General features: G+C 59.9%; 42 protein-coding genes, 1 pseudogene and 1 riboswitch. Of the genes and pseudogenes, 21 read left to right on the top strand and 22 right to left on the bottom strand.

Going from position 1 to position 49451, the window contains the following annotated elements:
* Positions 1–170 precede the first annotated feature (170 nt).
* On the top strand, positions 171–986 hold the full coding sequence (locus AB5Z20_RS07565) for a putative RNA methyltransferase (protein WP_271730283.1): 816 nt from the start codon (positions 171–173) through the stop codon (positions 984–986).
* A 128-nt stretch (positions 987–1114) separates the two neighbouring features.
* On the opposite strand, the gene AB5Z20_RS07560 is transcribed toward AB5Z20_RS07565, so the two are convergent.
* The gene (locus AB5Z20_RS07560; RefSeq protein ID WP_271730282.1) at positions 1115–1516 is read right to left on the bottom strand and encodes a hypothetical protein; all 402 of its coding nucleotides are present in this window, start codon (positions 1514–1516) and stop codon (positions 1115–1117) included.
* Between the two features lie 229 nt (positions 1517–1745).
* On the opposite strand from AB5Z20_RS07560, the gene AB5Z20_RS07555 reads away from it, so the two are divergent.
* Together AB5Z20_RS07555 and AB5Z20_RS07550 are read left to right on the top strand one after the other, a co-directional pair.
* On the top strand, positions 1746–1889 hold the full coding sequence (locus AB5Z20_RS07555; RefSeq protein ID WP_271740773.1) for a hypothetical protein: 144 nt from the start codon (positions 1746–1748) through the stop codon (positions 1887–1889).
* Positions 1890–1952: 63 nt separating this feature from the next.
* Positions 1953–2657: a class I SAM-dependent methyltransferase gene (locus AB5Z20_RS07550; protein ID WP_368156831.1), complete on the top strand. Its 705-nt coding sequence runs from the start codon at positions 1953–1955 to the stop codon at positions 2655–2657.
* 47 nt (positions 2658–2704) lie between these two features.
* Here the strand turns inward: AB5Z20_RS07550 and AB5Z20_RS07545 are convergent, their stop codons facing one another.
* Positions 2705–3001, bottom strand: a complete 297-nt coding sequence (locus AB5Z20_RS07545) for a hypothetical protein (RefSeq protein WP_055310006.1) — start codon at positions 2999–3001, stop codon at positions 2705–2707.
* Positions 3002–3078: 77 nt separating this feature from the next.
* On the opposite strand from AB5Z20_RS07545, the gene AB5Z20_RS07540 reads away from it, so the two are divergent.
* From AB5Z20_RS07540 to AB5Z20_RS07525, 4 genes are all read left to right on the top strand, one after another.
* On the top strand, positions 3079–3567 hold the full coding sequence (locus AB5Z20_RS07540; protein WP_368156830.1) for a GNAT family N-acetyltransferase: 489 nt from the start codon (positions 3079–3081) through the stop codon (positions 3565–3567).
* Between the two features lie 254 nt (positions 3568–3821).
* A complete protein-coding gene (locus AB5Z20_RS07535) occupies positions 3822–5825 on the top strand; it encodes a GTP-binding protein (protein WP_368156829.1) in 2004 nt (667 codons plus the stop codon).
* A gap of 93 nt (positions 5826–5918) precedes the next feature.
* On the top strand, positions 5919–7037 hold the full coding sequence (locus tag AB5Z20_RS07530; protein ID WP_368156828.1) for an AAA family ATPase: 1119 nt from the start codon (positions 5919–5921) through the stop codon (positions 7035–7037).
* Positions 7030–9543: an excinuclease ABC subunit UvrA gene (locus AB5Z20_RS07525; RefSeq protein WP_438861069.1), complete on the top strand. Its 2514-nt coding sequence runs from the start codon at positions 7030–7032 to the stop codon at positions 9541–9543. Before AB5Z20_RS07530 ends, AB5Z20_RS07525 begins: the two co-directional genes overlap by 8 nt.
* Before the next feature lie 29 nt (positions 9544–9572).
* Here the strand turns inward: AB5Z20_RS07525 and AB5Z20_RS07520 are convergent, their stop codons facing one another.
* From AB5Z20_RS07520 to AB5Z20_RS07490, 7 genes and pseudogenes are all read right to left on the bottom strand, one after another.
* Positions 9573–10172, bottom strand: coding sequence for a tRNA (cytidine(34)-2'-O)-methyltransferase (locus AB5Z20_RS07520; protein ID WP_368156826.1), 600 nt, complete (start codon positions 10170–10172; stop codon positions 9573–9575).
* A gap of 101 nt (positions 10173–10273) precedes the next feature.
* On the bottom strand, positions 10274–11404 hold the full coding sequence (locus tag AB5Z20_RS07515) for a GTP-binding protein (protein WP_349116615.1): 1131 nt from the start codon (positions 11402–11404) through the stop codon (positions 10274–10276).
* A gap of 86 nt (positions 11405–11490) precedes the next feature.
* Complete coding sequence (locus AB5Z20_RS07510; protein ID WP_022093957.1) at positions 11491–11832, bottom strand: arsenate reductase family protein; 342 nt, start codon at positions 11830–11832, stop codon at positions 11491–11493.
* A 12-nt stretch (positions 11833–11844) separates the two neighbouring features.
* A complete protein-coding gene (locus AB5Z20_RS07505) occupies positions 11845–12468 on the bottom strand; it encodes a flavodoxin family protein (protein WP_368156825.1) in 624 nt (207 codons plus the stop codon).
* 74 nt (positions 12469–12542) lie between these two features.
* Entirely contained in the window at positions 12543–14072 is a 1530-nt protein-coding gene (locus AB5Z20_RS07500; RefSeq protein ID WP_368156824.1) for a diguanylate cyclase domain-containing protein, read from the bottom strand.
* Positions 14073–14148: 76 nt separating this feature from the next.
* Positions 14149–14943, bottom strand: a pseudogene (locus AB5Z20_RS07495) (EAL domain-containing protein); the annotation flags it as partial.
* 14 nt (positions 14944–14957) lie between these two features.
* Positions 14958–16916, bottom strand: coding sequence for a diguanylate cyclase domain-containing protein (locus AB5Z20_RS07490; RefSeq protein WP_368156823.1), 1959 nt, complete (start codon positions 16914–16916; stop codon positions 14958–14960).
* Positions 16917–17239: 323 nt separating this feature from the next.
* Here AB5Z20_RS07490 and AB5Z20_RS07485 point away from each other — a divergent pair, with 323 nt between their 5' ends.
* Positions 17240–18109: a patatin family protein gene (locus tag AB5Z20_RS07485; RefSeq protein WP_368156822.1), complete on the top strand. Its 870-nt coding sequence runs from the start codon at positions 17240–17242 to the stop codon at positions 18107–18109.
* A gap of 101 nt (positions 18110–18210) precedes the next feature.
* On the opposite strand, the gene AB5Z20_RS07480 is transcribed toward AB5Z20_RS07485, so the two are convergent.
* Genes AB5Z20_RS07480 through thiM form a run of 3 tightly spaced genes read right to left on the bottom strand, consistent with a single transcriptional unit; the run spans position 18211 to position 20087 of the window.
* The gene (locus tag AB5Z20_RS07480; protein WP_006234517.1) at positions 18211–18906 is read right to left on the bottom strand and encodes a thiamine phosphate synthase; all 696 of its coding nucleotides are present in this window, start codon (positions 18904–18906) and stop codon (positions 18211–18213) included.
* Positions 18903–19244, bottom strand: coding sequence for an MTH1187 family thiamine-binding protein (locus AB5Z20_RS07475; protein ID WP_368156821.1), 342 nt, complete (start codon positions 19242–19244; stop codon positions 18903–18905). Before AB5Z20_RS07475 ends, AB5Z20_RS07480 begins: the two co-directional genes overlap by 4 nt.
* 3 nt (positions 19245–19247) lie before the next feature.
* Positions 19248–20087 (bottom strand): hydroxyethylthiazole kinase, encoded by an 840-nt coding sequence (gene thiM / locus AB5Z20_RS07470; protein ID WP_368156820.1) that lies wholly within the window; start codon positions 20085–20087, stop codon positions 19248–19250.
* Between the two features lie 51 nt (positions 20088–20138).
* Positions 20139–20249, bottom strand: a riboswitch (TPP riboswitch).
* Positions 20250–20342: 93 nt separating this feature from the next.
* Here thiM and AB5Z20_RS07465 point away from each other — a divergent pair.
* The 4 genes from AB5Z20_RS07465 (at position 20343) to AB5Z20_RS07450 (ending at position 24904) form a co-directional block, all read left to right on the top strand.
* Complete coding sequence (locus AB5Z20_RS07465) at positions 20343–21251, top strand: HAD-IIB family hydrolase (RefSeq protein ID WP_368156819.1); 909 nt, start codon at positions 20343–20345, stop codon at positions 21249–21251.
* 10 nt (positions 21252–21261) lie between these two features.
* Positions 21262–22158 (top strand): LysR family transcriptional regulator, encoded by an 897-nt coding sequence (locus AB5Z20_RS07460; RefSeq protein ID WP_195625263.1) that lies wholly within the window; start codon positions 21262–21264, stop codon positions 22156–22158.
* 155 nt (positions 22159–22313) lie between these two features.
* Positions 22314–23447 (top strand): 5-methyltetrahydropteroyltriglutamate--homocysteine S-methyltransferase, encoded by a 1134-nt coding sequence (locus tag AB5Z20_RS07455; RefSeq protein ID WP_368156818.1) that lies wholly within the window; start codon positions 22314–22316, stop codon positions 23445–23447.
* A gap of 122 nt (positions 23448–23569) precedes the next feature.
* Positions 23570–24904 carry a uracil-xanthine permease family protein gene (locus tag AB5Z20_RS07450; RefSeq protein ID WP_368156817.1) on the top strand — a complete coding sequence of 445 codons (1335 nt, stop codon included), beginning with the start codon at positions 23570–23572 and terminating at the stop codon, positions 24902–24904.
* Positions 24905–24965: 61 nt separating this feature from the next.
* On the opposite strand, the gene AB5Z20_RS07445 is transcribed toward AB5Z20_RS07450, so the two are convergent.
* The 4 genes from AB5Z20_RS07445 to AB5Z20_RS07430 all read right to left on the bottom strand — a co-directional run bounded on the left by AB5Z20_RS07445 (position 24966) and on the right by AB5Z20_RS07430 (position 31140).
* Positions 24966–25631, bottom strand: a complete 666-nt coding sequence (locus AB5Z20_RS07445) for an alpha/beta hydrolase (protein ID WP_368156816.1) — start codon at positions 25629–25631, stop codon at positions 24966–24968.
* A gap of 207 nt (positions 25632–25838) precedes the next feature.
* Entirely contained in the window at positions 25839–27551 is a 1713-nt protein-coding gene (locus AB5Z20_RS07440; protein WP_368156815.1) for a hypothetical protein, read from the bottom strand.
* A 271-nt stretch (positions 27552–27822) separates the two neighbouring features.
* Positions 27823–29622 (bottom strand): LPXTG cell wall anchor domain-containing protein, encoded by a 1800-nt coding sequence (locus AB5Z20_RS07435; RefSeq protein ID WP_368156814.1) that lies wholly within the window; start codon positions 29620–29622, stop codon positions 27823–27825.
* 207 nt (positions 29623–29829) lie between these two features.
* Positions 29830–31140, bottom strand: a complete 1311-nt coding sequence (locus tag AB5Z20_RS07430; protein ID WP_368156813.1) for an NCS2 family permease — start codon at positions 31138–31140, stop codon at positions 29830–29832.
* A gap of 193 nt (positions 31141–31333) precedes the next feature.
* On the opposite strand from AB5Z20_RS07430, the gene AB5Z20_RS07425 reads away from it, so the two are divergent.
* Together AB5Z20_RS07425 and bsh are read left to right on the top strand one after the other, a co-directional pair.
* Complete coding sequence (locus tag AB5Z20_RS07425) at positions 31334–31753, top strand: peptide deformylase (protein ID WP_138375320.1); 420 nt, start codon at positions 31334–31336, stop codon at positions 31751–31753.
* A gap of 132 nt (positions 31754–31885) precedes the next feature.
* Positions 31886–32851, top strand: coding sequence for a choloylglycine hydrolase (gene bsh, locus AB5Z20_RS07420; protein WP_368156812.1), 966 nt, complete (start codon positions 31886–31888; stop codon positions 32849–32851).
* Between the two features lie 79 nt (positions 32852–32930).
* Here the strand turns inward: bsh and AB5Z20_RS07415 are convergent, their stop codons facing one another.
* Entirely contained in the window at positions 32931–35180 is a 2250-nt protein-coding gene (locus tag AB5Z20_RS07415) for a KUP/HAK/KT family potassium transporter (protein WP_368156811.1), read from the bottom strand.
* Positions 35181–35319: 139 nt separating this feature from the next.
* Positions 35320–36231 (bottom strand): DMT family transporter, encoded by a 912-nt coding sequence (locus tag AB5Z20_RS07410; RefSeq protein WP_368156810.1) that lies wholly within the window; start codon positions 36229–36231, stop codon positions 35320–35322.
* Between the two features lie 118 nt (positions 36232–36349).
* On the opposite strand from AB5Z20_RS07410, the gene AB5Z20_RS07405 reads away from it, so the two are divergent.
* Positions 36350–37207 carry a LysR family transcriptional regulator gene (locus tag AB5Z20_RS07405; RefSeq protein WP_070100750.1) on the top strand — a complete coding sequence of 286 codons (858 nt, stop codon included), beginning with the start codon at positions 36350–36352 and terminating at the stop codon, positions 37205–37207.
* A gap of 201 nt (positions 37208–37408) precedes the next feature.
* Positions 37409–38890, top strand: coding sequence for an aminotransferase class I/II-fold pyridoxal phosphate-dependent enzyme (locus AB5Z20_RS07400; RefSeq protein ID WP_368156832.1), 1482 nt, complete (start codon positions 37409–37411; stop codon positions 38888–38890).
* Between the two features lie 226 nt (positions 38891–39116).
* On the opposite strand, the gene AB5Z20_RS07395 is transcribed toward AB5Z20_RS07400, so the two are convergent.
* A complete protein-coding gene (locus AB5Z20_RS07395) occupies positions 39117–39527 on the bottom strand; it encodes a peptide deformylase (RefSeq protein ID WP_368156809.1) in 411 nt (136 codons plus the stop codon).
* Between the two features lie 214 nt (positions 39528–39741).
* Here AB5Z20_RS07395 and AB5Z20_RS07390 point away from each other — a divergent pair, with 214 nt between their 5' ends.
* Positions 39742–40641 (top strand): hypothetical protein, encoded by a 900-nt coding sequence (locus tag AB5Z20_RS07390; RefSeq protein WP_368156808.1) that lies wholly within the window; start codon positions 39742–39744, stop codon positions 40639–40641.
* 376 nt (positions 40642–41017) lie between these two features.
* Here the strand turns inward: AB5Z20_RS07390 and pdxT are convergent, their stop codons facing one another.
* Both pdxT and pdxS read right to left on the bottom strand, forming a co-directional pair.
* Positions 41018–41605: a pyridoxal 5'-phosphate synthase glutaminase subunit PdxT gene (pdxT, locus tag AB5Z20_RS07385; protein ID WP_368156807.1), complete on the bottom strand. Its 588-nt coding sequence runs from the start codon at positions 41603–41605 to the stop codon at positions 41018–41020.
* Positions 41606–41625: 20 nt separating this feature from the next.
* Complete coding sequence (pdxS, locus tag AB5Z20_RS07380; protein WP_368156806.1) at positions 41626–42516, bottom strand: pyridoxal 5'-phosphate synthase lyase subunit PdxS; 891 nt, start codon at positions 42514–42516, stop codon at positions 41626–41628.
* A 145-nt stretch (positions 42517–42661) separates the two neighbouring features.
* Here pdxS and AB5Z20_RS07375 point away from each other — a divergent pair, with 145 nt between their 5' ends.
* Both AB5Z20_RS07375 and AB5Z20_RS07370 read left to right on the top strand, forming a co-directional pair.
* Entirely contained in the window at positions 42662–44101 is a 1440-nt protein-coding gene (locus tag AB5Z20_RS07375) for a PLP-dependent aminotransferase family protein (protein WP_368156805.1), read from the top strand.
* A gap of 538 nt (positions 44102–44639) precedes the next feature.
* A complete protein-coding gene (locus AB5Z20_RS07370) occupies positions 44640–45521 on the top strand; it encodes a hypothetical protein (RefSeq protein WP_349089322.1) in 882 nt (293 codons plus the stop codon).
* Between the two features lie 240 nt (positions 45522–45761).
* Here the strand turns inward: AB5Z20_RS07370 and AB5Z20_RS07365 are convergent, their stop codons facing one another.
* Positions 45762–46322: a ferritin family protein gene (locus AB5Z20_RS07365; protein ID WP_022094328.1), complete on the bottom strand. Its 561-nt coding sequence runs from the start codon at positions 46320–46322 to the stop codon at positions 45762–45764.
* Positions 46323–46578: 256 nt separating this feature from the next.
* Between AB5Z20_RS07365 and AB5Z20_RS07360 the strand changes: the two genes are divergently transcribed.
* On the top strand, positions 46579–47799 hold the full coding sequence (locus tag AB5Z20_RS07360; protein WP_368156804.1) for an iron-containing alcohol dehydrogenase: 1221 nt from the start codon (positions 46579–46581) through the stop codon (positions 47797–47799).
* Positions 47800–47807: 8 nt separating this feature from the next.
* Entirely contained in the window at positions 47808–49187 is a 1380-nt protein-coding gene (locus tag AB5Z20_RS07355) for an aldehyde dehydrogenase (protein WP_368156803.1), read from the top strand.
* Positions 49188–49451: the final 264 nt, after the last annotated feature.

The raw sequence follows: 49451 nt of genomic DNA, 5'->3' as shown, positions 1-49451 counted from the left end.
CGGCCCGTTCTGGGCGCGCCTCAATCGTAGCCCGAGACGGTCCCGGGCTGACAATTTCGACTGTAATGGACGTTCTTAAATGACTAGTCATTTAAGAACGTCCCCAATGACTAGGTGGGGAAGGCGTGCGACAATGGTGGGCGTTGTGTTGTTCGCGCTAAGGAGTTGCCATGTTGTTGTGTCCCGTTTGCCATGAGCCGTTGGCGGACAATGAGCGCGGTGCTGCATGCGCGGGCGGACACCGGTTTGACCGTGCGCGCGAGGGCTATCTATACCTCCTACGCTCGTCCAAGAGCGGCGATTCCATGGGCGATCCCAAGTCGCAGGCGCGCAGCCGACGTGACTTTCTGAACCGCGGCTACTATGCGCCGTTGCGCGATACGATGGTTGAGCTGGTGCGCGAGCGGGTGTCTGGACGTGCCGCGTCTACGAACTGTCCCATGACGTTGCTCGATATTTGCTGTGGCGAGGGCTACTACACCAGCGCCATGGGCGCGGTGCCGGGCGTGGACGCTTACGGGTTTGATTTGGGCAAAGAAATGGTGCGCCTGGCCGCCAAGCGCGGCGATGCGACCTACTTCGTGGCCAACATGAAGGACATCCCCGTGGCCGATGGCGCCTTCGATATGGTGACCGAGCTCTTTGCTCCCTTTAACGAGCGCGAGTTTGCCCGCGTACTGGCGCCAGAGGGCTCACTCTATACCGTGGTGCCGGGTGCCCGTCACCTGTTTGGGCTTAAGGAAGTGCTCTACGACACGCCATATCTTAATGACGAGAAGCTGCCGAAGACTACCGAGCTCGAGTTGGTCGGAACGCAGCGGGTATCTGCGAATATTACGCTCCAGACCCAGGCCGACATCGAGGCGGTGTTCCAGATGACGCCGTACTACTATCGCACACGCCCTGCCGACAAAGAGCGACTGGCAAACTTGGACACCCTTCAAACCGACATCGACTTCATCATCGCCGAGTACCGCCACAGCTAACAACCTGCCAAAAAGGGACAGGTTTGTTTTGGTAGGTTTTGTCTGGGCAAACGTAAAGGGCCGACCGCGGAGATGCGCGATCGGCCCTTTTTAGTTGCTTGGCTGCAGAGCTTATGAGAAGCGAGCGCTTACAGGCGGTCCTTGTTCTCGGCCTTAACGGCGTGCGCCTGCTGAACAAAGAACAGGTCGTACACCACGATGACAAAGGCGACGATATTGACGGAGCTGCCGCCGAGCGCGGGAAGCGTGAGCGCGGCCTGGAGGAGCGTGGCTGCCGCGGCGACGATGCCGAGCTTAAACGCGCCATCCACCTGCGAAGGCTTGTTGGCGCCCTTGATACCCGCAACACCTGCGGCAAGGTCGATGAGGCCCTTGGCGACCAGCACGACCGCGGCGAGCATGGCGTTCGACCCGTACGTGGAATCGAGGTTGCCGGTCGCGATGCCGGCGATTCCAATGACGAGACTGGCGATGCCCAGAACAAAATAAATCAGGGCAAGGATTTTGAGTGTCTTGCGAGCGGCGCTCATAGCTGGTCCTTTCGATGCGGGCGCGGAGAATCTGTCGCACCCAGGTTGCGGCACATATCGTGAAGCACATTGTAGTTCAACGGGGCGATGCATGCGTTTGAAAGCGTCTCTTGCCTGTACGGTCCAACCTTTCAAAAAGGAAAGCTGGACGTAAGCCAAATCGATGGCAGCTCATGTGTGGCGCTGAGATGATGAGGACGTAACAAGGAGCTGGTCTCAAGGAGGAGCCATGATGTACGGAGCAGAGCAAGTGCGTGAGCCGCAGTCGTTGGGAAGGCGCATGAGTGATTCCGTGATCGCTGCCGTGTGCACGGGATTGATGGCGGTGCTTTGCATTGGGATGCTGTGGGCCATGTCGCATGTGGGACAATAGCGGACGGTTGGGTACCGACGTAAGCGGTGCTCACGTATTCGTTTTGCTTGTTAAGGAGTACCCATGGGCGTCGTCGATCCCTTTTCTGTTGCTCGGGCCGCGGGGCTTGAGCTGACCGGGAAGTCCGAGGGCCTCACGCTCACCGACGGCTCAATGGAGCTGCGTGCCGATTTCACCCGCATGCTTCCGCGGCTCAAGCAGGGCCGTCTGCAGCAAGAGCTGCTGCTAAAGGCTGCGCGCGCAAAAGGCATCGAGAGCCCATGGGCGATTGACGCCACGGCGGGCTTTGGCGAGGATTCGCTGCTGCTGGCTGCCGCGGGCTTTACCGTCGATTTGTATGAACAGGATTGCGTGATTGCGGCGCTCCTCGGGGATGCCTTGGATCGCGCGGCAGATGATCCGGCGCTTGCGGTTGCCGTGTCGCGTATGCGCTTACATGCGGGCGAGGACAGCATTGCTGGCCTTCGCCATACAGCTGAGCTGATCGGGCAGGGCGAGCTTGCCGCTCCCGACGTGGTGTATCTGGACCCCATGTTTCCCGAGCGCACCAAGAGCGCGGCGGTGAAAAAGAAGTTCCAACTCTTGCACCATTTGGAACAGCCGTGTGCCGATGAGGAGACGCTGGTCGAAGCTGCGCTTGCGGCGCGCCCGCGCAAGGTCGTTATCAAGCGGCCGGTGAAGGGTCCGCTGCTTGCCGGCGTTAAGCCGAGCTATCAACTTGCGGGCAAGGCCGTTCGTTACGATGTTTTGGTGCCGCCGCGCCCGTAGCTTGCGTGCGATGGCTGGCGCTCCGTCAGTGCCGTGCCGATACGGGTCTATTTCCAAGGATGCGACGTCAGATGCCAGCCGCCGCAGTATTCGCATTTGTAGCAGGCCAGCCCGCGCCGCCCGCGGTTTTCGCAGTCGGCCATAACGGCCTCGGCCTCGGCGCGCGTGTCGTAACGGTTTTTTCGCTCGCACGACTTGTAGCGCCAGGCTTCATCGCGTTCGGCGTCCAGGGCGTCGCGGCGCTCGTCCTCGCGCGCAAACAGGTCGCTCATATCGCCGCCGGTGGCAGCGCCCAAAAACTCGCTTTTGGCCTTTGACCAGGCGGCTCGCTTTTTGCTTCCCATCTGCATCGCGCCCCTCTCCAAACGTTGGTATGATTGCTCAATCAAAGTGATACCAATAAACGTGAGGTCGCCGCGTGATGATCAGAAAAACCCTCGATACCGACATTCCCGCCGTCATGGCTATCTATGACGCGGCCCGCGCCTTTATGCGCGCGCATGGCAACGCCACGCAGTGGCCCGAGGGCACGCCTTCTGCCGAGCAACTGGCTGCCGATATTGCCGCTGGTGGCAGCTATGTGTGCGAAGTCGACGGTCGTGTGGTGGCGACGTTTGCCTTTTTACCGGGCCCGGACGAGTGCTATGACGTAATTGAGGACGGTCAATGGCGTAGCGACACTCCGTACGCCGTGCTGCACCGTGTGGCATCCGATGGCACCGTGCGCGGTATCGCGGCTGCGATGTTTGCTTTTGCCAAGGAGCGCGCCGACCACCTGCGTATCGACACGCATCAGGACAACCTGCCCATGCAGGGCGCGAGCATCAAGGCCGGATTTGAGCGTGCCGGCGTCGTGTATGTGTCGGACGGCACGCCGCGTGTTGCGTTCGACTGGTTGCGCGAGGCGTAAGAGCAGGAACGCGTATCAACAATTCGCACGAACGAAAACGGCCCCACCCGGGGCCATTTTCGTTCGCTGCGCTGATTTGCAAGCCGGCTTTCGCAAGGCGCGAACCTACGAAAATCGCCGCGCGGCAACGCGGGGCGATGAGCTCGGTCGGGGGATAGGGCCCGCTTCGCCCGCCGGCCCGTAAATTGTATCATCCAGTGTGAAGCGTGAACGCCCGTTGCCGCGTGCGATGGGCTCGTAATAAGAGGAGAGCCATGTCGAAGCAAGCGGTCGTTGGAATCTTGGCGCATGTCGATGCTGGCAAGACCACGCTGGCCGAGGCCATGCTGTTCAACGCGGGTCGCATTCGCAAGCGCGGCCGCGTGGACGATGGCGATTCGCATCTGGACACTAACGAGATCGAGCGCGAGCGTGGCATCACGATTTTCTCGTCGCAGGCCGTGCTCGACCATGGCGATACCCACGTCATGCTCGTGGATGCGCCGGGGCATGTCGATTTTTCTGCCGAGGCGGAGCGCACATTGCGCGCACTCGACTATGCGATTTTGGTTGTGGGCGCCAACGACGGCGTACAGGGTCATACCGAAACCCTGTGGCGTCTGCTTGCACGTTATGACATCCCGACGTTCATCTATATCAACAAGATCGATTTGGAGAATCCCGGCCGCGATGTTTTGCTGGCACAGCTCGGGCAGCGTCTTTCCGAAGGCTGCCTGGATGCCAGCGAACTGCTGGCGGGCGGGGCCGTTCAGGAGGATGCTGCTGCGTTGGACGAGGTGGCGCTCGAGGAGTTTCTTGAGGCGGGCGAACTTTCTGTTGCAACGCTGTCGCGCATGGTTGCCGAGCGCAAGCTCTTTCCCTGCTTTGCCGGCTCGGCGCTCAAGGACCAAGGCGTGGACGAGCTGCTGGATGGCATATGCGCGCTGATGCGTGAACAGGCATGGCTTCCGGAGTTTGCCGCGCGCGTCTATCGTGTCAGCCGCGGGAATCGCGGCGAGCGCTTGGCTTGGGTTAAAGTGACCGGCGGCACGCTGCATGCCAAGCAGATGATTGACGGACGTTCCGGCGCCGAGGCATGGGAGCAGAAGGTCGATCAGGTACGCATCTATAACGGCGAAAAGTATGAGCTTGCCCAAGAAGTTGCTGCTGGCGGTATTTGTGCCGTGACGGGTCTTGCGCACGTTCGCCCAGGGGACGCCCTGGGCGCGGAGCCTGCGGGCGATGCGCCCGTCATTGCGCCGGTCCTCACCTATACGGTGCTTCCGGGCGAACATGATGTCCATGCGGTGTTCAAAGCGTTGACTGAGCTGGCGGATGAAGATCCCATGCTCGGCGTAAGCTGGAATACGCATCTTGAGCAGATTCATTTGCAGTTGATGGGCGCCGTGCAACTCGAGGTCGTGCAGCGGGTGTTGGCTGATCGCTTTGGCCTTTCGGTTGCGTTTGAGTCCGGCGGCATTCTCTATAAGGAGACTATTTCGCAGCCGGTCGAGGGCGTGGGCCACTTTGAGCCGCTGCGCCACTATGCCGAGGTGCATCTGCGCCTGGAGCCGTTGCCGGCGGGCTCGGGCGTGCAGTTTGGCACCGTAACCTCGACTGACGAGCTCGATCTTAACTGGCAGCGTTTGGCACTCACCAACGCCATGGAGCGCGATCACCTGGGCGTGCTGACCGGCTCGCCCATCACCGATGTGCGCATTACGCTCACGGGCGGCCGCGCGCATGCCAAACACACCGAGGGCGGCGATTTTCGCCAGGCCACGTACCGCGCGATTCGCCAGGGGCTCATGCAGGCGCGTGAGGCCGGCGCGGCGGTGCTGTTGGAGCCGTGGTATCGCTTTGAGCTCGAGGTGCCGGGGGAATGCGTGGGCCGGGCACTCTCGGATGCCACGCGCATGGGTGCCGAGTACGAGCCGCCGACGATGGCGGGGGACCGGGCGAAGCTTGTGGGTCGCGTGCCGGCATCCGAGGTGCAGGATTACGCGCTGGAGGTGGCTGCCTACACGAGCGGTCGCGGACATCTGTACCTGGAGTTCGCCGGCTATGCGGCTTGCCATGATGCCGAGCGCGTAATCGAGATGGCCGCCTATGAGCCCGTGGCCGATCTGCCCAACACGCCCGATTCGGTCTTTTGCTCTCACGGCGCCGGCTACACGGTCAAATGGTACGACGTACCCGCCGCGGCGCACGTAAAGGTCGATCCCGCCACCTTCCGCCCCTGGCGGGCAGCAGACGCCGAGTTTTTCGGCCACATGTGACAAAGGGACAGTTCCTTTGTCACATTCAGTTGGTATAACTCGGTATAAGTTGGTATAACTATTAGCAAGGTTTGCCAATCCGAGGAGGCCGACATGAATCCAAATCCCTTTAAGCCCACTGCCGGCAAGCGGCCCCCGGTACTCATCGGTCGCGAGTCGGTTATCGAAGATTTTGAGGAAGGGCTCGATAACGGCGCCGGTGCCCCCGGGAGGCTCATGCTCATTACGGGAAACCGCGGCTGTGGCAAAACGGTTCTCCTACGGGAGCTGCAGCGTCTAGCCAGCGCGCGCGGATGGGCGGTTGTCTCCGATTCCGCCTCGCTTGGCTTATGCGACCGCTTGGCCGACGCGCTTCGCTCGAATAAACCCGTTGTGACGTCAATGGAGCTCGGTCCGTCGTTTGGCCGGATGTCGGTCGAGGCGGCGCGGGCAAAGGGTGAGACGTTGCGGGGGCTGGTCAACGAGCGCCTTAAGAAACTCGGTCCAGGCAAGGGCATATTGTTTGCGATTGACGAGGCGCAATCTGCGTCTATCGAGGAACTGGCGGCTCTTGCCGTTCTCTATCAGCAAGTGCTCGGAGATCAGGATGCCACGGGCTTGCCCGATAGCGACCAGCGCGGTCTTGGGCTGGTTTTTGCCGGCTTGCCCAGTATGGTTGACGATCTGCTCGAAGAGCCGAGTGTGACGTTCTTGCGGCGTGCCCAGCAGCGTACGCTGGGGGCGATTTCTTTGCCCAAAGTGCGCGATTCGTACATCCAGACGGTCAAAGACGCTGGTCTTTGCGTTGATGCGGAGACGGCGGACCTTGCGGCGCGCAAGAGCATGGGGCATCCCTATATGGTTCAGCTGGTGGGCTATTACATGTGGCGGTCTGTTGTCCGGCGTGGCTCGCAGGTCATTGAAGAACGCGATGTTGAGGCTGGGCACGCGGATGCCATCTCCGAGTTCTATGAAGCAGTGGACGCTCCCTTGTATTACGGGCTGCGCAGTCCACAGCGCCTATTTATCGAGGCCATGGCGGCTGACGGGGGCAAGCCGACGCGCATGGCGGATATCATTGAGCGCTGTGATCGCACTCAGAGCTGGGCGAGTAAATATCGCGCAAGCCTGATTCGCGAGCGCGTCATCGAGGCTGCCGGATACGGCCTCGTCCGGTTTACCGTGCCCATGCTGGGCGAGTACATCCGCGATCGAGTTATATGGCATGAGTAGGGTGATAAAGGTGACGGAACAGAAGATGAACCCGCAGGCTATCGAGGTGCGTGGCGCGCGCGTCCATAACCTCAAAGACATCGATATCGATATTCCGCTGGGAAAGCTCGTGGGCATTGCCGGCGTGTCGGGTTCGGGCAAGAGTTCGCTGGCACTCGGGGTTCTTTATGCCGAGGGCTCGCGCCGCTATCTGGAGGCGCTCAGCACCTATACCCGCCGTCGTCTGACGCAGGCCGAGCACGCCCAGGTGGACGAGGTGCTGCACGTGCCAGCGGCGCTCGCATTACATCAGCGCCCCAGCGTACCGGGCGTGCGCTCGACCTTTGGTACCATGACCGAGCTCAACAATAGCCTGCGTCTACTCTTTAGCCGTTGCGCCCATCATGTGTGCCCGCATTGCGGGGCGCGTGTGGAGCCGAGCCTTAACGTGGCTGCGGGCCTGTTGCTCACGTGTCCGACATGCGGCCGCGAGTTCTACGCGCCGAGTGCCGAGGATTTGGCTTTCAATAGCGGCGGTGCGTGCCCTACCTGCGGCGGCACCGGTGTCATGCGCGAGGTAGACGAGGCGAGCCTGGTGCCCGACGAGTCAAAGACCATCAACGAGGGTGCGGTGCTTCCCTGGGGCACGCTCATGTGGGACCTGATGAAGCAGGTGGCCGGCGAGATGGGCGTGCGCACCGACGTGCCGTTTAACCAGCTCACGCCTCAAGAGCGCGACATCGTGTTTCACGGCCCGGCGGTTAAGAAGCACATTCTCTACGTTCCCAAAAACGGCGAGGGCGCCACGCCGCTCGACTTTACCTATTACAACGCTGTCTATACCGTTGAGAATGCGCTCGCCAAGGTTAAGGACGATAAGGGGCTTAAGCGTGTGGCTCGCTTTTTGCGCGAGGGACCATGCCGTGACTGCGCCGGCACGCGTCTCTCCGAGGCTGCGCGCCAGCCCCAGGTGCGCGGTATCAATCTGGCTCAGGCCGCGGCCATGACGCTTGGTGATGCGATTGAGTGGGTGCGCGGGGTGCCCGCATCCTTGCCGGCCGAGATGCGGCCCATGGCGACGGATATCTGCGATTCGTTTTTGAGCACGGCTCGTCGTCTGGTCGACCTGGGTCTCGATTACCTTTCGCTCGATCGCGCCGGTGCCACGCTCTCCACGGGTGAGCGCCAGCGCGTGCAACTCGCCCGCGTGGTGCGCAACCGATCGACGGGCGTGCTCTATGTGCTGGACGAGCCTTCGATCGGCTTGCATCCTGCCAATGTCGATGGCCTGGTTGGCGTTATGCGCGACCTGGTAGGCGACGGCAACACCGTGGTCGTTGTCGACCACGATACGCGCGTACTGGCGGAAGCCGACTATCTGGTCGAGATGGGCCCCGTTGCCGGAGCAGGCGGCGGCAATGTGATCGCTGCAGGTACGGTGGGTGAGGTCGAACAATCGCAGGGCAGCCGCATCGCCCCGTTTTTGTGCGCAGAGTCCAAGCGCTTGCGTCCGCAGGTGAATGACGACGAAATGTTCGACCAGGGGCATATCCGCATGGCAACTGATGCCATCCATACCGTCAAGCCGCTCGAAGTCGATATTCCGCGCGGCCGTCTTGTCGCGGTGACGGGCGTTTCGGGTTCGGGCAAGACGACGTTGGTGCTCGAGACGCTCATCCCGGCACTCAAGGCGCAGGCAGCCAGTGAGCGCCTGCCAAAACATGTGCGTTGGGTCGACGCCGAGGGTATCGCCCGTGCCAACCTGATTGACGCCACGCCCATCGGCGCCAACGTGCGCTCGACGGTAGCGACCTATGCCGACATCCATGATGAGTTGCGTCGCGCCTTCGCCCGTACGCCCGAGGCCAAGGCAGCCGGCTACAAGGCGGGTGCCTTTAGCTACAACACCGGCGCCTTGCGCTGCCCTACGTGCGATGGCACGGGCTCGATATCACTCGACGTGCAGTTTTTGCCCGACGTCGAGATCGTCTGCCCGGCATGTCGCGGCTCACGTTATGCAGACGCGGCTTCGCATATCCATCGCGAGGGCAAGGACGGGAGTCTGCTTACGTTGCCGCAGCTCATGGACATGAGTGTGGACGAGGCCCTCGACGCCACGGTGGGACTCAAGAAGGTTCAGGCGCGCTTGCAGACCTTGCACGACTTGGGCTTGGGCTATCTCACGCTCGGTGAGCCCACGCCGGCGCTCTCGGGCGGCGAGGCACAGCGTCTTAAGCTTGCGAGCGAGATGGGCCGTGTGCAGGACGATGCCGTATTCGTGTTCGACGAACCCACGATTGGCCTGCATCCGCTCGATGTTCAGGTGTTGCTGAGTGTGTTTGACGGCCTCGTTGCCAAGGGCGCCACGGTTATCGTGATCGAACACGATCTCGACCTTATCCGTAACGCCGATTACGTGATCGACATGGGCCCGGGCGGTGGCGACGCGGGCGGGCAAATCGTCTGCGCCGGTACGCCGGGCGACATCGCAGCCTGCTCCGCAAGCATCACTGGCCGCTACCTATAACCGAATGTGACAAAGGGACAGTTCCTTTGTCACATTCCCGGAAAGCCTGTTTGGCGTAGGGCCTCGTAGAGGACGATGGCGGCGCTGTTGGAGAGGTTGAGTGCGCTGATGCGGTAGTCGTCCGGGTTGACGAAGTTGCCGCAGATATCCTGTTGAAGGATGGCCTCGTGGCTGTCCTCGGTATGCCCCAGCGATTCCTCGTGAGCTTCCCAAGCCTCGGCGTTATCGAGTGAGTCGCAATCGCGCAGCATCGGGATGCGCTCGCAACGCTCGGGCGCCGCGGCAAGCAGTGGCTCGGGAATGCCCGAGCTCTCGCTGCCAAAGACCAAGTAGTCGCCATCGCGGTAGGTACTCTGCGCATAGGTGCGGCGTGCCTTTTTGGTCAGCAGATGCAGGCGTTCGTCGGCAGGGGAGAGACCATTGCGTGCAAGGAAATCCTCCCAGCCGGCATAGGTGGTCACGTCCAAGTTTTGCCAGTAGCCCAGGCCGGCGCGACGTACTGTCTTGTCGTCGAGCGAAAAGCCCAGTGGCTCCACCAGATGTAGACGGGCGCCGGTAACCACGCAGGTGCGGCCGATATTGCCCGTATTGGCCGGGATTTCGGGCGCATACAGCACAATGTTGAACATGAATCTCCTTGGCTCAGTACGAAAAACCACCACGAAGGGGACAGGCACCTTCGTGGTGGTTTGGCGGTTACGTAGGCAGACAAATGCCCGCTTGGATAAACCTAGGCGCGGTGCCAGTCGGTCAGGCAGGCATCGAGGGAGGCGATGAGCGCATCCTTGTCCATGTGACGGCCGATGATGCACAGGCTCGTCATGCGGTCGCCCGTCTCGTCGTCCCAAATCTGCATGATCTCGGGGTTCTCGTCGATGATCTTCTGCTTCTCGCCCTCGGGCGCCGAGTCAACGAACAGACCGTTCTCCATCAGGCGCATCTGGTGGCCGGCCTGCTCAAACATGTAGCACATGTCCGGATCGCCGGTCTGCCACAGCGGGCCCTTGACGCGAATGACCTCGTCGGGCCACTCCTGCTCAACAAAATCGGTGAACTTCTGCAGGTCAAACGGCTTGCGGCGCGAGTACACAAAGGTCTCGATGTCGTACTCGAGCACCTCGGGGTCGTCGTGCTCCTCGGGATGCTCCATGGCCTCGATCCAGGCGGCGGAGTTGTAGGCGCGCATAAAGTCGAAGCGGTCGGTGTCGAGCAGTTCCTCCATAGGAACCTCTCCGTTTTGAGCCTCGACAATCACGGCGTCCTTCTGCAGGCTGCGCACGATAGCCTTGAGCTCGGCGATCTGCTCGGGGCTCACGGTATCGGTCTTGTTGAGGACCAGCGTGGAGCAGAACTCGATCTGCTGGATGAGCAGGCTCTCGATGTCGTCCTCGTCGATATCCTCGGCCAGCAGGTCGCGACCGCCGTTGAACTCGTCGTACATGCGAGCGCAGTCAACCACGGCCACGATGTTGTCGAGCGCGAGCTTGGGCTCGCCGCCCACCTTGGCCTCGTCGCAGAAGCTCGAGATGGTGTAGGCGATGGGGATAGGTTCGCAAATGCCCGAGGCCTCGATGATGATGTAATCGAAGTTGCCCGAATCGGCGATGCCCTGCAGCTGGTTGGCCAGGTCATCCGAAAGCGTGCAGCAGATGCAGCCGTTGGTGAGCGGGATGAGGTCGTCGGTCTCGGAAAGGCCGCCGTCGGCGATAAGGCTGGCGTCGACGTTGATCTCGCCGATGTCGTTGACGATCACGGCGGCGCGGATGCCGCCGTCGTTGGCGAGGATGTGGTTGAGCAGCGTGGTCTTGCCGGCACCGAGGTATCCGGTAAGCATGATGATCTTCACGGGTTTGTTGGGCATGTGCCCTCCTTTGTTAGACATGGCTTACAGTTGAATCTTATGCCAAACGCCTGCTCTTATACCCACGCGCCGGCAAATAACACAAGCTACTCCCAGGCTCCCCATACATCGGGGCAATAACCGACGGTGGCCTTTTTGCCGTTGCGCACGATGGGCTCGGCTAGAACCTGCTGATTCTCGAGCAGCTTGTCGAAGCGCTGACTAGGGGTGAGGTGCTGGATGAGTGCGAGCGTCTCCTCGTCCTTGGCTTTGGGGTTGAGCAGCTTGTCGATACCGCCGACCGCCTGCATCACGCTCGTGAGCTCGCCCTTGCTCATCTCCTTTTCCTTAAGGTCGATAAACTGCACCTTAATGCGGCGCTCCTTAAAATAGCGCTGGGCCTTCTTGGTGTCGAAGGACTTCTTAGTCCCGAAGATTTGAATATTCATGGCCCCGCCGCTCTATCGAATGAAGTTGGTCGTTGCGCGATCTGCCTCGGGTGCGTTGATACCGGCAGCCTGTCCTGCCTCGATACAGCGCAGGAGCCAGGCCATGTTTTTGCCGATGTTTCGCATAGTGGCAAGGCCCTCGGCGTCCCCATCGGCGTCGCCGGGCACGCGGCCAAACACGTTGTTCCAGTAGGTGGAAGCAACCACGGGCATTTGCTTAATGGTGAAGTACTTGTTGAGCACATCGAAGGTGGTCGACGTGCCGCCGCGACGGGCGACGGCGACTGCGGCGCCGGGTTTGTGCTCAAAGGCATGTCCGCCTGCATAGAAGGCGCGATCGAGGGCCGAAAGGATGCGTCCGCTGGGATGCGCATAGTAGACGGGCGAGCCAAAGACAAAGCCATCTGCCTGCTCGGCGGCAGCGATGAGCTCGTTCACCACGTCGTCGTCAAAGGTGCAGCGACCACCAAGCTTGCCGCACTGGCCGCAACCGATGCAATCGCGAATGGGCTTGGCGCCGAGTTGAAACACCTCGGTATCAATGCCCTCGGTATTGAGCTGCTCGGCGACTTCGTCGAGTGCGCGGGCGGTGTTGCCATTTGCCTTGGGACTGCCATTGACCAAAAGTACCTTCATCACAAACTCCCTCTGCTTTTGGTGACTTCTGCAGAGGATTATCGCACGATGGGGGAGGCGGCGCGGGCGCGGTGCTAATCCAGTTTGGTACCTGGCACCTGCACGGCTTTCCCGAGCAACGCTTTGAGCTCGTTCAAAATGGAAACGGGCTGTCGATCGACAGCGTCCAGATGAAGCGTGGCCACACGAATGGGTGGCTGATATTCAAGCGAGCCGATGAGCACAGGAGAACCCAGGAACCGCTCGATTTCGTCTGCGAGCTCGTCGATTGCCTCGGGGCCGAGCTCATCGAAAAGCGCCACGAACGTTGGCCCCGTCGAGCGGAACAGGCGGCCCTTGCCGCGCGAACAATCCATGAGGCAGGCGGCGCTTTCGGCGAGCACACGGTCGCCTGCATCGAATCCAAAGCGGGCATTGACCTCGGCGATATCGTCGACCTTAATGGCAATAAAGCCTGCCTCGCGCGCCACGCGACGCATTTCGCCAATGGCGTTGACCAGGGCGTGAATATCGCCCAGGCCGGTTACGGAATCGGTCGTATCTGCCAAGCTTCGGTTGATGATAATGCCCACGTACATGTTAGGCTCGGTATCGGTGCCGTCCAAGCGGTAGCCCGTGCAGTCGCAAAGCGCGTATGCTCCGGTGGCATCCATTACGCGATACTGCATGTAGTGGAAGTGCCATGTGCCGTGTATCACCATATCGAGCTCGGCTCGTACGTTGTCGCGGTCCTCGGGATGAACGCGGGCAAGCCACATATCGACCGAGTTAAAAGGGTGCTGGGAAGGCAGGTCAAAATCGCGCACGGCGTTGACCGACCATTGCGATTCTCCAGTATCGAGGTTAAGGATGAACGGATAGCGCGTCTCGGAGCTCATGGAGATCGCTTGGAATACGCGGTCGTTGCAGGGAAGCTGATCGACGATTGGGCGTTGCGGGGCGTCATCGTCTTTCGGTTGCTGCACACGATGCATAAGCTTATAGCGATACATCTTGCGATCGGCATCCATCGTCATCTGGCGACGCGTGTCGCCAGCAAGTGGATCGACGCGCGAGCAGCCAAAGCTAAAGCTGGCGATCATGGGTGCCTTGCCACCTGAGCTCGCCTCGACCAGCCCGGCGCGTATCTGCTCCAAGCGCTGCTCGAGTTCAGTCTCGTTTGCGGAGAGGGAGATAAGCACAAACTCGTCTCCACCGATACGGAACAGCATCTCATCGTGCTCCATGGTTTCGGAGAGCGTGCGGCAGATGCTCAGAATATAGCGATTGCCTTCGGCGTGGCCAAACCTATCATTGCAATGCTTGAGATGGTCGATGTCAATATAGGCGCAGGTGAAGGGGCCGCCTTTGCGCCAGAGTTGCTCGACGTGACGGTCGAGTCCGCTGCGGTTGCCCAAGTTGGTGAGCGGGTCGATATAGGCGTTGCTCTCAAGCAGCCGGCGCTCTTGTTGCAGGATGGCATGCGTCTTTTTCAACTGCTCGCCAATGCCGCGCAACTCTACGGGCAGGGCGGCAACGTCAAGCTCGGCGGTCGAGACGCCATTCGCAAGTCGCTGGAGATAGGCAATAATCGATTGCTCGCCCAGGCGATATGGCTCGTTCATGATGAATAACCTCCTTGGGCGGAACAATGGTTTGTATCATATCCCCAATTCGGTTTGAATTGGGGATATAAGTTAGCTAATGGAGACAAATGCCCCCTTCGGCGGTGGCGTTTTGCTCGCGAGCGTACCAGTTGTTATTGCCACCATCGAGCAATGCCTCAAAATCCTTCGCCGGCATGGGGCGGTAGTAGAGGAAGCCCTGAGCGTAGCGGGCGCCCATGTGGCGTAGCATGCTCGCCTGCTCATTTGTCTCGACGCCTTCGACCACGACGGGCAGATGGAGCGACTGCGCCATTTCGAGCATCGATGAAATGATCCGCGTGCTGCGGCCTTGATCGCGGTCGGTGGGCACAAAGGTGCGGTCGAGCTTGATGACGTCGACGTTGACGTTCTTGAGCATCGCGAGCGTGGACTGGCCGGTGCCAAAATCGTCCATATAGGTCGAGAAGCCGCGGGTGTGCAGGTCAGCCGTCAGCTTGTCCACGGCCTCGGACTCTCCCGTATAAGCCGTCTCGGTGATCTCGATACGCATGAGCTCGGGCGGTAGGTTGTATTGGGCGGCAAGCGCCCCCATATGTTCGGCAACGTCGCAGGCAAGGATATCCACGCGTGACACATTAAGCGAAACCGGAACCACGCGAAGTCCTCGATTGATGCGTTCGCGCAGCCACGAGGCGACACCCTGCCAAATGTACTTGTCGAGCGTCACCACAAAGCCGCTTTCCTCGAGTGCGGGGATAAACGTTGCGGGCGAAATGAGAGAACCGTCCTTGTCAATCCAGCGCGTGAGTGCCTCGGCGCCAATGATCTCGCCGGTTTCCATGTCGACCTGGGGCTGCAGGTAGTACGTGATGCGGCCGTTTGAGAGCGCATACTGGAACTCGGTTAGCGTGTGGTGGAACGCAACCTCATGCTCATATTCCTCGGGGCGGAAACGGCAATGCGCTCCTTAAAGTCGTTTTTGGCGCGTCGATTGGTAAACATGGCCTTGGCCTGCGCGTCGATAGTGATTTCCTCATTGGAGTCGATGGGGTAAACGCCCATGGACGGCCAGAAGCCTACGCCATCATCATGTCTGGCTACGGCCTCGCGAACGCGGTTGTGGATTTGATGGACGGTGATGTGCTTAAAAGGGATGAGTACGCAAAAGTCATCTTGGCCCCAGTACCCTGCGACGCCCATATCGGCATTCTCGATGTCCTTGAGGACCGTGCCCACATCGGCGAGTACGCGGTCGCCCTCGGCCTGGCCGTGCCATTCATTAAACAGGCGCATGTGGCCCATGTCGACCGCGGCGATGCACCAGGTGCCGTCGCGCCTTGCCTCGAGAAATGCGTTGGCGCGCCGCATAAACTCGCTGGGTCGATAGAGGCCCGTGAGCATATCGATGCGTTCGGCGATTGCGCTTTTGCGTTCGACCTCGGGTATAGGGAGGCTGTCGTTGGGGACAAGCCCGCCAGCTGTGCGAAGGCGACGATCGAGTTCGCCCAAAACAGTCGATGCTTGGGAGTCCAGGCGTTCGTAAAAGGTTGGGACGACAAGACAGACGGGAGCAATGGTGTCGCCTGCGATTTGCACAGGAGCGAAAACGGCCTCTTTAAGGTGGCGGGTCAGTTGCTCGAATGCCTCGTGGTCCAAATCGTTGCTGAGCACGACAAACTGGACGCTTCGTGAACGGTAGACCCGGCTCCTGCCGCGGGTGATCGACAGCATGCGGCCCGCGTATTCGGCAAGCATGTTGTCGACAGCCTCGGCCCCGTAGAGCTCGTTGAGCTTTGTCGTGCCACGAACGCGCACCGCTATAAGCCCTGTCTTGCAACGGTCGAGGCGGCAGGTATCGATGGCATTGACCAGCATGCGCTGCGTTCCGAGGCCTGTGGCGGCGTCGACGGTTTCGGCAAGTGAGTGGTTGACGAGCTCGCCGACATAGAGCGAGGGGACATTTCCGTCGCCGTCGATACGAAACCCGCGAGCACGGCAAAGGACGTAGTCGCCGACGGCGTTGCGCACACGATACTGCATGACGCGACGGTGCTTGGTACCGTTGTAGACTTGGTCGATGTCGTTGACGAAGGCCTCAAGGTCGTCGGGATGGACGCGCGTTTTCCAGTAATCGCGACAGTTGTCTATGTGCTCTGAGGGAAGGCCAAGATCGCGCAAGGCACCTTGTGACCAAAGGGTGCGATGTTTGTCCAAGTTCTCGATAAAGAAATAGCGGCCCTCGTTGAGCATCGAAAAGGCGTCGAAAATACGATCGCTTATTTCGAAGTCATCGGCGTGGACTTGCGTGATATTGCGTCGATCGAGGTGCACGGCATGACGTAGCTTGTAGTCGTACATACGATGGTCGGCATCGAGCGTCATGCGATTGGGGGCTTCGCCCAGGGCGGGGTCGGCATGTGACACTCCGTAGCTAAACGAGTGGGGCATCTCGGAATCGTTGTTTTTGAGCAGGATCGTTCGGCAGTGTTCCAGACGTTCGGCGAGGTCGTCCTCGGTCGCAATCGTAGATAGGATGGCAAACTCGTCGCCTCCCAGACGAAATGCCGCCTCGTCTACCTTCATATACAGCTTGAGATAAAGGCTTACCTGCAAGATATAGCGGTTGCCCTCGTCATGGCCAAAGACGTCGTTGCAGTGCTTGAGATTGTCGATATCGATGAACGCCATGGTAACGGGGGTGTCCTGCTCCCAGAGCTCCTCGAGGGAGCGGGCAAAGCCGCCGCGGTTGCCAAGTCCGGTAAGCTGGTCGGTAAAGGCGGTCCTAATCAGATCATCCTGACGCTCGAGAAGGTCGCGAACGGTCTTTTCCAGCGTTTCGGTGTAATTGCTGACAGTATCCATGTCGTAAGCGGCTTTCTGAGGTCGGGCGAATTGCGTCGGGCGAGCTCGTTGTGCACACGCGTTGTTGTTCGGCGCTTTGCGTGTATCCAAGCCCCTGCCTCGCTGCGTTGTTGGGTTAATTTACCGGCTAATGTTCGCTGTTGATAACTGCTGAGTAGTATAAACAACAGTGCAGAATTATATATGGGTGCACATGCTGTGGGCGGCTATTATTCGACAAACGGTAGCGCGACGATGCGATGTCCGATAAAAATGCGACTGAGACGATATATGTTGACGGGTATACTTGTCCCGTTTTAAGACGTAGGAACGGAGATGGTCGCATGGCACAGCCGGATACGACGCGCACGGTGGGGCTCGCGCTCGAGGGAGGCGGCTACCGCGGTATGTATACGGCGGGCGTGCTCGACGTATGGATGGAGCACGGCTTAACTTGCGACCATATGGTGGGTGTCTCGGCGGGCGCGGCGTTTGGCTACAACTTTAAATCGCGCCAGATCGGCCGCGCCATTCGCTACAACAAGGCCTATTGTGCCGACAAGCGCTATGCAAGCGTGACCAGCTGGCTGCGAACCGGCGATATGTTCAATGCCGATTTTGCCTATCACGAGGTGCCCATCGAGCGCGATCCCATCGACCTGGAGACATATCGCGCCTGCCCCATGCGGTTTACGTGCGTGTGTACCGATATCGAGACGGGCAAGGCCGTCTACCACGACCTGCCCTATGGCGACGAGAGGGATATCGAGTGGATCCGGGCATCGTCGGCGATTCCCGTGGCGACGCGTCCCGTTGCCATTGAGGGCCGTAAGTACCTGGATGGTGGCGTGGCCGATTCTATTCCCAGCGCATGGCTGTTTGCACAGGGGTATGACCGCAATATCGTGGTACTCACGCAGCCGGCGGGCTTTGTGAAGCAGCCCAACAGCGTGATGCCCATGCTGCGGCGCGTGTTCCGTCACTACCCGGAGTTTGTCGCAGCGCTTGAGCATCGGCATGAGGTCTACAATGCCACGCTCGATGACCTGGCACGTCGCGAGGCTGCCGGCGAAATCTTTGTGGTGCGGCCGAGCGAATCGGTGAAGGTGCCGTCGCTGTGCCGCGAACCGGATGAGCTCGAGCGCATCTACCAGGTCGGTCGCCGCGATGCGGAGGCGACTTTGCCGGCGTTGGAGGCCTACCTAGCGGGGTAGGGGTTGCATACGGAAAGCGCATCCCGGAATGGAGGTCCAAACTGGGATGCGCTTTCCGCTATTGAAGATATGAGGCTGCGGAGCAACTGCTCGGCCTAGGCTTATGCCTGCTGCCAGGTGTCGACAAGCTCCTTGGCGGCGGCGTAGGGGTCGTCGGCACTGCAGACGGCGCTAACCACAAAAAAGCCATCGACGCCGGTGGCCTTGAGCTGCGGCAGGTCGGCCGTCTTAACGCCGCCGCCCACCACGATGGGCACGGGGCTTGCCGCGTGGAGTGCGGCCAGGTCCTCAAAGCTTTTGGTGATGATGGAGCCGTCGGCCGCGCGTCCGCAATCGCGCTTGGTCTCGGTCTCGTGGAGCGGGCCGATGCCCAGGTAGTCGACCAGACTCATGTCGGCGGTCTTGACGTACTCGAGCATCTCCTCGCAACGGGCCGAAAGGCCCACGATGGCGTCGGGGCCCAAAAGTTTGCGGCAGACCTCGACGGGAATATCGCTCTGGCCTACATGCACGCCATCGACAGCAATACCCTGCTCACGCGCGGCAAGCACACAGTCCAGACGGTCGTCGATCAACAGGGCGACCTGACCGGTCTTGCCGGCCTGTGCGATTGCCTGCGCGGCGTCGCCGGTCAGCGCGATGATCTCGCGGGCGCTTGCCACCTTGGAGCGCACCTGGATGCAGGTAAAGCCGGCGTCGAGCGCCTGGGCCACCACATCGCCCACGGGGCGCCCGAGCGTGTTTTCGGGGCCGAGTACCAGATAGGCCGAGATATCAAGGTTGTCGCGGATGCTCATCGTGCTTCCTCCTGCTTCTTGATCTGTGCTTCCATGCGCTCGAGCTTGCCGGTCATGGTGTCGGTAAATCCGGGTCGAATATCGGCCTTGAGCACGACTTCGGTGCGGATGCCCTTGCTCGCCAACACAAAGGTTGCGTCGCGCACGACCTGCATGACCTCGTCCCAGTCGCCCTCGATCTCGGTGAACATCGAGGTGGTGCGGTTGGGAAGGCCGCTCTTGCGGATAACACGCACGACCTCGGCGACCTCGGCGGACAGTTCATCGCCGGTGCCACACGGGGCGATGGCCACGGCGACGAGTGTGTTCATGCCGGTATTGGTTGCAGGCTCGGACATGGCCTATGCCTCCTCGAGCTCGAGCTGGTTGTTGGCGATGTCTTGGGCGGTCGCGCGGTAGAGCTCGTCGATAAAGGCGACCTTAAAGCTTGCCGGGGCATCGGCGACAACGGCGGCACGCGTGCCGGCAACGTTGTAGACCGCGGTACCGCAGACGGCTGCCGTAAACGGGTCGGTGGCACAGGCGTACACGGCCAGCACGCCGCCTTGCGAGCAGCCGCAGCCGGTGATCTTGGACATGAGCGGGCTGCCGCCGTGGGACTTGGCCACGGTCGTGCCGTCGGTGATCAGGTCGACTTCGCCCGAGACGACCACGGCGCCGCCGGTGTAGCGGGCGAGCGCCACGGCAGCATCGCGGGCGGCGTCGACCGTATCGGTGGTGTCGACGCCGCGTACACGGCTCAGGTCGGCGGCCTCGCCCTCAAGACCCCACAGGCCGGCGAGTGCGATGATCTCGGAGGCGTTGCCGCGTACGATGGCGGGCTTGTACTGCTTGAGCTCGTTTACCAGCTGGGTGCGCAGGCTACCGATGCCCAGACCCACCGGATCGAGTACCCAGGGCTTGCCGGCGTCATGTGCCGCCTTGGCCGCGCGGGGAATCGTCTGCTCGTAGATGGGGAAGAGCGTGCCCATGTTGAGATAGATGGCGCCGCCGCCGGCAACGAGCGCCTCGCCCTCGTCGGGCAGATAGACCATGGCGGCCGAACCGCCCACGGCGAGCTGCGCATTGGCGACAAAGTCGATCGTCACCGTGTTGGTGATGGAGCCGGCCATCGGATTGGTAGCGCGAATCTCCTCCACGGCCTTGACCATATGTTGCTTAAGCTGTTCCGAATCAATCACTGCACATGCCTCCTTGGCATAGAAAAGGGGCGCTGTGCATAGACAGCGCCCCTGTAAAGGCGGCATGCTCCCTACGCCAGCATTAACTGACAGGTTCAAAGGATTGGGCCCCATGCCCTCTCAGCCTTGTGGTTTGCACCGCCGGCACTCCCGCATCGAATCTGTTGTTCCCTATACTAACGCACCTGCCAAAAAGGGACAGGTTTATTTTGGCAGGTCGTTACAATAGGTAGGACCGATACGAATGGGGGCCTTATGATTAAACTTGTGCTGACCGATATGGACGATACGCTGATTCCAGCCGGGCATGACGGCGCCAGCGACTACGCCATCGAGGGCATTCATGCCATGCAGGCGGCGGGTCTGCACTTTGGCCCGGTTTCGGGTCGCCAGCCGTCCGCGATGGGCTGGATGTTCAAAAATCGTTCCGAGTGCTTCTCGACCGGTGCGTTCTGTAACGGCCAGGTGATGTTTGTCGACGGCGAGGTTGTTGCCTCCCGTGCGAGCGACAACGGTGCCCTCATGCGCCTTGCCGACTATCTTGAGCAAGAGACCGACGATACCTATCTGAAGGTCTATAGCCTGGGCGATGACTTTTGGGGCAACGATGCCTATTGCGTGACGAGTGATCCCGAGCGCGTTCGTCGCGCCATGGAGTCGGGCGGCAACGCATGGCTCAAAGGCGAAGAGGCCCCGTGCCGTCCTGTTGTCGATGACGCGCCGGTGTTCAAGGCGAATATCTGGAGCGCCCGCTCGCGCGAAGAGCTTGCCGAGCTGCGTGAGCGCGTTGCCGCCGAGGTGCCGGAACTCTCGCTTGTGTTTCCCAACAACCGAGTGCGCCTGTTCGACATCCTTCCGGCTGGTTGGGACAAGGGCTGCGCTGCGCTGGAGCTGGCGCGCGCTTTGGACCTGACGCCCGACGAGGTGGCCGTATTCGGTGATTCCGATAACGACCTGCCCATGATCGATGCCGTTCCCAACTCCGTTGCAGTCGCCAATGCCAACGAGGCCGTCACGGCTGCCGCGCGCTGGCATATCGGCGCTGCGGCAGACGATGCGGTCGCCGGGGCTCTGCATCAGATTGCCGCCTGCGCCGCGACGGGGGAGATGCCGCCGTTTATGCGCCAGATGGATGCGACGGGTTTCGACGTCACGAACGTCTAGGGAGAAAGCCATGAAGCTTCAGCAGCTCAGGTATGTCGTCAAAGTTGCCGAATGCGGCAGCATCACCGAGGCCTCGCGCCGGCTCTTTGTGTCGCAGCCTTCGATTACCGCATCGATCCGCGATCTCGAAAACGAGATGGGTGTGCGCATCTTTGAGCGCACTAACAAGGGTGTCGTTGTATCCGAGGAAGGCGAGACCTTCTTGGGCTACGCGCGACAGGTGCTTGACCAGGCCGATCTGCTCGAAGGTAAGTACAAGGGCGCATCCGAGCAGGTGCCGCACTTTAGTGTGAGCTGTCAGCATTATTCCTTTGCCGTCAACGCGTTTGTCGATGTGATCCGTGAGTTCGATGCCGCGCGCTACGACTTTACCCTGCGCGAGGAGCAGACTCACGAGATTATCGAGGACGTCGCGCATATGAAAAGCGAACTCGGCATCCTGTACCTGTCCGAGCACAATCGCGAGGTCATCGAGCGCATGCTGGCGGCCAACGAGCTCGTGTTCGAAGGACTCTTCTGCGCCACACCGCACGTTTTTGTGTGTGCAGACCATCCGCTGGCGGGCCGCTCCAGCGTGACGCTCGAGGACCTGGAGGACTATCCCTTCCTGTCCTACGAGCAGGGCAGCTACAACTCGTTTTACTATTCCGAGGAACTGACCTCGACGTTTGAGCGCCGCAAGAATATCCGCGTGCGCGACCGTGCGACGTTGTTCAACCTGGCCATGGGCCTCAACGGCTACACGGTGTGCTCGGGCGTGATTAGCCACGAACTCAACGGCCCCGGCATTATCTCGATTCCGCTCGATGTGGATGAGTACATGGAGATCGGCATCATCACGCGCAAGAACACGACGCTCACGCGCTACGGTCGGGCCTATATCGACGCGATTCGTCAGCATATCTAGGGTGCTGTGCTCCGCACGGTTCAAGTCTCTTTATGGCAGTCCAGACTGATATAGGAAACATCTATATCAAACTGTTATAAACATATATTTTACGATGGCCACATGAGCGCTCATACTCTGTCTCGGTAAAGCAACCAATGCAAAGGGAGATATCTATGAGCACTTTGATTCAACCGAACGCGCCGTTTCGCGCCGATATCGTCGGCAGTTTTCTTCGTCCACGGGCTGTTAAGGATGCACGTGCCGCCTATGCCGCGGGCACACTCGACGCCGCCGGCCTTAAGGCCGTCGAGGACGATGCCATTCGCGATTTGGTGGACAAGCAGAAGGCCGCCGGCCTGCAGGTTATCACCGATGGCGAGTTTCGCCGCAGCTACTGGCACCTCGATTTTATGTGGGGACTCAGCGGTATTGAGCGTCGTACCTCGCGCACGGGCTATATGTTCCACGATGAGGAGACTACCGCCGACACCGCCGTGGTGACCGGTCCCATTAGCGGCGAGAACCATCCGTTCGTCGAGCACTTTAAGTTTGTCAAGGCGCTCGAGGGGGAGGGCCACGTTGCACGCCAGACCATCCCGGCGCCTATCCAGACGTTCTCTGAGGTCACGCTCGATCGCTGCGATGGCCAGCAGGAGAGTCTGCGCGCCGTCTACAAGACCGATGAGGAACTTGCCGACGCCATTGCAGCCGCTTATCGCACGGTGATTGCCGACCTGTACGCAGCAGGCTGCCGCAACATCCAGTTTGATGACTGCACCTGGGGCATCTACTGCGATACCGATTTCGTGGCAAAGACCGGCATGAGCCCGGTCGACCTGCAGAAGGTAAGCGAGCTGGGCGTGGCGCTCAACAACGCCGCCATCGAGGGCAAGCCCGACGACCTGGTCATTAACACGCACGTGTGCCGTGGTAACTACCACTCTACCTATGCCTTCGAGGGCGGCTATGACCCCATCGCGCCGTACCTGTTCGCAAACGAGGATGTCGACGCATTTTACCTGGAGTTCGATACGCCGCGCGCCGGCGGTTTTGAGCCGCTCAAGTACGTTGCCCCGGGCAAGAAGGTCGTGCTGGGCTTGGTAACCACCAAGGCGGCAGAGCTCGAGAACGAGGATGTTATCGTCGAGCGCATCCGTGAAGCCGCAAAGTACGTGCCGCTCGAGAACCTGTATCTGTCGCCTCAGTGCGGCTTTGCCAGCTGCGAGATTGGCAACAAGCTGACCGAGGATGAGCAATGGGCAAAGATCGCGCTGGTCAAGCGCATTGCCGAGCGCGTTTGGAAATAGCGCTAGTGTTTGCAGGTGGCGGCGCGTGCGAGGCATAGTGTATCGCGTACAATGGTTCGGATCGTATCGTTCGGGCAGGTTATCCGATATGCCTGATCGCCCTTCCATTCGAAAGGACATCCATGTCCCAGTCCTCGACGCCCGCCGTCAGCGATGCCATCTACGACGCATCGTCGCTCGGCCGCCCGCGCATGTTCCTGCTCGGCCTACAGCACCTGTTTGCCATGTTTGGCGCCACCGTGCTGGTGCCCGTGCTCACCGGCCTCTCGGTATCGGCAACGCTTTTGTTTGCCGGCTTGGGCACGCTGCTGTTCCACTTCCTGTCGCGCGGTAAGGTGCCGGCATTTTTGGGCTCATCGTTTGCCTTTATTGCCGGTTATGCCGCAATCGCGCCCAACGGCGAGACCGAGCTTTTGCCCTACGCCTGCCTGGGCGTAGCTTGTGCCGGTCTGCTCTATCCGGTGCTGGCGGCGCTCTTCCGCGCGTTTGGCGCCAAGCGTGTCATGCGTTTCTTTCCGCCGGTGGTGACTGGCCCCATCGTCATTTCCATCGGCTTGATTCTGGCAAGTTCCGCTATTGCTAACTGCCAGACCAACTGGCTTGTGGCTGTCATTGGCGTTGCCGTTATCGTCATCTGCAACATTTGGGGCCGCGGCATGGTCAAGATCGTGCCGATTTTGCTGGGCGTTGTGGTGAGCTATGCCGTTGCGGCTGCGCTGGGCGAGGTTGATTTCTCGGGCGTTGCCGCCGCTCCGTGGGTCGGTCTGCCCATCGTGTGGGACAACACCGTGTTTGCACTCTTTGGGCCGCAGTTCGATAGCGGTCTTGCCACGACGGCCATCATCACCATCATGCCGCTGGCCTTCGCGACCATGATCGAGCATATCGGCGATATCTCTGCTATCGGTTCGACTTGCGAGCGCAACTACATTGCCGATCCCGGTCTGCATCGCACGCTGCTCGGCGACGGCCTTGCCACGATTCTGGCTTCGCTCTTTGGCGCTCCGGCCAACACTACGTATGGTGAGAACACCGGCGTGCTCGCCCTGACGCGCGTGTTCGACCCGCACGTAATTCGAATTGCCGCGTGTTGCGCCATCGTGCTTTCGTTCTGCCCCAAGTTCGCGGCTGTCATTGCGGCCATGCCGGCGTGTGTGATCGGCGGTGTGTCGCTCGTGCTCTACGGCATGATCAGCGCTGTGGGCGTCCGCAACCTCATCGAGAACCAGGTCGATTTCCAGAACAACCGCAACGTGCTGGTTGCCGCGCTGGTGCTCGTGCTTTCGCTCGGCATCGCGTACAGCACCGCCGGCGCCATCGTGTTGGAGCTGGGCGGCGTGACCATTTCGCTGTCCGGCATTGCCGTGGGCTCACTGGTGGGCATTGTGCTCAACGCCATCCTGCCGGGTAACGACTTTGAGTTTGATGTCTCCGAGCTTGAGGAGGCTGCTGAGTAGCAGCTGCGTTCAGCTAAAACAAGATATGGTGCCCATGCGTATATGCGTGTGGGCACCATTTTTAATGTGTCAGTATCCAGTGGATGCCGCGGGCCATGCGTAAGTCGGTTTGGGCAAAGTGATTGCCGGGGTTGAGCTCCAGCGTTGTTGGAATGCCGCGCTCGACGAGCAACGCTTCCATCGCGCGTGTGTCGTCGAGTACATGCCGCATCATGCGGTTGGGCGTCTTGGTTTCCTTTTTGCCGAGTGACAGGTAGACGGCTTGCGGGCTGCCGGCAAAAGGGGCCGTGCTGGCACGGTCGACAAAGTCGGGAAACCATAGCGACCCCGATGCGCTCGCGGCGCGGTCAAAGGCGTCGGTTTGCCAGAGGGACCAGAGTGCGAAGAGGCCCGCGAGCGAGTAACCGGCAATGCCGCGCCAGGTGGGCGGCTGAGGAAGCGACGACTCGACCTGGGGGATTATCTGATTCAGCAGCTCATCAAGAAAACCGGCAGCTTGGCCGCCAAAAGGTTCGGCATCGCGTACGGTTCCGTCGCATGCCCAGGGGCTCAGCTCGCGATTCCAATCGAGCCCGCCAATGGCGACGAGGGTGAATGGCGGACAGTCGAGCTCTCGGCAGCGGTCATAGACCTCGCCGCCGTCGCCCATTACCACGGGGAGGTAAATGACAGGTGCGCTTTCCGTATGATTCGAATAAACGGTTATCTGCTTTTGATGCGCTTCCATGACGGGCTTCTCTCAGTGTTGTGATATCGGCAGCCCCAATTGTCGCACGCCAGCGTATGCCGGTTGGGCTAGACCAAAGACAATCTCGTGCATCCCCTGCGGACGCATATGGAAAACGCCACCGCCGGAGGGGAGCTCGGCGGTGGCGTTGTTAAACGGTGCTGGGGCTCGGGGCCTTCGCGGGAGCTGCCATGTGCGCAGAGGCGTCTAAGAACGCTTACGGCTCGCCATGGTGCCTGCGGCGATAGCGGCTGTTCCCGCAAGGACGGTTGCCACGATGGCCGCACCCGAGGTGTCGCCGGTTGCCGCGAGCACGCCGGTAGTCTTGGCTTTCGTGGTTGAAGCCGCAACGGCCTTGGTCGGCTTTGAGCCCTCAGGCTTGGGGTTCTGCTTGGACTCCGCGGGCTTGCTTTCTGCGGGCTTGGTCTCGTCGGGCTTGGGGTCTTCCGGCTTGGCTACCTCGGGAGGTGCGATGGTCGTACTTTTGGCGACTGCTTTGATATAGAGGGAGTCGACCGTGGCGTCGCCCGTGCCGATGGCTTGGCCTGCCTCGTAGATGCCGTCACGGAGCTTGCGATAGTCAATGACCTTGCCGCCTTCGGGCGTCTGGATGGCGGCGTTCTCAATCTTGATGGTGCCGATTGTCTTGCCGTCAGCGCTCATGGCACGGGCAAAGATTGCCGCTGTATCTCCTTCGGCCGTTACCTTGCTGCGGATGATCGAGATGACTGCGGGTGTGACGCCCTCGCTGGTCTGGGCGATGATGCCGATGTTCTCGCCTTGGGGTTCGCGCCTCGTCTCGCCATCTTGGTTTTCGCTGTAGGGGATGGGGCCGTCGCCGTTCTCGACATAGCGGGCTATGGCCTTGACAACGGAGTCGCTGATGTAGATGTGGCCGCCCTTCTCGTTGGGCCGATCGTTTCTGGTGGAGAATGCAGCCGAAACCTCGCCTTCCGCAAACGCGTCCACGGTGGAGCCGTTCTTGACGACGATGTCGTCCTGGTAGGTGAAGAGGGCGTTGGCGCCACCGTATCTGCCTTTACTTGCACGGACCGTCACGTTTGCATGATCGAGGGTGATGCCCTTGTGGGCATAGACGCCATATTCAACACCGTTTACGTTGAGGGAGGCGTTTGTGGCTGCGAGGCTGCCCTTGGCCTCGACGGCAGCGTCTTTCTCGGAGCTTGCCTCGACCGTCCCGCCACCCTTGATGGTGAGGTTCTTGTCGGCTCCAATACCCTTGTCCTTGGTAGCCCTGGCGGTGACGGTTCCGCTGTCGTCAATCGTGATATTGCCGTTTGCCCTGATGCCATCCGATGCACCCGTGGCGTTGACGTTGCCCGAACCTTTGATAGCGAGATCACCTCCGGCATTGATGGCATCAAGCCCAGTGCTCGTGGCGTTGACGGATCCGGCTCCGTCGATGTTGATATTACCCGTGGAGAGGATAGCGTCCTCAGTAGATGTCATGCTGAGCGTGCCGCCCTCGTCGCCTTGGATATTGAGCTCGGCATTCTCGTTAGTGCCATGAGAAACGTTGATGCTTTCAATCCATTCGGCAGTGACGATGTTGGTTCCCGAGTAATTCACGTTGAGCTTGCCTGCGGCCTGGATCTCGCCGCCGTTATAGTTGTTGAGCTTCAAGTCGTCGGCGCCGTCCCACGACCAGGTACCGGCCTCGTCGCTCGCCGCGGTGTTGTACTTGTTGCCGCCGACCTTGACCCATTCCGCTGCGAGCGAGACGCTCGGCATGAGCAGCGAGCTCACCGTGAGCGCGCACACGGCGCCCGCGACGATGCGGCGCGTCACGCGGCGCCAGCTGCCGTGCGCGAGTCCTATGCGACGGCGAACGTCGGGTTCGGCAACATGGGTTCCGGCGGTAGTGTCATTGCGTTTGGGGGTCGTGAACAAGGCTGCCATGGTTGCTCCCGTTCTCATAGGGCCTATACGACTAGATTCAGCGTATCTGCTGGATGTTGCCGGCGGTAGTGCCGTTTGGAGGGCAAAATGGCCAAAATGGGGGAGAAATAGGCCGCACGCCGGCGCAGGGACCGGCGCTAAAAGAAAAGCGCGGGGCCGCATGGCGACTCCGCGCTTTATTGTTCAGCTTTTGCAGCCTTGCCCTTACGCTACGAAGAAGTAGACGAGGAAGGCAAGGGCCGCGATCCACCCGTCCCGTGCGAAAAAGTGTTTACGAGCGCTTGCGGCTCACCACGGCGCCCGCGGCGATGGCGGCTGTTCCTGCAAGGGCGGCTGCCACGATGGCTGCGTTCGAGGCGTCGCCGGTTGCCGCGAGCTTGCCGGTGGTCTTGGCTCCCGTGGCTGCAACTGCAACGGTCTTGGTCGTCTTCGTGCCCTCGGACTTGGAACCCTCGGACTTGGAACCCTCGGGCTTGGTCTCGCCGGGCTTCTCCTCGGGTTTGATCTCCTCGGGAGGCATGATGACCGTGCTCTTGGCGACAGCTTCGTTATAGGGGGAGTCGATCGTGGTGTCGCCCGTGCCGATGGTTTGACCTGCCTCGTAGGAGATGCTGGGGCCGTACTCTTCCTCGTTGTAATAGTTAATGATCTTGCCGCCTGCGGGCGTCTGGATGGGAGCGCCTTCGATCTCGATGGTGCCGATCGCCTTGCCGTCCTCGCTTATGGCAAGAGCGAAGATTGCCGCCGTGTCTCCCTCGGCCGTGAGCTTGCTGCGGACGATCGAGATACTCGCGGGCGTGATGCCCTCGTAGGTCTGGGCGAAGATACCGATGTTCAGACCCCTAGGCTCAGGGATGACTGCGCCGCTTTGGTCGTTGCTGTAGTGATCGGGGCCATCGCCACCGGTCTCGACATAGCGGGCTATAGCCTTAACAACGGAGTCGCTGATGTAGATGTGGCCGCCAGCGACGTTTGGCTGGTGGTTTCTGGTAGAGATTGCAACCGAGAATTTGCCTTCCGCGAACGCGTCCACGATGGAACCATTCTTGATGACGATGTCGTCCCCGTCAGTGATGAGGGCGATGGCCTGGCCGCCGCTCGCGCTTGTACGGACCGTCACGGTCGCGTGATCGAGCGTAACGCCCTTGTGGGCATAGACACCATATTCAACACCGCTTGCGTCAAGGGAGGCGTTCGTGACCGCGAGACTGCCCTCAGTGTCGACGGCAAGATCTCCCTCGGAGTTCGCCTTGACCTGGCTGCCGCCCGAGATGTTGATGCCGTCTTTAGCCCAAATCGCTGCTTCTTCTATAGAGCTTGCTTCTACCTTGCCACCGCCTTTGATGATGAGGTCACTGCCCGCGGAGATGCCGTAACTTTCGTTTCCTTTAGCGATCACTGTGCCAGAGGAATCGATGGTGGTCTTGCCCTTGGATTGGATACCTTCGGTACCGCCCGTTGCATTCACGGTGCCCGAGCCCGTGATAGAGAGGTCGCCCTTTGCCTCAATTCCGTCGGCAGTAGTACTTGTGGTGTTCACGGTGCCTGGGCCAGAAATGGAGAGGTCGCCTGTGGATTTAATTGCATCGGTCTCGGCTGTCACATTGAGCTCATCCGTGCTATTCGAGCTCGTTATGTTCAACTCTGCTTTCTGGCTAGTGCCATCCTGCGCTTTGATGGCGGCTCCGGTGTAATCGGGCTCGGTTTTCACGGTGTTCTTGCCCTCATAGGCAATGTTGAGCTTGCCCGCAGCCTGGATTGCACCGCCGTTATAGCCGTTGAGCTTCATGTCATCGGCGCCATCCCAGCTCCAGGTGCCGGCCTCGTCACCCGCCGCGGTGCCAGCGCCATACCGGCTGCCGCCGACGTCCACCCACTCGGCCGCGAGCGAGACGCTCGGCATGAGCAGCGAGCTCACCGTAAGCGCGCATACGGCGCCTACAACGATGCGGCGTGTCACGCGGCGCCAGCTGCCGTGTGCGAGCAGCGTGCGACGGCGCACGTCGGGCTCGACAAAATGGGCTCCAGAGGTTTTGTCATTGCGCTTGGGGGTCGTGAACAAGGCGGCCATGGTTACTCCCATCCTCATAGGGCCTATGCGATTACGCCCAGCATATCTGCAGGATGTAGCCGGCGGTAGTGCCGTTTGGAGGGCAAAATGTCCAAAACTCGGGAAGCAATACATCGCGCGTCCGTGCGTCGCCTGGCTTTAAAAGAAAAGCGCGGAGCCGCTCGATGCGACTCCGCGCTTTGGTGTTCTGCTTTGGCAGCTTTGCCGCTACGCTACAAAGAAGTAGACGAGGAAGGCGAGGGCTGCGATCCACATGAGCGGCTTGATCTTGGAGGCCTCGCCCTTAAAGAGCGCGACGATCACGTAGGCGATAAAGCCCAGACCGATGCCGGCAGAGATGGAGTAGGTGAAGGGCACGCCGGCGACAATCATGAACGCCGGGAAACCCTGCGACACGTCGGACCAGTCGATCTCGGAGGCCTCGCTCATCATGAGGTAGCCGACGTAGACCAGGGCACCGCAGGTGGCGGCGCTGGAAACGATGGTGACGATGGGGGAGAAGAACGCGGCGAGAATGAACAGCACACCGGTGGTGACGGAGGTGAGGCCCGTGCGGCCGCCGTCGGCAGCGCCAGAGGTGGACTCGACGAAGGTGGTGATGGAGGAGACGCCCATGAAACCGCCCACAGCGGCGGCGGCGGAGTCGACGATCAGGATCTCCTTGATATCCTCGACGTTGCCGTCGTCGGTGAGGAACTCGCCCTGCTTGGCCACGGCCATCGCGGTGCCCATGGTGTCGAAGAAGTCACTCATGAGCAGCGAGAACGAGATGACGAGGAGCGTGGGGTCGGTAAGGACCTTGACGATGGCGGGCACGCCGCCGGCGTCGGCGATGGGGCCACCGATGCTCGAGAAGTCGAGCGGGGCGATGAGGCCCTCGGGGGCGTGGGTGACGCCCAGCGGGATACCGGCGATAACGGCGACGATGATGCCGATGAGCAGCGAGCCCGGCACGTTGCGGGAAGCGAGGGCAACCGTCACGACGATGGAGATGATGCCGACGATAAAGGTGGGGGAGGCGATGTCGCCCAGACCGACGAGCGTACCGGCGCCAGCGGTGATGATGCCGGCGTCGCACAGGCCGATCATGGCGATAAACAGGCCCAGGCCCACCGAGATGGCGTGACGCAGGACCACGGGGATGGCGTCCATGATGGCCTCGCGCAGGCCACAAAGTACGAGCAGCAAGATGACGATACCCTCGAGGAAGATGACGCTCATGGCCACGTGCCAGTCACCGCCGCAGACGGTGGTGGTGATTCCGGCGATCATCGCGTTGACGCCTAAGCCCGACGCGCAGGCGAGCGGGCGGTTGGCGAAGATGCCCATGCAGATGGTCATGATGCCGGCGCCCAGGCAGGTGGCGCAGGCGAGCGCTCCCGCATCGATGCCAGCGCCCGAGAGCACCGCGGGGTTGACGGCGATGATGTAGGCCATCGCCAGGAATGTTGTCAGTCCAGCGCGGAGTTCGGTCCCGATTGTGGACTTGCGCTCACTGACGTGAAAAAGTTCGTCCATGCATACCCTTTCCTTGTTCGGCCCCGAGTTTAGGCCGATTGACACGAACTCAACTACTATAGCCCCTTTACGACGTTGTTGTTCCTCGCATGTTGATGTTCGGCGCTTTGCGGCAGACGGACGGTATTTTTCGCATGAAAAAGTGTGGGTACCGTATACTTAAGCGGTTACAACGACCCCTATGGAGGAACGTATGATTAAAGAGCTTTGCCACGACGAGGCTATCCTGTCCCAGCGTTGCGAGGTTGCGACCGTCGAGGACGAGTCGGTCGCACAGGACCTGATCGATACCATCAAGTCGCTCGACGATGCCGGCTGCCTTGCCGCTAACCAGATTGGCGTTACCAAGAAGGTTTGCGTCTACCTGGACGATGCCGGCGAGCCCCACGTGCTCTACAACCCCCGTCTGGTGTTTGGCCTGGGCGCCAGCAAGATGGAGGAGAGCTGCCTGACGCACGAGGAGGTCACCAAGTCCACGCGCTATATCAAGTGCAAGGTCGCTTATGACGTGATCGTCGACGGCAAGATGCGCGAGCGCAAGCAGGACTTCGTCGGCTTTGAGGCGCAGATGGTTCAACACATGATTGATCACTGTCTCGGTAAACTCGTCTAGGACGATTTGATCGGGGATTGAACCGGTGCTTTGGTCCGGACATGACATTGTTGTCATGTCCGGGCTTTTGTGTTTAGCGCCTTTTTGTTTGGAGACAATGAACTTAGCAGGAACGTAAAGCTAGGAGGCGCTATGTGTACGAGTATTCGATTTACCGATAATTCTGGCCACATGTATCTGGGCCGCAACCTCGACTGGAGCTTTGACTACGGCCAACAGGTTCGCGTGATGCCGCGCGGGTTTCAGATTCCGTATTCGTTTATCGACGACGCGACAGCGGCACACGCGGTGATCGGTATGTGCATCGATTACAAGAACTACCCTATGTTCTTCGATTGCGGCAACGATGCGGGCCTCGCCGTGGCGGGCCTCAATTTCCCGGGTTATGCCGAGTATGCCGAGGGGCCGGTTGATGGAAAGACCAATATCGCGGCCTATGAGTTTCCCCTGTGGGTGGCAGCGACGTTCTCGACGGTCGATGAGGTCGAGGCCGCGCTGCGCGACACGGTGATTGTTGCCAAATCTGCCGGAGAGGGGCTGGGCGTGTCGCTGCTCCATTGGATTATCGGCGACAGCCAGCGCAGCATCGTGGTCGAGATGATGGCTGATGGCCTGCATGTATACGACGATCCGGTCGACACCCTTGCCAACCAGCCGACCTTCCCGTGGCACATGGAAAACCTCCGCACCTATATCACCGCCACAAGCGATTTTCCGCAGACGGCGACATGGCGTGGCGCCGAGCTCAAGCCCTATGGCGCGGGTGCCGGCATGCGCGGCATTCCGGGCGATTGCTATTCGCCGAGCCGTTTTGTAAAGGCGGCGTACCTCAATGCCAATTACCCGCAAAAGGAGAGCGAGACCGAAAACGTCGTTCGCATGTTCCGCTCTCTCGAGGGCGTGGTGATGATTGAGGGAGCGTCCAGGATGGGCGATGGCAAGTTCGAGAAGACTATCTACACCGGATGCTTTAGCGCGCGCACGGGCAATTATTACTACGCGATGTATGGGGATCCGTCGATTCGCTACGTGAGCCTGATGGATGCCGAGGGCGCAAGCCCCGATAGGCTCGTGGTTCCCGAGCCGCGTCGTTCGTAGCCGTTAGCTTTACTGCAATGCAAAGCGGCCCTGCGTCTCTCGTGAGGTGCAGGGCCGCTGTCGTTGATTTATGACGTCGCTAGAAGTTGGCGTCGTTGAGCTGGGTGCTCTCGAGTCCGTCGAGTTGCTGTTGCTCGGGCGTATCGGCGACGCTCTCGAGCAGCTCGGTGGGATCGACGTTCATGCTCTTGCCGGCCTCGTTGCCGTTGACCAGGTCGTCCGAGAAGATGTCGACTTCCATTTCCTCGGCCTCTTCGATCTGAACCTCGAGCGGCACCTGGGTGCGCACGAGCTTAACGGCCGGGCGCATGCGGGCAAACAGCGGCACGTACTCGATGATGATGGCCGAGTTCTCGAGACCGTACCAACGTGCCGGGCTTCCGCAGGCGCGGCGGACGGCGTACTTGATGGCCATGACGCGATGGTCGTTGCGGTTGATGTCCGTTTCGGGGGCAAGCATCTTGCGCAGCATGCAAAAACGGAAGTCGCCCACGTTGCCGCGTGTCTCGTAGATGGAGTAGGTGTGATGCTGCGGCGGCAACTCACCCGATGCCATCAGGTCGCCAACGATCTGGCGTAGGTAGGCGTTGATGCGCTGATTGACCTTAAAGCCCAGGTCCAAGCGCACGCGGAACAGGAAGTCTGTGCCAAAGGTCTCAACGGAATACTCGTGCGTATAGGGCTCGTCGGTAACGTGCACGTTGATGAACCAGTATGCCTTGGCGCGCTTGGGATGTTTGTCCAGGATGGAATAGAGCACGTCGCGGTCAAGCGTGAGCGGATCGGGGCTGTTGGTGAGGAATACCAGATTGTCGGCAAGCACGGGGTAGGTCTCGTCGTTGCGCAGGCGGTTGAGCTGATCGATGTACTTGGAGACAGGCAGCAGGATCGTCTGCGTGCGCTCGATGGCGGTGCCGCGACGCCACACATACATAAGGCCAAACAGCAGTGCGGCCAGGAAGATCATGACGTAGCCGCCGTCAAAGAACATGGTGAGGCACGAAGCGAAGAAGCACAGCTCAATGGCGCCGAAGAGCGGGGCGAAGACGCAGGCGCCCAGCTTGTGCTTGAGAATGCCGGCGATATAGCTCGTCAATAGCGTCGTGGTCATGAGCATGGTCACGGTAATGGCGAGGCCATAGGCGCTCTCCATGCGCTCGGAGTTTTGGAACAGCAGCACGATGAAGATGCAGCCGACCCACATGATGTTGTTGACGAGCGGAATATAGAGCTGGCCCTTGGTGTCGCTGGGGTAGTGGATACGCAGATGCGGCATAAGGTTGAGGCGCGTTGCCTCGGATACCAGTGAGAACGAGCCGGTGATGAGCGCCTGCGAGGCGATGATGGCCGCCACGGCCGAAAGCACGATGGCAAAGGGGCGCAGGGGCTCGGGGAGCATCATGTAGAACGGGTTGACGATATCCATCGCGAGCATCTGGGGATTGGAATTGTTGGCAAGCAGCCAAGCGCCCTGACCCAGATAGTTAAGGATGAGGGCCGCCTTTACGAACGGCCAGGATGCGTAAATGTTAGCCTTGCCCACGTGACCCATGTCCGAATAGAGCGCCTCGGCGCCGGTCGTCGACAGGAAGACGAAGCCGAGCACCATGATGCCCGAGTGGTTGATGGGCGAGAACAGGAACATGATGCCGCGGATGGGGTTGAGCGCGCGTAGGATGGACAGGTTGCCGAGCATGTTGAACAGGCCGGCGCCCGCCAGGAACAGGAACCATAGTGTCATGAGCGGGCCGAACAGCTTGCCGATCGACGAGGTACCGGCGCGCTGCATGGCAAATAGGCCGCAGATAATGATGATGGTAATAATGATGACGTTGGTTTGCCCGTCACCCAATAGCGCGTGGCCCCACTCGATAGTGCGCAGGCCCTCAATGGCCGTGGTAACCGTGACGGCGGGGGTGAGGATGCCGTCGGCGAGCAGCGCCGCGCCGCCGATCATGGCGGGCAGAATCAGCCACGGCGCCACCTTACGCACGAGACTGAACAGGGCGAAGATGCCGCCCTCGTTATGGTTGTCGGCCTTCATGGCGATTACAACGTACTTGACCGTGGTCACGAGTGTCATGGTCCAGATGACGAGCGAAAGCGCGCCCAGAATCATGTCCTCGCTGACGGTGCCGATGCCGCCGTTGTTGGCGACGATTGATTTCATGGTGTACATGGGGCTTGTGCCGATGTCACCGTAGACGACGCCGAGCGTTACGAGCAGCATGCCAGCGGAGAGGGGAATGGCTCCATGCCCGCCTTGACTACGCTGGTCTTGGAGGCTTGCCTCCAGCTTGTTGTGTGCCACGTGGACTCCCTTGGACATCTGGCCTCTGCCACGAGCAGTAGACCTTTATGCCATCTTTATACATATAAGAGCAGTTTGGCACATCGGGGTGTTTTAGACAATAATCCCCATCTGGGGATTATTCATATACGCAGGTAGTATTTCAGAGCAGGGGCTATTAAGCACGTGCTGTCTGGGCGATGCCAGCCTTGGTGTTTGCGCGTTTGCCGGCGAGTTCGCAAAAAATCGCGCCGCCGATGATAAGCGCGGCGCCCATCAGGCGGACCGGTGTTATGGTTTCGCCCAAAAGGACGGCCGAGAACACGACGGCCGAAAGCGGCTCAAGGTAGCCGACGACGGCGACGGTCTGCACGGGCAGTTTGGCGACGGCGCTAAAGTAGAGCAGGCAACCGAGTCCGGTGTTGACGACGCCGAGCATGACGACGGCGCGCCAATCAATACTGGCGGCGACGCCGGCGGACAGGAATGAGGGGGCGCCCTGCGTGAGGAGCGTAAGGACCAGCGCGGTCAAAAAGGCGGCGCTCACCTGGAGCGCGGAGTTCTCGAGGCCCTCGATGTGCGGCGCACCCTTGCTGGCGATGACCATCAATGCATAGCAGAAGGCCGAGGCGATGCCGCACACGATGCCCGCGATGGGCATATTGCCGCCGAGGCCTTGGGCCGCGATGAGGAAGGCGCCGCAGGCGACGGCGATAAACCCGGCGATTTTGCCGCCGGTCAGCTTTTCGCCAAAGATGAGCGGGGAGAGCGCCATGACAATGATGGGGCCGCAGTAGTACAGCAGCGAGGATACGCCGACGCCGATCGTCTGGTAGGCGCGGAACAGAAAAATCCAGCTGGCGCCCAGCGCGGCTCCCGAGAGGAGGAGGGCTGCGGCTTCGCGGGGGCGAGATGGCGCCTGCAACTTATGGCGTTGGGTGATGGCGAGGATGGTTACAAGCGAGAGGGCTCCCAAAAACGTGCGCAGCAGCACGATATCGGAGCTCGGCAGCGCGATGGCAGCGGCGATGATGCCGTTGGAGCCAAACAATAGCAATGCTGCTAAGTACGTAAACAGTCCGTTGTTCATGCGCTTCCGTCCCATCTATATCCGAGCATGTTCACTATGGGTGAACTGGCTTTAGAAGAAAAGCGAATATAATGCATGGATGACATGACAAATACTCATGTAAGGGCGGGGACGTGCCGTGGAGACCAATATCCAAAAGATGCAAGTGCTGCTTGAGACGGTGCGTGCCGGCAGCTTTACGCGTGCTGCAGAGCGGCTGAGCTATTCGCAGTCGGGCGTGAGCCGTATGGTGGGCGACCTTGAGGCAGACTGGGGTTTTAAGGTGCTTGATCGCAGCCGCGAGGGCGTGGTGCTTTCTGCCGACGGGCGGCAGGTCATGCCGGCAGTCGAGGCGTTATGCGAAGAGTTTGGCCGCCTGCAGCGACGCGTGGACGAGATGCGAGGGCTCATGCGTGGCAAGATCTGTATCGGTACGTTTTCGAGTGTGGCGACCCATGTACTGCCGCCGGTGATCGCGCGGTTTCGCGCCGATCATCCGGACGTCGATTATGAGTTGCTGATGGGCGATTACTCCGAGATTGAGCAATGGGTGGCGGAAGGCCGCTGCGACCTGGGCTTTATTCCGCGCGAGCCACGCGGCGCCGGCATGGCGTCGCGGCCGTTGGTACAAGACGAGCTGATGGCCGTGGTGCCAGCGGGCTCCTCGCTTGCCACCGCGGAGGTCGTTTCCCTTGCCGATTTGGCCAACGAGCAGTTTATTCTGCTGGAACGCGGTAGCGACGACGAGATTACGCCGCTGTTCCGTCGGGCGGGGCTGACGGTGCGCTCCAAGCTGTCGACCTGGGATGACTATGCGATTATGGCCATGGTCGAGGACGGCCTGGGCGTGAGCATTCTTCCCGCGCTCATCTTGCGCCGCTGCCAGTTCGATGTTGCCGTGCGCCCGCTCGAGGGACATCCTCATCGGCAGATCAACGCCATATACCGCACCGCCGACGTTTCGCTCGCGGCGGCTCGTTTCCTCGAATATCTCTAAAAGCGCGTGCCCGTTGTCCACCTCGGGACGATTCTCGGGGTTCGGTACATTTTCTTGTGAAATTGAACTTCCAGATAATGCGCCGCGCTATACTGCTTGCTAAATTGAACCTTGGTTCAATTCGTGTTCTATAAATTGAACTTTGCCGGCAAGGAGGTTCCTGTGGCCCAAGAGACGTTTAGCGATCGCCTGCGACAGACCATGTCCGATCGAGACGTTCGCCAGTCGGACGTAATCCGCGCATCGGAGATGCTCGGCAAAAAACTCGGCAAGAGTCAGATGAGCCAATATGTGAGTGGCAAGACGATTCCGCGGCGCGATGTGGCAGAGCTGCTCGCCCGCATTTTGGAGGTCGATGTTTCCTGGTTGCTTGCCGGTGACGCCGATCAAGGCGAGACATCATCGCCTCGCAACGATTCCAAGCCCGAACCCCATCCCTCAGCTCAAATTCCAAGGAGCACCACCATGCGTACTTTTTCTAAATCCACCAAGCTTGATAACGTCCTGTATGACGTGCGCGGTCCCGTCGTCGACGAGGCTGCCCGTATGGAGGACGAGGGCGAGCGCATCCTCAAGCTCAATATCGGCAACCCGGCGCCCTTCGGTTTCCGCACGCCCGACGAGGTCATCAAGGACATGCGCCAGCAGCTGCCCGACTGCGAAGGCTATTCCAACTCGCGTGGCCTGTTCTCCGCGCGCAAGGCAATCATGCAGTACTCGCAGATCAAGGGCCTGCCCAATGTTCAGATGGAGCACATCTACACGGGCAACGGCGTGTCCGAGCTCATTCAGCTTTCGATGAACGCACTGCTCGACAATGGCGACGAGATTTTGATCCCCAGCCCCGACTATCCGCTCTGGACGGCGTGCGCAACCCTCGCCGGCGGTCATCCCGTGCACTATCTATGCGATGAGCAGGCGGATTGGTATCCCGACCTGGAGGATATGGAGTCCAAGATCACGAGCGCGACCAAGGCCCTCGTCATCATCAACCCCAACAACCCCACGGGCTCTGTCTATCCGCGCGAAGTGCTCGAGGGCATCGTTGAGATCGCGCGCAGGCACCAGCTCATGATTTTTGCCGACGAGATCTATGACCGCCTGTGCATGGACGGCTATGAGCACGTCTCCATTGCATCGCTCGCCCCCGATCTGCCCTGCATTACGTTTAGCGGCCTTTCCAAGTCGCACATGATCGCGGGCTATCGTATTGGCTGGATGGTGCTTTCGGGCAACCAGCGCTGCATGAGCGACTTCATCATGGGCGTCAACATGCTCTCTAACATGCGCCTGTGCTCCAATGTGCCGGCTCAGTCGATCGTTCAGACGGCGCTCGGCGGACACCAGTCGGTCAATGACTACATCCGCCCCGGCGGTCGTGTCTACGAGCAGCGCAACTTTGTGTATGAGGCGCTCAGCAAGATCGACGGCATCTCGGTGGTCAAGCCGCGTGCGGCGTTCTATATCTTCCCCAAGATGGATGTTAAAAAGTTCAACATCACCGACGACGAGCAGTTTGCCCTCGACCTGCTGCACGAGAAGAAAATTCTGATCACGCGCGGCGGCGGCTTCAACTGGGCTGAGCCCGACCACTTCCGTATCGTGTACCTGCCGCGCATGGAAGTGCTCAAAGAGTCGCTCGAAGACCTCGCCGATTTCTTTGATCACTACCGCCAGGCGTAACTAGTTCCGCCGTTCTACCGAACGGCGGACCGCTTGACGCTGCGCGAGCCGCATTCACACCAATCTGACGTTCAACTTCAAGGGCGCGACCAGAAGGTCAGCGCCCTTTCGTTTCACATCACCTTGGTGCAAATGCGGCTCGCTCGCTGTCGTGTGCTCAGCCTGCGTCGTTACCATGGTCCATTAGGGACGGAGGAAAACAGATCATTTTCCTTGACTCGCGGAACTAGATCACGATTCCGCAGCAATGATCGATTTCGTGCTGGATGATCTCGGCGGTGTAGCCCGAGAAGTTTTTGATGCGGTGGACAAAGTTCTCATCCAAATACTCAACCTTAATGCGGCGATAGCGGGTGCATGGACGCTCGCCGATCAGCGAGAGACATCCTTCGCTCGTCTGATAGGCATTGACCTGCTCAAGAATTTGAGGGTTGTACATCAGGAGCGTCCTGTTGCCGTCCTTTACGCAGATGATGCGTTTGCGCACGCCGATCATGTTGGCGGCGAGGCCCACGCACTCGTGCTCATGCTCGTGGAGCGTATCCAGGAGGTCCTGCCCGGTCGCGGCATCGTCAGGTCCCGCGTCTTCGGAAGGCAGGCGCAAAAAGAACTCGGATTTCATGATGGGCTTAATCATGGCGGGCTCCTTAAGGTGGACACGTTTGGTTCAGGCCATGATACCGCGACATGTCGCATTAATGTGTGCACATAGATTCTGCAGCTAGATTGGATGGCGACACCATAAACTAATGGACGTTTTGCCGAGAGGCATGAATGTTTAAAGCGCAAAGAGTGCGCGACGGGCCCCGCGAATGGGGCGATGATGCCCGAGAGGGCCAAGAAGGAGTCTCATGTCTGAGAACGAAGAGATCATGAACGAGACCGAGAACGAGACCATGACTGCCGAGGTCGAGGCGGTCGAGACCGTGGAGACCGAAGCTGCCGAGGTTGAGGCTGCTGCCGAGGTTTCCGCCGAGGAGGAGGCCGAGGTTGTCGAGGCCGCCGTTGATTACGATGACGAAGAGCTGATGGACAAGATGCAGAAGGCCGCCCGCCTGCTGCGTAGCCGTCGCTTTGCTATTTCCAAGGAGGAGGAGGCCAAGGCCGAGCGCATGGCGAACATCGAGCGCGCCATCAAGCTTCTTGACCTCAAGCCTAAGATGGAGCAGAAGGAAATGTCCGACCTGCTGGGCATGCGCCTTCGTGAGCTCGATGGCCTGATGGCCGAGGCCGAGGCTGCCGATCTGGTCGGCCGCATCGACGATGCCGAGGGCGATATGCGCAAGATCGTCGTCTTCGCTGCCGAAGATGCCGCTGAGGGCCTGGTCGAGCTTGCCAACAAGAAGGAGAAGCTCCTGCCCGAGCTTTCTTACGAGGAGGCCACCGAGCTGATGGCCGCTCTCGATAAGGTTATCGCTCCGCTCGTCGCCATGGGCCTGGACGAGGACCGCGGTCCCCGCGGCGGCCGTGACGATCGTGGTGGCCGTGGCGGCGACCGTGGCGGTCGCGGCGGCTTTGGTGATCGCGGTGGCCGTGGCGGCGACCGTGGCGGTCGCGGTGGCGATCGCAGTGGCCGTGGCGGCTTTGGTGACCGTGGCGGTCGTGGCGGCTTTGGCGGCAACCGTGGTGGCTATGGCGATCGCGGTGGCAACCGTGGCGGCTTCGGCGGCAACCGTGGTAACGACCGCGGCGGTCGCGGCGGCGATCGTGGCGGCCGCAACGGTGGCGGCTTCCGCGGCAACCGCTTTTAGTTGGGTTACGCGGTTTTACCAAACCGCGTAACGGCTCGACGCTGCGCGCCACCCAGGGCGACAATTTGTCATTCAAAAGGCAAGGCATGACCAGAAGGTCTATGCCTTGCCTTTTTCATGCCAACTTGTTCGCCCTGGGCGGCGCTCGCTGGCGTTGCCAAAACATCGGCGTTCCCATAGTCCAAACCTGCCAAAAAGGGACAGGTTTATTTTGGTCGGTTTTATCTGGGCAAACGTGGTCGTCTATCGCGATGTAGTCGTTTAAGAACACCCAACGACTACATAGCACGAGAGTGGATGCTCTCCCGGTTTGAGCCTGCATTCAAGCTTAAAGTGGGAGAGTATCCACTCTCGTTTTGTTTGTTGATTTCGATGCCTACATTTGTAGGAACAGTTCGTGGAGGCGGGTGTCTTCATCGAGTTCGGGGTGGAAGGTTACGCCGAGCTGGTTGCCCTGGCGGGCGGCGACGATGCGCCCGTCGACTTTCGCTAAGGCCTTGGCATTGCCGCGCACCTTGACGATGCGGGGCGCGCGGATAAACGTCAGCGGCACTTCACCGTCGATGCCGGCTACCTGCCCCTTGGTTCGAAAACTGCCGAGCTGCCTGCCGTAGGCATTGCGCTCAACGAGTACATCCATGGTTGCCAAACGCGGCGTGCCCTTATCGTCATGGGCGGCAAGGTCGTGAGCCAGCAGAATCAAGCCGGCGCAGGTGCCCAGGACGGGCATGCCTTCAGAGATACGGGCACGAAGCTCCTCGAGCATGCCCAACTCATCAAGCAGCTTCCCTTGAACGGTGGACTCGCCGCCGGGAAGTACCAGACGGTCAAAGTTCTGCTTCAAATCAGCCGCCTGCCTCAGCTCAATACAACGTGCGCCCAGCTCGGACAGCCTCGCCTCGTGCTCGGCAAAAGCGCCTTGGACCGCCAGTACGGCGACCGTTTGATCTGCATAATCGCTCATGTGCGATCCTTTCTGCTGGACTAGCGCCCGCGCTCCTCCATGATGATTTCGATCTCGTCGGCGTTGATGCCCACCATGGCCTCGCCCAGGTCTTCTGAAAGCTCGGCGATGAGCTTGGCATCGGTGAAGTTTGCCACGGCCTTGACGATGGCGGCGGCGCGCTTGGCCGGGTCGCCGCTCTTAAAGATGCCCGAGCCCACAAAGACGCCCTCGGCACCCAGCTGCATCATCAACGCGGCGTCGGCAGGGGTTGCCACACCGCCAGCAGCAAAGTTCACGACAGGGAGCTTGCTCGTGGCATGGACCTCGCGCACCAGCTCGACCGGAACCTGCAGTTGCTTGGCTGCCTCAAAGAGCTCGTCGTCGCGCAGGGCAACAACGTCGCGGATCTGCTTTTGGATCTTCCGCATGTGGCGCACGGCCTGGACCACGTCGCCCGTGCCCGGCTCGCCCTTGGTGCGGATCATCGTGGCGCCCTCGGCAACACGGCGCAGCGCCTCGCCCAGGTCACGGGCACCGCAGACAAACGGAACGTCAAACTGGGTCTTGTCGATGTGGTAGACATCGTCGGCGGGGGAGAGAACCTCGGACTCGTCGATGTAGTCGATATCGATGGCCTGCAGGACCTGCGCCTCGACAATGTGACCGATGCGGCACTTGGCCATGACAGGGATGGAGACGGCCTCCTGGATGCCCTTGATCATCTTGGGGTCACTCATGCGCGACACGCCGCCTGCGGCGCGGATGTCGGCCGGGATGCGCTCGAGTGCCATGACGGCGCAGGCGCCCGCCTCCTCGGCGATGCGTGCCTGCTCGGGCGTGGTGACGTCCATGATGACGCCGCCCTTGAGCATCTGCGCGAGCTCGCGATTGAGTTTGACGCGATCGGCTTTGCTGGTCTGTTCTGCCATGGTTGCTCCCTTGGTTGGCATGTGCATTGCTTGACGGAACATCCTATCTGGGAGCTGGGTATGGCGAAATACTCAGTTTTCGAGATAATGACAAGGTCAGACTAATACCAGATTGAATGACTTAATAAGGTCAGGTGATAGGCTCATGCTTGACTACAATTTGGAAAAACGCGGCGGAACATCGCTCTATGAGTATGTTTACCAGCAAATTCGAGATGATATCGTTGCTGGACGCATTGCGGCGGGGGAGCATTTGCCGTCTAAGCGCGCCTTTGCCAGTCATCTGGGAATCAGTGTCATTACCATCGAAAATGCATATAGCCAGTTACTTGCCGAGGGCTATATTTGTTCAAAGCCGCGGCGTGGCTACTACGCTTGTGAGCTTCCGGATGCACCGGTTTTGGCTTCGGCTGCGGAGGGTATCGACCGAGATGCCGTTTCTGCGGGTCCCAGTGCGCATGGTGTCGACGGACAGGTCGAGCGAATCGATGCGCTTTCTCCTTCCGCTTTGGAGGCGGCGCGGCTTTGGCAAAGCGCACTGCGGGCGACGCTGGCATCCGAAGACGAATGCGAGATCTTTTCGCCCGCGCCAGCACAGGGCACCGCTCGGCTACGACGCGCAATTGCTCATCATCTGCGCGGGACAAGGGGTATGAATGTCGACCCCAACAACATTGTTATCGGCGCGGGCGCCCAGCTGCTCGATACCATGTTGGTTCAGCTGCTTGGAGCCGACAAGGTGTATGCCGTTGAAGATCCGGGCTATTTGCGCCTGACGCGCATCTATCAGGCTATGGGTTGCAACGTTCGGCATATCCCGTTGGATGATGACGGCGTGGACCTGAGTGCTCTGCAGAAAACTGGGACCGATGTTCTTCACCTGATGCCGTCCCATCAGTATCCGACCGGCCTTGTGACGAGCATTGCACGTCGCTATGCGCTGCTGAGCTGGGCCGCCGAGCAGCCGGGCCGATATCTCATCGAAGACGACTTCGATTGTGAGTTTCGCCTTGCCGGCAAGCCGATTCCTGCGCTCGCGTCGATCGATGCCGCTCAATCGGTTATCTACACCAACACGTTTTCGAAGAGCCTGTCATCGGCGTTGCGTCTAGCGTACATGGTGTTGCCCGATGAGCTAATGGAGCGGTTTAGGCGCAACCTTGGCTTCTACGCCTCGTCGGTGAGCTCTGTTGACCAGGTCGCTTTGGCTCGCTTGCTGGAATCGGGTGATTACGAGCGACATGTGAATCGCGTGCGCGTTCGTGCTCGCGAGGCGCGTGATGGCCTGGCGGCGCTTGTACGGAAAACGTTTCCGGCAGGGGAGGTCTCGATCGAACATGCAGACGCGGGCCTTTACTGCACCGTGGTTGCGGAGCGCGGAACGGACGGAAGCTCTTTTGCGCAGGCCCTCACGCGCTCGAGTATCCCTTTTGTCGATATCAGTGAGTGTTATTGGTGCGCCGATGGCGCATCTGCCCCCGAAAACTCAAGTCAAATTCTTGTCCAGTATGACGATTTGAGTCCAAAAGTGCTAAATACCTTGGAATTGCAGCTCATTGGGGAACTCTGCAATCTAAGTGAGTAGACTTTTGGCACTTTGGCGATCAGGCAGTTTTGTAACAAGCTATCTACCTGTGGTTTTGAAAAGCAGGATGACCGGCCTGCTCGGGATGTTCAAAAAAGTCTACTCACTTGCCGCGCAAAGCTTCTGCATGCGAAAAAAATGGGGTTTTCAACAAAACTTTGTCCAGCTCTCGGCAAGCTTTTGGTCAGTTGGGGAGGGCTGTTGAAAACTTGACAGTCCGTTCGGTGCCATTTTTGGTGCGTTCGCGCCAATGCGAGACAAGCTGGGTTGAAATGCGTGTTTTCCTGTGCCTATGAAGGATTTACTTTGTGACATATCGGCTTTTAGGTATTTGCGTTTGCCTCCTCAGGTCCGCGCTTTGTGTCCGCCGCTTCCACGGCCGGAAGAAGATCGGCAGCGATATGACCTCGCCCGTAACCCGACGGCTGCGGTTGCACTCGGCTTTCCGTTGTATACATTGGTTCGGACGAGAAGCAAACGGACATGCTCTGCCGGCATTAGGCAGCGGCTGTTCCTGGGCGAGCTTCCCAGGGAATCCGTGCTGGAAACGGAGCATGGATTTTTGATTACGTCTCCTCTACTGACGGCATTCATCATGTCGCGGCATCTGACGGATCTTCAGCTTCTTTTTGTGTTGGCGGAGATGTGCGGCCTGTTTGCGGTGTGTGCTCTGCCAGCGGCACTCGAGGCGGAGCTTTCGCGTGCAATTGATTCGGGCGCGATTTCGACAACGTTCGGTTGGGTGCGCTGCCCGTCCGAGGACGGCGCCGCTTCAAATTTATGGCGTCGAGACGCTTTGGTTTTGGGCAGAGACCTTGACCGTTTTTGTTCAGATGTTTGCGGGATGCGTTACGGCAATAGATTTATGGCGGTATCGCAACTCGTCCCATTGGGTGCCGCGTCGCCTTTTGAGGTCGAGGCGTATTTGTTGCTCGGGCTGCCGCGAGCCCTGGGAGGCGAAGGGTTTTGCGGTATAGAGCTCAATGTCGAAGTGACGTTAAGCACAAGTGCTCGAGCGATTGTGGGAAAGTCCCGTGTATATATCGACCTACTACTTTCTTCGCTGGACGGCAGGCGACAGGTGGCCATTGAATGTCAGGGAAAGGCCTCGCACGGACGCGCAGGGGATGGCTTGCGTGACGCCGATCGCATGACGGCCCTTCAGGCCATGGGCTACGATGTACTTCTCCTGACACACAGACAGATATCCGATGAGGATAGATTCCGCGCGATCGTTAAGGCCGTATGCAGGATGCTCGATGCTGAATATCGTGATAAAAGCCCGGATGAGCAAAGGGCTGAGGCATTACTCCGGTCTGAACTATTCGTTGACTGGACAAAATTGGGGGTAATCGACGGAAAGATGCCCGTTAGACGCAAAACAGCTCGATCGTGGACGGCTGCGGTTCTAAGTGAGTAGACTTTTGGCACTTTGGCGACCAGGCCGTTTGGTAACAAGTCATTTACCTGCGGCTTTATAAAGCAATATGGATGGTGTGCTCGGCAAGTTCCAAAAAGTCTACTCACTTAGTTTTTGACGAGCAACCGATGCCGAAGGCGGTCCTATTTCAGGGCGTTAACGAGTCCTCGAGACACAAAAAGGCCCGAACCGTGCGGTCCGGGCCTTATCGAGCTAGAGATTGTCTCTCAGACGGCTGGCTTAGCCAAAGTAGCGCTTGAGCAGGCCGGCGAAAGCCTTGCCGTGACGAGCCTCGTCGCGAGCCATCTCGTGGACGGTGTCGTGGATGGCATCGAGACCAGCGGCCTTGGCGCGCTTGGCAAGATCAGTCTTGCCGGCGGTGGCGCCGTTCTCGGCCTCAACGCGCATCTCGAGGTTCTTCTTGGTGGAGTCGGTCACGACCTCGCCCAGGAGCTCGGCGAACTTGGCGGCGTGCTCGGCCTCCTCGTGGGCAGCCTTCTCCCAGTACAGGCCGATCTCGGGATAGCCCTCGCGATGAGCGACGCGAGCCATGGCCAGGTACATACCGACCTCGGAGCACTCGCCCTCAAAGTTGGCGCGCAGGTCGGCAACGATGTCCTCGGAGACGCCCTCCATCTTGGCGACGCCCACGACGTGCTCGGCAGCCCACTCGAGCTGGCCCTCCTCCTGCTTCAGGAAACGAGAACCGGGAACGCCGCACTGGGGGCACTTAAAATCCTCGGGCAGCTGGTCGCCGTCGAACTCTTCCACATAACCGCAAACGGGGCAAACAAACTTCATGATTCGATCCTTTCGATCGATGGCGATTGCGCGCTCGTCCGGTCCCGTAAGGGCCCTCTCCGGACGTGCGTCTTGACGAGTTCTATTATCCATAAATGCAACCAAATGTGAAGCCTATTAGGAATGATTTTTAATAAAACAATTTTGAGATATGAAGATGTTGATTGATTAACGATTGGTAGGCCGTCTGTGATCTCTGCTGAGTACAATCGGTCGAGCAAATGTTGACCTATCAACAAATAAAGGAGTTTCCTTTATGCATCTAGCCCGTCGTGCCTGGTGCCGAACATATCAGACGGTTTTTCGCATTGCATTGCCGATCCTGCCCTATACCGAGCCGCGCATTTTGGAGCATGCCGAGGATGTGCCCGCGGTGCTTCAAAAACGCTCGATCCAGAAGGTTCTTATCGTGACAGACCCTGGTATTGCACGTTTGGGGCTCACGGCATCACTCGAGCGTGCGCTTACGGCTCAGGGGATTGGCGCTACGGTCTATGCCGAAACGCGTGCGAACCCCACGGTCTCAAACGTGGAGGAAGCGGCGGCGCTGTATCGCGAGAACGACTGCCAGGCCATTATCGGCTTTGGTGGCGGTTCGGCTATGGACTGCGCCAAGGGTGTGGGGGCGCGCATTGCGCAGCCAAACAAGCCCATCAACAAGATGCGCGGCCTGCTGCGTGTCCACCGTCTCCTGCCGCTGCTTATTGCGGTTCCCACTACCGCCGGTACGGGAAGCGAGGTCACGCTTGCGGCGGTTATCACCGATGATGAGACGCACTATAAATACCCCATTAACGATTTTGTGCTCATCCCGCGTTTTGCAGTCCACGACCCCGAGTTTACGCGCGGGTTGCCGGCGTCCATTACGGGGCAGACGGGTATGGATGCCCTGACGCATGCTGTCGAGGCCTTTATCGGCCGTAGCACCACGCCCTACACGCGCAAGATGGCGCGTCAGGCGGTCCAGCTCATCCGCGACAATTTGCTCGAGGCCTATGAGCATGGCGACAACATGCGTGCGCGTCGCAATATGCTTTCGGCGGCGTATAAGGCGGGTGTTGCCTTTACGCGCTCCTATGTTGGATACGTTCATGCCATCGCGCATAGTCTGGGCGGCCGATACGGAATTCCGCACGGTTTGGCCAACGCGATCATCCTGCCGCACATGCTTCGCGCTTATGGTGACGCCGCCGCCCCCAAGCTTGCCGATCTTGCTCGCATGGCGGGCATTGCGCCGGCTACCGCGCAGGACAGCCTGGCGGCCGAGGCCTTTATCGATTGGGTCGACCGCATGAACGAGGCCCTGGGAATCCCCAAATATGTCTCGGGTATTCGCCGCTCCGATATTCCGCAAATGGCGGCCCATGCCGATGCCGAGGCCAATCCGCTATACCCTGTTCCACTTTTGATGGACCGTTTGGAACTCGAGCGTATGTACGAGGTCATTGCGGGTGGTATGTTTGAGGGCGAGAACTAGGAGGGCCCATGAATACCGAGGAAATCGCGCGCATTGTCGGCGAGCAGCGCGCCTATTTTAAGACGCACGCCACGTTTGATGTCGATGCTCGACGTCGCGCCCTCGTGCGCCTGCGCGATGCGGTACGGGCCCACGAGGCCGATATTGCCCATGCGCTTAAGACCGATTTGGGAAAGTCGCATGACGAGGCCTATATGTGCGAGATCGGCACGTCGCTTTCCGAGATTCGCCATCAGATTGCGCATATGGCCCGATGGAGCCGCCCGCGCCTGCGCCCCTGCGACCTCGCCAATGCCATTAGTGTGTGCAAAACGCAAGCCGTGCCCTATGGCGTCACGCTCATTATGGCTCCGTGGAACTACCCGTTTTTGCTAACACTCGAGCCGCTCGCCGGCGCCCTTGCCGCGGGTAACACCGTGGTCATCAAGCCGAGTGCCTATGCGCCGGCTTCGAGCGCGGTGCTCAGGCAGATTTGCGAGGAAGCATTTGATCCGCGCCTGGTGACGGTCGTCGAAGGCGGGCGTGCCGAGAACGAGGCGCTGCTCGATGAATGCTGGGACAAAATCTTCTTTACCGGAAGCGTTCCGGTCGGCAAGCTCGTCATGGAGCGCGCGAGCAAAAACCTCACGCCCGTGACGCTTGAACTGGGCGGAAAGAGTCCCTGCATCGTGGATGCGACGGCAAACCTGAAGGTCGCGGCGCGGCGTATCGCATTTGGTAAATGGCTCAACGTGGGCCAGACCTGCGTGGCGCCCGACTACCTGCTGGTCGACGTGCGCGTGCACGACGAGCTGCTGGGCCTCATCAAGGAGGAGGTCCGCCGTATGTTTGGCGAGCATCCGCTCGATAACGAGGATTACGGGCATATCGTCAACGCCAAGCATTTTGCGCGTGTACGCGGGCTAATCGACCCCGATAAGGTTGTGCTGGGAGGCACGGCGCGCGAGTCGTCGCTCAAGATTGAGCCGACGATTCTAGACGGTGTGTCCCCCGATGACGCCGTAATGCAGGAGGAGATTTTCGGTCCCATCTTACCGGTGCTAACGTTTGAGAGCTTAGACGAGGCCGAGACGTTTATTACGGATCGTCCGACGCCGCTGGCCCTGTATATCTTTAGCCAGGATCGCGCGGTTCAGCAGCGCTTTGTGCGTTACGTGCCCTTTGGCGGCGGCTGTGTTAACGACACCATCATGCATCTGGCTACGAGCCATATGGGCTTTGGCGGCATGGGTGCAAGCGGTATGGGGCAGTACCATGGCCGCGAGAGCTTCGATACGTTTAGCCACAAGAAGAGCATCGTGAACAAGGCAACATGGCTGGACGTGCCGTTTCGGTATGCGCCCTACGCAAGCTGGAAGCACAAGTTCGTGCGCATGTTTGTACATTAGAATCAGATGGCATAGGGCAAACAAAATGGCCGCCCCCGCGTAAGCGAAGACGGCCACTTCTCACGATGAAAACGTGTATCGGAGTTGGCAAGACCCGCTGCAACGGGTGCCATCCGTACTCCTATCTTATCTGCAAGCGCTCTGTCTCGCAAGCGTTGCGAGACAGAGCGCTTGAAAGACGCAGGCACCTTGATTATCAACTTCAACCGAACACCTCCCACATTCATCCGCACATGTGCGGATGAATGTGGGAACCCGATACCC

It is taken from the genome of Collinsella aerofaciens (genome assembly GCF_040910245.1).
Taxonomy (GTDB): domain Bacteria; phylum Actinomycetota; class Coriobacteriia; order Coriobacteriales; family Coriobacteriaceae; genus Collinsella.
This window is presented reverse-complemented; position numbering and strand designations above follow the sequence as displayed.

Excerpts from the sequence above, each read along its gene's own strand:
- AB5Z20_RS07565 (WP_271730283.1), top strand. The coding sequence starts at position 171 with ATGTTGTTGTGTCCCGTTTGCCATGAGCCGTTGGCGGACAATGAGCGC.
- AB5Z20_RS07560 (WP_271730282.1), bottom strand. The coding sequence starts at position 1,516 with ATGAGCGCCGCTCGCAAGACACTCAAAATCCTTGCCCTGATTTATTTT.
- AB5Z20_RS07555 (WP_271740773.1), top strand. The coding sequence starts at position 1,746 with ATGATGTACGGAGCAGAGCAAGTGCGTGAGCCGCAGTCGTTGGGAAGG.
- AB5Z20_RS07550 (WP_368156831.1), top strand. The coding sequence starts at position 1,953 with ATGGGCGTCGTCGATCCCTTTTCTGTTGCTCGGGCCGCGGGGCTTGAG.
- AB5Z20_RS07545 (WP_055310006.1), bottom strand. The coding sequence starts at position 3,001 with ATGGGAAGCAAAAAGCGAGCCGCCTGGTCAAAGGCCAAAAGCGAGTTT.
- AB5Z20_RS07540 (WP_368156830.1), top strand. The coding sequence starts at position 3,079 with ATGATCAGAAAAACCCTCGATACCGACATTCCCGCCGTCATGGCTATC.
- AB5Z20_RS07535 (WP_368156829.1), top strand. The coding sequence starts at position 3,822 with ATGTCGAAGCAAGCGGTCGTTGGAATCTTGGCGCATGTCGATGCTGGC.
- AB5Z20_RS07530 (WP_368156828.1), top strand. The coding sequence starts at position 5,919 with ATGAATCCAAATCCCTTTAAGCCCACTGCCGGCAAGCGGCCCCCGGTA.
- AB5Z20_RS07525 (WP_438861069.1), top strand. The coding sequence starts at position 7,030 with ATGAGTAGGGTGATAAAGGTGACGGAACAGAAGATGAACCCGCAGGCT.
- AB5Z20_RS07520 (WP_368156826.1), bottom strand. The coding sequence starts at position 10,172 with ATGTTCAACATTGTGCTGTATGCGCCCGAAATCCCGGCCAATACGGGC.
- AB5Z20_RS07515 (WP_349116615.1), bottom strand. The coding sequence starts at position 11,404 with ATGCCCAACAAACCCGTGAAGATCATCATGCTTACCGGATACCTCGGT.
- AB5Z20_RS07510 (WP_022093957.1), bottom strand. The coding sequence starts at position 11,832 with ATGAATATTCAAATCTTCGGGACTAAGAAGTCCTTCGACACCAAGAAG.
- AB5Z20_RS07505 (WP_368156825.1), bottom strand. The coding sequence starts at position 12,468 with ATGAAGGTACTTTTGGTCAATGGCAGTCCCAAGGCAAATGGCAACACC.
- AB5Z20_RS07500 (WP_368156824.1), bottom strand. The coding sequence starts at position 14,072 with ATGAACGAGCCATATCGCCTGGGCGAGCAATCGATTATTGCCTATCTC.
- AB5Z20_RS07490 (WP_368156823.1), bottom strand. The coding sequence starts at position 16,916 with ATGGATACTGTCAGCAATTACACCGAAACGCTGGAAAAGACCGTTCGC.
- AB5Z20_RS07485 (WP_368156822.1), top strand. The coding sequence starts at position 17,240 with ATGGCACAGCCGGATACGACGCGCACGGTGGGGCTCGCGCTCGAGGGA.
- AB5Z20_RS07480 (WP_006234517.1), bottom strand. The coding sequence starts at position 18,906 with ATGAGCATCCGCGACAACCTTGATATCTCGGCCTATCTGGTACTCGGC.
- AB5Z20_RS07475 (WP_368156821.1), bottom strand. The coding sequence starts at position 19,244 with ATGTCCGAGCCTGCAACCAATACCGGCATGAACACACTCGTCGCCGTG.
- AB5Z20_RS07465 (WP_368156819.1), top strand. The coding sequence starts at position 20,343 with ATGATTAAACTTGTGCTGACCGATATGGACGATACGCTGATTCCAGCC.
- AB5Z20_RS07460 (WP_195625263.1), top strand. The coding sequence starts at position 21,262 with ATGAAGCTTCAGCAGCTCAGGTATGTCGTCAAAGTTGCCGAATGCGGC.
- AB5Z20_RS07455 (WP_368156818.1), top strand. The coding sequence starts at position 22,314 with ATGAGCACTTTGATTCAACCGAACGCGCCGTTTCGCGCCGATATCGTC.
- AB5Z20_RS07450 (WP_368156817.1), top strand. The coding sequence starts at position 23,570 with ATGTCCCAGTCCTCGACGCCCGCCGTCAGCGATGCCATCTACGACGCA.
- AB5Z20_RS07445 (WP_368156816.1), bottom strand. The coding sequence starts at position 25,631 with ATGGAAGCGCATCAAAAGCAGATAACCGTTTATTCGAATCATACGGAA.
- AB5Z20_RS07440 (WP_368156815.1), bottom strand. The coding sequence starts at position 27,551 with ATGGCAGCCTTGTTCACGACCCCCAAACGCAATGACACTACCGCCGGA.
- AB5Z20_RS07435 (WP_368156814.1), bottom strand. The coding sequence starts at position 29,622 with ATGGCCGCCTTGTTCACGACCCCCAAGCGCAATGACAAAACCTCTGGA.
- AB5Z20_RS07430 (WP_368156813.1), bottom strand. The coding sequence starts at position 31,140 with ATGGACGAACTTTTTCACGTCAGTGAGCGCAAGTCCACAATCGGGACC.
- AB5Z20_RS07425 (WP_138375320.1), top strand. The coding sequence starts at position 31,334 with ATGATTAAAGAGCTTTGCCACGACGAGGCTATCCTGTCCCAGCGTTGC.
- bsh (WP_368156812.1), top strand. The coding sequence starts at position 31,886 with ATGTGTACGAGTATTCGATTTACCGATAATTCTGGCCACATGTATCTG.
- AB5Z20_RS07415 (WP_368156811.1), bottom strand. The coding sequence starts at position 35,180 with ATGTCCAAGGGAGTCCACGTGGCACACAACAAGCTGGAGGCAAGCCTC.
- AB5Z20_RS07410 (WP_368156810.1), bottom strand. The coding sequence starts at position 36,231 with ATGAACAACGGACTGTTTACGTACTTAGCAGCATTGCTATTGTTTGGC.
- AB5Z20_RS07400 (WP_368156832.1), top strand. The coding sequence starts at position 37,409 with ATGTCCGATCGAGACGTTCGCCAGTCGGACGTAATCCGCGCATCGGAG.
- AB5Z20_RS07395 (WP_368156809.1), bottom strand. The coding sequence starts at position 39,527 with ATGATTAAGCCCATCATGAAATCCGAGTTCTTTTTGCGCCTGCCTTCC.
- AB5Z20_RS07390 (WP_368156808.1), top strand. The coding sequence starts at position 39,742 with ATGTCTGAGAACGAAGAGATCATGAACGAGACCGAGAACGAGACCATG.
- pdxT (WP_368156807.1), bottom strand. The coding sequence starts at position 41,605 with ATGAGCGATTATGCAGATCAAACGGTCGCCGTACTGGCGGTCCAAGGC.
- pdxS (WP_368156806.1), bottom strand. The coding sequence starts at position 42,516 with ATGGCAGAACAGACCAGCAAAGCCGATCGCGTCAAACTCAATCGCGAG.
- AB5Z20_RS07375 (WP_368156805.1), top strand. The coding sequence starts at position 42,662 with ATGCTTGACTACAATTTGGAAAAACGCGGCGGAACATCGCTCTATGAG.
- AB5Z20_RS07365 (WP_022094328.1), bottom strand. The coding sequence starts at position 46,322 with ATGAAGTTTGTTTGCCCCGTTTGCGGTTATGTGGAAGAGTTCGACGGC.
- AB5Z20_RS07360 (WP_368156804.1), top strand. The coding sequence starts at position 46,579 with ATGCATCTAGCCCGTCGTGCCTGGTGCCGAACATATCAGACGGTTTTT.
- AB5Z20_RS07355 (WP_368156803.1), top strand. The coding sequence starts at position 47,808 with ATGAATACCGAGGAAATCGCGCGCATTGTCGGCGAGCAGCGCGCCTAT.